Raw genomic sequence first — 43,126 nt, 5'->3', positions numbered from 1 at the left:
CTGGAATTTGGCGCCGCCGCACGAAAGCCGTCGTCTGGCGCGCACTCGTCTCAAGCTGCTCAGCTCCACCCAGCTGCGCAACCACTCTCGTCCAGTCCTCGTTCAGAAGCGATTCGTCTGCCATGCCCCTTGGAATCACGTGTGATTCCAACACTCAAGAATAAACTTAACGCCTATGGCGTCCGCCGGGTCATCCGCGCGGAAGCTGTGGCGCGTCCGGCGGCGGGCCGCTGTGGGAGCGGCTCGGCAAGGCGATCGAGGCGAAGGGACTCACCGATGTCGGCTTCACCGCATCGGGTTGTCTCGGCTTCTGCGCCGCCGGTCCGCTGATGGTCGTCTATCCCGACGGGGTCTGGTACAGGCCGACGACGCCGGAGGACATCGACGAGATCGTCGATGAGCACCTGAAGCAGGGCCGGCGCGTCGATCGCCTGGTGATGGTGCTGGCGCGGAGCTGAGTCTCATTGTTCAGCGCAACGCGGCATCGTCTCCGGCCGCGTGCAGCCCTGAAGGTCGCTTCGCTCGCCGCCGAGCAGTGATGGAACCGGTTCGCGGTCGAAACCGGCACATCTGGCGCCGTCAATTTCGATCAGCGGCCGCCGGATCAGCAGGGGATCGTGCAGCATCAGCGTGATCGCGCCCGCGGCATCGATCTCCGCCGGCTCGACCTCGCCGGATTTGATCCGCGGCGCGGCTGGGTTGAACCAGGAGGTGACGGGCGTTGCGCCGAAGAAGCCGAGCAGACGCTCTGCTGTCCAGGGCTCAGTCAAAAGGCTCTTCGCGATCACCTGATGGCCTGCCGATTCCAGCGCGCGGATCTGCCGCGCGTTGGTCCCGCAGCCCGGCTTCTGGTAGAACAGCACGGTCGCCACCGCCGGGCTCTATTTCATCACGCTGAGCTGGACCAGCGGCGCGGCGCCGCCGCGGCCGAGGATGGTGTCGACCTTCTTGCGCACGCCTTCCAGCGTCAGCGGCTTCACCACGGCGCCGTGGGCGCCGGCCTTCATCCCTTCGACCGCAGTGGTCTCGTCGGACTTGTCGGTGACGATGAGAATGCGGACGCCGGGAAATCTCGCGCCGAGCTCGCCGATCAGGCCGGGACCGCGTGCCTTCAGGAAGGAGACCCCGAGCAGCACCACGTCCGGCTTGAGCCAGTCCACGCCTTTGGCATAGGCCTCTTCGGGCGTCGCCAGCTCATGCGTCTCGATCTCGTCATGCAGCATGAACTGCAGCGCCGCGCGGGTGATCTCGTCCTCGTCGACCACGAATACGCGCCGCTGGTCGACGGCCTTGGCTGTCTCGACACCGATCTGCATCTGTTGCTCTCCTCAAGCCGCTTCGCAACGACAGTTAGCAATTTCCGTTCCGCGTCCGCGCAGCGGCGGTTGCGGTGCATTTGCACCGCCAGCGCTGCGATCCTTGTCCGATTTCTGACAGAGGCCGTACCTCTGTAGGGTTCGACACAGCTTCTGTCGGCCACTTGCATCGAAATATTTCGCGAGCGCATTCAGCGCCTTAGTGCGCGCGCAGCGAATGGCACGCCAGTTGCTATTTGGATGCAGCAACAACGAGTGAGGGCTGAGAGCACGCCGACGCCGCTGGCGAGCGATGTTCTCCTTCCCGAACCCCGCGGGCCCACGCTTCTGAGAGAGAAGCAATCTCGCGCGAGCAGCGCGGAGTCATTGGCAATCGGTTGATGGAGAGCAACATGTCTTCACTGAGACAAATCGCGTTTTACGGCAAGGGTGGTATCGGCAAATCGACGACGTCGCAGAACACGCTCGCGGCGCTTGCCGAGATGGGTCACAAGATCCTGATCGTCGGCTGCGATCCCAAGGCGGACTCGACCCGCCTGATCCTGCACGCCAAGGCGCAGGACACCATTCTGAGCCTCGCGGCCAACGCGGGCAGCGTCGAGGACCTCGAGATCGAGGACGTCATGAAGGTCGGCTACCAGAACATCCGCTGTGTCGAGTCCGGCGGTCCGGAGCCGGGCGTCGGCTGCGCCGGCCGTGGCGTCATCACCTCGATCAACTTCCTGGAAGAGAATGGCGCCTATGAGGACATCGACTACGTGTCCTACGACGTGCTCGGCGACGTCGTTTGCGGCGGCTTCGCCATGCCGATCCGCGAGAACAAGGCGCAGGAAATCTACATCGTGATGTCCGGCGAGATGATGGCGATGTACGCCGCCAACAACATCTCCAAGGGCATTCTGAAGTACGCCAATTCCGGCGGCGTCCGCCTCGGCGGCCTGGTCTGCAACGAGCGCCAGACCGACAAGGAGCTGGAGCTGGCGGAAGCGCTGGCCAAGAAGCTCGGCACCCAGCTGATCTACTTCGTGCCGCGCGACAACATCGTGCAGCACGCCGAGCTGCGCCGCATGACCGTGCTGGAATATGCGCCGGAGTCCAAGCAGGCGGATCACTATCGCAACCTCGCGACCAAGATCCACAACAACGGCGGCAAGGGCATCATCCCGACCCCGATCAGCATGGACGAGCTCGAGGACATGCTGATGGAGCACGGCATCATGAAGGCGGTCGACGAGAGCCAGATCGGCAAGACCGCCGCCGAGCTCGCGACGGCCTGACCATCCTGCCGGCCTCCCCGCATTGGGAGGCCGGCCCCTTTTCGACGACCCTGCGGCATAACCGGCGGAGCCTTCCGTGATCGCGGCGCAAGCGAGTACGATCGAAGCGACAGCACGTCCACTGGCAGGCTCCGGCGCCTGCGGGCCGCATGCAGGAATAGAATTCTACCGTCTTCTGACCGGCCGTGATCCGGTGGAGGCCGATATCCGCGACGACGCCGATTTCGACCGTCATGTGCTGGCCTCGATCCTGGCCGCAGCGGCGATGGACGGCGGTCCTCTCGCCGAGCGCGCCGGTCTGTCGGAGCAGGAGCTCAACGACCTGCTCGCTCGCAATTTCCCCTCCGCGTTGGTCCGCGCATTCGCGTGGATGCCGAGATCCGTGTCCGAGAGCGACGACGACGCCATCATGGTGCGCGATCTCCTGCTCGCACAGCGTTCGACCGACGGCGATGTCGGCCGCTGGCTGGCGGCGATGGTGGCGCGCCGCGCGATGGAGCCGAACCATCTCTGGGAAGATCTCGGGTTGCGCGAGCGATCGGAACTGTCGCGCCTGCTGATGCGTCATTTTGCGCCGCTGGCGAGCCGCAACACGAAGAACATGCGCTGGAAGCGCTTCTTCTACCGCATGCTGTGCGAGGACGACGGCTTCGTGATGTGCACGACGCCGGTCTGCACGCAGTGCAACGATTTCGACCTCTGTTTTGGCGAGGAGAGCGGCGAGAGCCGGATGGCCGAGCGCCGGCGGGAATTTTTGCGCGGCGACAGCGATCGGGTCGATGCCGCCCGGTCGGCGTGAGGTGATCATGGACGCGTATCCCGGAACTTCCGTTGTCGATGCGATGAACGCTGGGCTGCCGGCCCAGCTTCAGGACGAAGAATGCCCGATGTTCCGCCGATTGCGCGACGCTGGCCTGCGGCCGACGCGCCAGCGCGTGTTGCTGGCAGACTTGTTGTTCGGGCAGGGACACCGCCATGTCACAGCGGAGACGCTTTTTGCAGAAGCATCCGAGGCCAACATCCAGCTCTCGCTGGCGACGGTCTACAACACGCTGAACCAGTTCACCCAGGCCGGGCTGTTGCGCCGGATCGGGCCGGATGGCTCGCGATCGTTCTTCGACACCAACACGACGGTACATCCGCATTTCTATCTTCACGGCGAGGATATCCTGATCGACGTGCCCGAGACGCTCGTTCTCGCGCAGATGCCCGAGCCTCTGCCGGGCCACGAGATCTCGCGGCTCGACATCATCATCCATATCCGCCGCAAGTCTGCCGACATCTGACACGTCGCCTGTCCGACGCTGTCGCATTTGCGACAAAGCGGGCGCGGTCGATTGTTCCATGAATTTCAATTGCTTGGCGGTTTATCTGAGGGTGGCACGAGGGTTGCTGAATTCCTGATTGGAATGAATGATGGGAGTGCGCGGATGGTGTTTTCCGACCCGACGAAGCGGCTGGATGGTGGCCAGCCCCGACCCGTCGTCCTGAACGACACCACGCTGCGTGACGGCGAGCAGGCGCCGGGCGTCGCCTTTACCACCGCAGAGAAGGTCTCGATCGCACGCGCATTGGCCTCGGCCGGCATCACGGAGATCGAAGCCGGCACGCCTGCAATGGGCGATGACGAGGTGAGCGCGATCCGCGCCATCGTCGAGGCCGACCTGCCGGCGACCGCAATCGGCTGGTGCCGGATGCGGACCGCGGATGTCGATGCGGCCATCGAGGCCGGCGTCTCCATGGTGAACGTCTCGATCCCGGCCTCCGACGTGCAGATCGCCGCCAAGCTCGACGGCGGACGGCCGGCGGCGCTGGAGCAGGTGAGGCGGGTGGTCGGCTACGCCCGCGACAGGGGCCTCGACGTTGCGGTCGGCGGTGAGGACTCCTCCCGCGCCGATGTCGATTTCCTGGTCGAGCTGATCGCGACCGCAAAGGCCGCGGGCGCGCGACGCTTCCGCATCGCCGACACCTTGAGTGTGCTCGATCCGGACGCCTCCTTCGCATTGCTCGCAGCACTTCGCGCTACCACGGATCTCGAGCTCGAGTTCCACGGCCACGACGATCTGGGCCTTGCGACCGCCAATACGCTGGCCGCGATCAAGGCGGGCGCCACACACGCTTCCGTCACCGTGATCGGTCTTGGCGAGCGGGCCGGCAATGCTCCGCTGGAGGAGGTTGCGGTCGCGCTCAAGCAACTCTATGGCTGCGATACCGGCGTGGCGCTGTCCGAACTGGAGAAGGTGGCATCCGTGGTTGCCGCTGCGGCCGCGCGCGCCATTCCGCTCAACAAGGCGATCGTCGGCGAGCATGTTTTTACGCACGAATCAGGCATTCACGTCGACGGCCTGTTGAAGGACCAGCGCACCTATCAGGCGCTGGATCCGCGTCTGCTCGGTCGCTCCAACCGCATCGTCATCGGCAAGCATTCGGGGCTCGCGGCGATCACCGCGCTGCTCGCCGAGCTCCAGCTGTCCGTCAGCGCGGAAGAAGCAAAGACCGTGCTCGCCCGCGTTCGCCAGCATGCCGTCGAGCACAAGGGCGCCGTTGGCCGGGAGACGGTGACGGCGATCTGGCGCGAGGTGCGCGAGCGCTCGCTCCTCAACTGCGCGTGAGGTTATCATGGCCTGTGTCGTCGACATTCCGCTGGCTGAACCGTCTCCTCCCAAACCGGTCAAGCCGTCTCTGCTCAAGCTGATCCGAGAGGACATCGGCTGCGTGCGCCAGCGTGACCCCGCCGCGCGCAGTCAGCTCGAGACGCTTCTGACCTATCCCGGCATTCATGCCGTGATCTGGTACCGGATCGCGAACCGGCTGTGGACAGGCAGCTGGCGCTTTCCGGCGCGGCTCTTGTCCTGGTTCGGCCGCTTCGCGAGCAATGTCGACATCCACCCCGGCGCGCGCATCGGCCGGCGCTTCTTCATCGACCACGGCGCCTGCGTCGTCATCGGCGAGACCGCGGAGATCGGAGACGACGTCACGCTCTATCACGGCGTCACGCTCGGCGGCACCTCGTGGTTTCCGGGCAAGCGTCATCCGACGCTGGAGGACAGGGTCGTGGTCGGAGCGGGCGCAAAGATCCTCGGACCGATCACGGTCGGCGCCGGCTCGCGCGTCGGCGCCAATTCGGTGGTGATCGACAGCACCCCGCCCGACGTCACCGTTGTCGGCATTCCCGCGCGCGTCGTGCGCCCGCAGCTTGGTCATCGCCGCGTCGTCGGCCGGATCGATCTCGATCATCACCTGATGCCTGACCCCGTCGGCGATGCCATTGCCGTGCTGCTCGACCGCGTCGAATTCCTGGAAGCGCGGCTCACTCACATGCAGAGGCGCGCCAGGGATGCCGGCGCGCCCGCAACGCAGAGCGCGACCTGCATGGTGCCGCAGAGCCCGATGGAGACCGATCATGGCTGATGGAATTCTGGCGCAACTCAACAAGGCCTCCGCCGCCGAAGAGTTCTTCACGCTGCTCGGCGTCGACTACGATCCGAAGGTCGTCAACGTGGCGCGGCTGCATATCCTGCGGCGCATGGGCCAGTACCTCGCCGGAGAGGACTTTGCCGGAGTGGCGGACGAGACCGTGGCGGAACGATGCAAGACCGTGCTCGAGCGTGCCTATGCCGACTTCGTTGCCTCGACGCCGATCGACCAGCGCGTCTTCAAGGTCCTGAAGGACGCCGTCGCGCCGCAGCCGAAGCAGACGCCGACATTCGTGCAGATCGGCACGCTGAAGTGAGCCGGCGCTCTGTCGCATTTGCGACGCGTGTCGGAGCAGCGTTGTCGGCTCCGCTGCCTGAAGCGGATGCAACCGATACCGTCGCTTTTCTAAGTCACTGTATCAGCATCTGATTTTCGTCGTTCGCGCAGTTGGTACGACACTTGCTGTTTGTCCTCTGAACCAAGTTTTGGAGACGCGTCCTGGAGAAGCACATGCACATCGTCGTCTGCATCAAGCAGGTTCCGGACTCCGCGCAGATTCGCGTGCATCCCGTGACCAACACCATCATGCGTCAGGGCGTGCCGACCATCATCAACCCTTACGATCTGTTCGCGCTGGAAGCAGCGCTCGAGCTGCGCGACCAGTTCGGCGGCGAGGTCACGGTGCTGACCATGGGACCGCCATCGGCCGAGGACAGCCTTCGCAAGGCGCTGACCTTCGGTGCCGATCGCGCCGTGCTGCTGACCGACCGCTTCTTCGCCGGCGCCGATACGTTGGCCACCACCTACGCGCTCGCCACCGCGATCCGCAAGATCTCGACCGAGTTCGGCGCGCCGGACCTCGTCTTCACCGGCAAGCAGACCATCGACGGCGACACTGCGCAGGTCGGTCCCGGCATCGCCAAGCGGCTGGGCCTGTTGCAGCTCACCTATGTCGCCAAAATCAGCGCGCTGGATTTGGAGGCACGCACGATCGACGCGGAACGGCGCTCCGAGGGCGGCGTGCAGCTCCTGCGCACCAGGCTGCCATGCCTCGTCACCATGCTGGAGGCGACCAACCAGATTCGCCGTGGCGCGATGGCGGACGCCCTGCGCGCCGCGCGTGCTCCGATCGTGAAATGGAGCGCGCAGGATGCCGGTGTCGAGGATATCTCGAAATGCGGCCTGCGCGGCTCGCCCACCATCGTCAAGCGGGTGTTCGCGCCCGCGGCGCGCAGCGAGAAGGCGGCGCTGATCGAGAGTGGCGAGCAGCCGGCCGAGGCGCTGATCGACGCCATCTTCAAGCGCCAGCCGGCGCTCGAGACTGAGCTCGCGACGCTGGCGCGCGGTTATTGAGGCGAGAGGAAGCAAGCACCATGGCCACCGCACCGAAAACCGCAGCTCCAGCCTCCGGTCGCGCCGCGACCAAGAAGGAGTTGTCGGAGCATTTCAAGGCCTACAAGCACGTCTGGGTCTTCATCGAGCAGGAGCGTGGCCAGGTTCACCCGGTCTCTTGGGAGCTGATGGGCGCCGGCCGCAAGCTCGCCGACAAGCTCAAGGTGGATCTCGCCGCGGTCGTGATCGGGCCGGAGGGCGAGGCAACGCAGAGCGCCGCCGCGGAATCCTTCTGCTACGGCGCCGATCTCGTCTACACCGTCGCCGACAATCTGCTCGCCGACTACCGCAACGAGTCCTACACCAAGGCACTAACCGACGTCGTCAACACCTACAAGCCCGAGATCCTGCTGCTCGGCGCCACCACGCTCGGCCGCGACCTCGCGGGCTCGGTGGCGACGACCCTGCTCACCGGTCTCACCGCCGACTGCACCGAGCTCGACGTCGATACCGACTGCTCGCTCGCCGCGACGCGTCCCACCTTCGGCGGTTCGCTGCTCTGCACGATCTACACGCTGAACTACCGGCCGCAAATGGCGACGGTGCGTCCGCGCGTGATGCCGATGCCGGAGCGTGTCGCGCGTCCGATCGGCCGCATCGTCAGCCACCCGCTCGGTCTCGTCGAGGACGACATCGTGACCAAGGTGCTGTCGTTCCTGCCCGACCGCGATTCCGCGAAATCCAATCTTGCCTATGCGGACGTCGTCGTCGCCGGCGGCCTGGGGCTGGGATCGCCGGAGAATTTCCAATTGGTGCGCCAGCTCGCCACGGTGTTGGGAGCCGAATACGGCTGCTCGCGGCCGCTGGTGCAGAAAGGCTGGGTCACCTCCGACCGGCAAATCGGCCAGACCGGCAAGACCATCCGTCCAAAGCTCTACATCGCTGCGGGCATTTCCGGCGCGATCCAGCATCGCGTCGGCGTCGAGGGCGCCGATCTGATTGTCGCCATCAACACCGACGGGAACGCACCGATCTTCGATTTCGCCCATGTGGGCATCGTCACCGACGCCATCCGGCTGCTTCCGGCGCTGACGGCGGCGTTCCGCGCCCGGTTGTCACCGCATTCGCGCGACCGGATCGCCAGTTAGAAAGGGAGAGGCGCCATGATCGAGGAGAAGTTCGATGCCATCGTCGTCGGCGCCGGCATGGCCGGCAATGCGGCGGCGCTCACGCTCGCCCAGCGCGGCCTGAAGGTGCTTCAACTCGAGCGCGGCGAATATTCAGGTTCGAAGAACGTGCAGGGCGCAATTCTCTATGCCGACATGCTGGAGAAGCTGATCCCCGATTTCCGCGAGGACGCGCCGCTCGAACGGCATCTGGTCGAGCAGCGCTTCTGGATGATGGACGACCGCTCGCACACCGGCCTACATTATCGTTCCGACGATTTCAATGAGGAGAAGCCGAACCGCTACACGATCATCCGTGCCCAGTTCGACAAATGGTTCTCGCAGAAGGTCCGCGAGGCCGGCGCCACGGTGCTCTGCGAGACCACGGTGACCGAGCTCGCGCAGGACGCCTATGGCAAGGTGATCGGCGTGCGCACCGACCGCGCTGACGGCGAGATCCATGCCGACGTCGTGATCTTGGCGGAAGGCGTCAATGGCCTGCTCGGCACACGCGCCGGGCTGCGCGAACGACCGAAGCCCGACAAGGTCGCGCTCGCGGTAAAGGAGATGCATTTCCTGCCGCGCGAGACCATCGAGGCCCGTTTCAATCTTCGGGGCGACGAGGGCATGGTGATCGAGGCTGCCGGCACCATCTCGCGCGGCATGACCGGGATGGGTTTCATCTACGCCAACAAGGAATGCATTTCGCTCGGCATCGGCTGCCTGGTCGCCGACTTCCAGCGCACCGGCGAGACGCCGTACGGTCTGCTCGACCGCTTCAAGCGGCACCCGTCGGTCGCCCCGCTGATCGAAGGCTCCGAGGTGAAGGAATATGCAGCGCACCTCATTCCCGAGGGCGGCTTCAAGGCGATCCCGCAGCTCTACGGCGAGGGCTGGGTCGTGGTCGGCGACGCCGCCCAGCTCAACAACGCCATCCATCGCGAAGGCTCGAATCTCGCAATGACCTCGGGACGGATCGCGGCGGAAGCGATCTTCCAGGTCAAGTCGCGCAAGGATCCCATGACGGCGGAGAACCTGTCGCTTTACAAGAAGATGCTGGACGAGTCCTTCGTCATCAAGGATTTGAAGAAGTACAAGGACATGCCGGCGCTGATGCACACCCAGTCGCAGAACTTCTTCCTGACCTATCCAGAGCTCGTCTCCAAGGCGATGCAGAACTTCCTGCGCGTCGATGGCACGCCGAAGGTCGAGAAGGAAAAGACGACGTTCAAATCGTTCATCAAGGCGCGGTCGTGGAGCGGGCTGTTTGGCGATGCCTTCCGCCTCGCGCGCGCCTGGCGGTGATCTCAAAGGAAACGCAACACTGGCGATGGAGACCTAGGCCATGTCGATCGAGCCATCCGTACGTGTCGAGGACAAGCTGTTCTACAACCGCTATCTGGTCGATGCCGGCCGGGCCCACATCAAGGTGCGACCGCACACGACGCCATCGCCCGAGCTCCTCAGCATGCTCAAGGCCTGCCCGGCGCGCTGCTACGAGCTCAACGACAAGGGCCAGGTCGAGATCACCGTCGACGGCTGTATCGAATGCGGGACATGCCGTGTGATCTGTGAGGGGAGCGGCGACATCGAGTGGAGCTATCCGCGCGGCGGTTACGGCGTGCTGTTCAAGTTCGGCTGATCCCTGCAGCGTCGGCTACGCGCGAAGCGGCGCCGGTCGCGAGTGCATGAATTCGCGACACGGTGAGTTGAACGCAACGCGCCTTGCGACTAGCATCGCACTGCCGGAACGCAAGGAATAGAAAATGAAACTGAGTGCACGCAATGTTCTTCCCGGAAAAGTCATCGCGGTCACCAAGGGCACGACGACGGCCCATGTGAAGATCGAGCTCGCGCCGGGACTGGTTGTGTTTTCGGCGATCACCAACGAGGCGGTGGACGACCTCGCGTTGCAAGTCGGCGATAGCGTCTCGGCCGTGGTCAAGTCATCCGACGTGATGATCGGCAAGTAGTGCCGCAGGTGCATCGGCGGGCAGTCGTGCTGCGCGGGCCCGCTTGATGCGCGACGACAGGTCCAGCCACCAGCCCTCGATTGCCCCTCGCTCGCACAAGAGGGTGGTGCCGATCCCGCCGGTAAAATCATTCCAGGCGTCGAGGCATTTTTCCGGCACCGCCGTGAGCACGGGGATACCGGCGGCGATGGCGTCGGCCAGCTCGTCCCGCAGACCTTCGCCGGCGGCTTCTTGCTTGGAGAATTTGTTGATCACGACGAGATCGACATCGGCCGCGATCGCACGCGCAACGGCGACGGCCGCTTCGGCGAGGCCCGCGGCGTCGAGCTTGCAGGCCATGGCGCCCGAGCCCAGCGGCTGGCAGATCGAGATCTCCGTCCCGCTCATGAGATCGATCGCCTGCATGCCGATCTGGCAGCCCGCGCCATCCTTGACGTTGCGCTGGACCACGCCGCCGATCCGTTCGCCCGATCGCACGAGATTCCGGGCGAAGTCGGCGAGCAGGCCGTCGACGTCGTCCTGCGGACGGTAAAGGATCGCGGCGACGCGGTTCGGGTCGATATCGTGGAAGTCGATCGGCATGGAAGTCATCCTCGTTCCTACGCGCTTTCGTCGAACCGAGCAATCTCCATGCCGTCCTTCGATCGTGCCCGGCAGCCGCGCGGCATTGCTTCGCAGCGCGTGAAGGGGGCCAGATCCGGTGATCCGGCCGCGCTCCATCAGCACCAGGTGATCGGCAAAGCGCTCGATCTCCGCCATGTCGTGGCTGATATAAAGTACCGGCAGCGACAGCGTCTCGTGCAGCCGCTCCAGGAAGGGCAGGATCTCATCCTTGGTGGTACGATCGAGCGCGGCCAGCGGCTCGTCCATCAGCAGAAGCTTCGGCTGCGACAGCAGGGCACGGCCGATCGCGACACGCTGCCGCTCGCCGCCGGAGAGGTGGTGGGGCGAGCGGTCGAGCAGTGCGGCAAGGCCAAGCAGCTCCACGACCTCGTCAAAGGCAATCGGCGCGCGCGCCACCTTCCGCGCGCCGAACAGCAGATTGCGACGCACCGAAAGATGCGGAAACAGGCTGGCTTCCTGGAAGACGTAGCCGATCGGCCGCCGGTGCACGGGCCGAAACGACGAACCGTCCTGCCAGATGTCACCATCCACTGCGCAAAATCCGTCGGCCATGCGCTGCAGGCCCGCGATACAGCGCGCCACACTGGTCTTGCCGCAACCCGAAGGACCGAAGATCGCGGTGACGCCGGTCGCGGGCAGGCTGAGCTCGACGTCCAGCGTGAAATTGCCGAGCTTGCCGTGGAAGGCCGCGTTGATGCGGCCGGGTTCGGATCTTCTCATGCCGCGGCCCTCGCGGCACGCTTGTCGACCAGCGTCATGGTGAGGATCACGGCGAAGGCGAAGATCACCATGAGGCCTGCGAGCATGCTCGCCTCGCGCCAGCGCGAGGTTTCGACGTAGTCGAAAAGCGCGACCGACAGCACCTTGGTGCGCCCTGGAATGTTGCCGCCGATCATTAGCACGAGGCCGAACTCGCCGACTGTGTGGGCGAAGCCGAGCACCGCACCGGTCAGGAAGCCCGGCCGTGCCAGCGGCACCGCGACGGTCCAGAACGAGCGCAGGGGTGAGGCACGCAAGGTGGCGGCAACCTCGAGCGGTCGCTCGCCCATCGCGGCAAAGGCGTTCCGAATCGGCTGCACCACGAACGGCATCGAATACACCACCGAGCCGATGATCAGGCCTTCGAAGGTGAAGGCGAGCGTGCGCCCGCCCCACAAGCTTGCGATCCATCCGCCGGGCCCGTCGGGACCGAGTAGCACCAGTAGATAAAAGCCGAGCACGGTCGGCGGCAGCACCAGCGGCAATGCAACGACGCTCGCGATGATCTCGGTCCACCAACCCTTCGCGTGCGCCAGCCACCAGGCAAGCGGAGTCGCCAGTACCAATAGGATCGCGGTCGAGATCGCGGCGAGTTCGATCGTGAGCAGTACCGACTGGCGGATCTCCGCCGACCAGATCTCCATGCGCGTCAGCTCTGCCCGTCCAGCACGTAGCCGTATTTCTCGATGATGGCGCGTGCCTCGGGTCCCCTGAGGAAAGCGATGAAGGCGCTCGCGGCCTCGTTCCCGGCACCCGTTTTCAGCAGAACCGCGTCCTGCCGGATTGGATTATAGAGTGCCTGCGGCACCACCCAGCGCGAGCCCACCTCGCCGCCGGTCAATTGCGACAGCGCGACAAAGCCGATCTCTGCATTCCCCGTCTCGACGAACTGATAGGCCTGGGTGATGGTCGCGCCCTCCACCAGCTTCGGTTTCAGGGTGTCGTAAAGGTTCAGTGACTTCATCGTTTCCACGGCGGCAAGACCGTAGGGCGCGGCGGCGGGATTGCAGATCGAGAGCTTTGCAAAGGTCGCGGCCTTCAACGTCTCCTCGCCCGTCACGATTCCCGACGACTTGCTCCATAGCACCAGCTTGCCGATCGCGTAGGTGAAGCGGCTGTCTGCCGCCGCAAGGCCGTTCTCGACGAGCTTCTTCGGCCGTGAATCGTCGGCGGACAGGAACACCTGGAACGGCGCGCCCTGCGCGATCTGGGTGTAGAACTGTCCGCTCGCCCCGAAGCTCAGCACCGCTTCGTGTCCGGTCTTCTGCTTGAAGATGGCGGCGATCTCCTTGGCGGCGTCGGTGAAATTGGCGGCGACGGCAACGTTGGTCTGCGCGGCCTGCGCGGACGCGCATGCGAGCAACAATCCTGCGGCAAGGGTGATCGAGCGAAGCAGCTTCATGATGAACTCCAGCGGACGGCAATGGCTTCCACGCAGCCCGATTGCTGCGAGGCGCCGGCCACAAGGGTCTCAGCAATCGGCGTGCCGGATGAGCGGCCGCAGGCTGGTGCGCGCCTTGCAGGAATAGCGTCAAAAGCGGGGGCTTCCCGCCTCTTGCGGCGGCGGGACCGATGATCCGTGTCGGATTTCCGACATTGTCGTCGGCAAGCCCACACCAATGAAGGAAGGCACGACATGGCAACCGTTGCATCGCGCGCCGAGCTCGAACGCCTGCTTGAGGACGACGTCCCTTACGGCGATCTCACCACCGAGGCGCTTGGGATCGGCGGGGCCATCGGCGTCATGCAGTTCACCGCGCGCGCGCCGATGATACTGGCCCTCGCTGAGGATGCCGCCGAGATCATCACCCTCGCCGGCTGCGAGGTGGAACTGTTCGCCGCATCCGGCGCGGCGCTGGAGCAGGGCGCCCCGATCCTTCAGGCGCGCGGTCCGGCCGCGGGCCTGCTGCGGAGCTGGAAGGTGGCCCAGACCTTGGTCGAGATCTGGTCGGGCGTGGCCAGCGAAACCCGCGCCATCGTCGATGCGGCGCGGGCGGTCGTACCGGAGATCCCGGTCGCCTGCACGCGCAAGAACGTGCCGGGCACCAAGCGCTTTGCGGTGGCGGCCGTGAAGGCGGGCGGCGCCGTGATGCACCGGCTCGGTCTGTCCGAGACCGTGCTGGTGTTTCCTGAGCACCGCGCCTTTCTCGGCGAGCTGCCGCTGTTTCAAGCGGTCGAGCGATTGCGCCGGGCCGCGCCGGAGAAGAAGCTCGTGATCGAGGTGAAGACCGCCGATGCCGCACTTGCCGCGGCAGTCGCCGGTTTCGACGTGGTTCAAGCCGAGAAGTTTTCTCCAGCCGAGATAGCTGCACTGGTCAAGCGCATGGCATCGATGGCCTATACCCGCGCTCGTCCGATCATCGCCGCCGCCGGTGGAGTCAACGCGGCGAATGCTGCGGCCTATGCGGAGGCCGGCGCTGATGTCCTGGTGACGTCATCGCCCTATCTTGCAAGATCGAAGGATGTACAGGTAAGGATTGTGGCGGCTGGTAGGGCTCGATCTCCTTCTTCCGACGGATTCTCGTTGCGCGATGCTGCATGCGAGAGGACCGCTTAGCGGCTTTCTGTGATGCCAATCGTTCGCTCCGAGCGTCAAACTATGTTTGCGTCACTGGCTACTTGGTTTCCGGGGCGCGCATTGCAGCTTTAGGAAGTCAAGAACGCGGCTGAGACCGTTTCTTCTTTGAAGACATCAGCTTGCAGCCAGTTGCGAAGCGCGTCTGCGGGGATTTGCTGTCTGGCCCGAATGTTGCCCTTCAGTATGACGGGTTTGAAAAAAGATCATACGAGGGGAGTGTTGTTCTTGGCCAACGCGCATCGCCCGAGGGAGCGGCCCCGGACTGCTTCCGGTGCCGGTCCCGCTGTTCTCTTCGGTGGGCTTATCACCGCCAATGTCGCCGCCTGGGCGTGGGCTTTTGCCGTGTTTGCCGACCGGCCGGCGGTCATGGCGACCGCGGGGCTCGCCTGGGTGTTCGGCCTGCGCCACGCCGTAGACGCTGACCACATCGCGGCGATCGACAACGTCGTGCGCAAGCTGATGCATGCCGGCGATGCGCCGCGGAGCACGGGCCTCTATTTCGCGCTCGGCCATTCCACCGTCGTCGTGGTCGCAACCCTGCTGCTGGCCGTGGGTGTGGTGAGCCTTGGCGGCGACAGCCTGCTCAAGAGCATCGGCGGCCTGGTCGGCACGTCGGTCTCGGCGATCTTCCTGCTGCTGATCGCCGTGCTCAACCTTGCGATCTTCGTCGGCCTGTGGCGCACCCTACGCGCGATGCGCGAGCGCGGCGTCCATGATGCGGAACAGCTCGACGCGCTGCTGGCCGGCCGCGGCCTCCTCGCGCGGCTGCTCGCGCCGATGTTCCGCATGGTGACGAAGTCCTGGCATATGTATCCGCTGGGCTTCCTGTTCGGGCTCGGTTTCGACACCGCGACCGAGATCGGCCTGCTCGGCATCTCCGCCACGGAAGCTGCGCGCGGCCTGTCGCTGTCACATGTGCTGGTCTTTCCGGCGCTGTTTGCCGCCGGCATGGCGCTGGTCGACACTGCCGATTCCACATTGATGGTCAGTGCCTATCGCTGGGCCTTTGTCGATCCCATGCGAAAGCTCTGGTACAATCTGACGATCACCGGTGCCTCCGTCGCGGTCGCGCTGTACATCGGCGGTGTCGAGGCGCTCGGCCTCTTTGGCGAGCAGCTCGGACTGTCCGGCGGGCTCTGGACGCTGCTCGATCACCTCAACGACTCCCTCGCCAGTTTCGGCTTCGCGGTGATCGCGCTGTTCGCGGTCGCCTGGCTCGTCTCCTTCGTGCTCTATCGTACTGCGTTCAGGGCCGACCGCTGGTCGCGCGCCTTCGCCCGCACCGAGCCCGATGTGTTGGAGTGCGCCGATGCGGTCGAGGTGGCCTAAGGCTGCCGCGCTCGGCGGGCAAGGAGGCAAGGCTTTGGCGCTCGGCGGCTGCTCTGCTGGCCTATGGCGAGCGCGGCCTTGCGCATGACGGCGATCACACCAATGACCGACATGGCAGCGACATGAGGAGGTGGGCGTATCCTGCGAAGGGGTGATTGCAACGGCGTGGGTGTGTTGTGGTAGTGAACGGCGGGGTTCGCGGAACGTCGCGGCCTGGGAGCGCTACCAAGGGACATCAGATGGACCGTGACCTCGATCTCACCGGCTTTGAGCTGCATCCACAGCGTGGTGCGGTGCTGGGCGAGGTGCATGCCCGCCCGTTCACGCGGCTGACGGCGCCGCTCACTGTGCTGCGCTTTGCCTTTCTAGGCCAGGGCGAGGTCGCCGCGGCCGACCGGCAAGAGTTCGTGGCATTCTGCATCTCGCATGGACAGACGCCGCCGGACGCGGGGATCAAACATCATCAGGTCACGATCGGCGCAACCCAGCTCCGCTGGGAGCAGCACTCGGAATTCACCACCTTCACCTGGATCCTCGGCAATACGGATATGTCCGCGCGCCGGTTCGGCGAGATCGGCGATGAGACCGCCGCACTGATCCGCTCTCTGCACCAGTCCGGCCAATTGCTGGTCGCGGTCAAGCTCGCCGTCGAGCAGACCTCGGCGGCCCTGGAGCGTGCCCAGGAGCTCTTCGAGCGAGGCAGCCTCGCCGTTGCTGCGGTTCGCAGCGGACCGGCCGTGGTCGCATCCGACTTTCGCGCCGACGACCAGGGTTTTGTTCGCATCCTCGTCTGCAACGACGGTCTGTCGCCCGGCCGGCTCGGCGCGCTGGTGCAGCGGGTCCTTGAAATCGAAACCTATCGCACGCTGGCGCTGCTCGGCCTGCCCGCCGCACTCGAGCTTGCACCCTCCATCGATCACATCGGACGGCGGCTCGTCGAAGTGCTCGAGGAGATGCAGGGCGCCGAGGACCTCAAGCTCAACAATCATCTGCTGACGGAACTGACCGCATTGGCGGCTTCGCTGGAAAGGGGAGCTGCCGGCAGCCTGTTCCGTTTCGGCGCCAGCCGCGCCTACTACGAGATCGTGCAGGCTCGCCTCGGCGTGATCGAGGGCGGCGAGATCGCGGGCTACCCGACCTGGTCCTCCTTTCTCGCTCGCCGCATGGCGCCGGCGATGCGCACCTGCGCCACGATGGAGGACCGGCAGGCCATTCTGTCGATCAAGCTCGCGCGCGCGGCCGATCTGTTGCGTACGCGCGTCGACGTCGAGCTCGAGGAGCAGAACCGCGACCTGTTGCGCTCGATGGACGAGCGCACCAAATTGCAATTGCGGCTCCAGGGCACGGTGGAAGGATTGTCGGTTGCGGCTATCGGCTACTACGTCGTCAGCCTGTTCGGCTATCTCGCCAAGGGCGCGCATGACAGCGGCCTGCATGTGGAACCATCGCTTGCGACCGCGCTGTTCGTGCCGGTCGCCGTGGCCGTGGTGTGGATCGTGACCCGCAATATCCGCAAGCGGCACCTGAAGCACGATGGCGATATGTCGGGCGCCCGCGACTGAGTGCGCGAACGAGCCTCTTGCGCTTCGCAGGCGAGCGGTTGAAGCTGGGGCGACCGGGAGACGTAACATGAGCCGATCCGACGGAATGACCAACGTGCTCTGGCTGCAGGGCGCCAGTTGCGGCGGCTGCACCATGTCGATCCTCGAAAGCGGCGCCTCCGGCTGGTTCGACGAGCTCAGGCAGTTCGGCATAAACCTGCTGTGGCATCCGTCGGTCAGCGAGGAGACCGGCGAGGAGGCGGTCGAGGTGCTGCAATCTGTGCTCGACGGCAAGGTGCGGCTCGACATGCTCTTGCTGGAAGGCTCCGTCGCCCGCGGCCCGAACGATACCGGACGTTTCAACATGCTCGCGGGTACGGGCCGCTCGATCTATCGCTGGATGCTCGATCTCGCGCCGCGCGCCGATTATGTGATCGCGGTCGGAAGCTGCGCCGCCTATGGCGGCGTGCCGGCCGCCGGATCGAACCCGACCGACGCTGTCGGGCTTCAGTTCGAAGAGGCCGACAGCGGCGGGGCGTTGGGCGCGGGCTTCCGTTCGCGGCTCGGTCTGCCCGTCATCAACGTTGCCGGTTGCGCGCCGCATCCGGGCTGGATGATGGAAACCATCCTGGCACTGACCGCAAAGGATATTGCCGCGACCGATCTCGACGCTTACGGGCGGCCAAAGTTCATCGCCAACCACCTCGCGCATCACGGCTGCTCGCGCAACGAGTTCTACGAGTTCAAGGCCAGCGCGGAGACCATGTCGGAGCGCGGCTGCCTGATGGAGCATCTCGGCTGCAAGGCGACGCAGGCGGTCGGCGACTGCAACCAGCGCTCCTGGAACGGCGGCGGCTCCTGCACCAAGGGCGGCTATGCTTGCATCGCCTGCACCTCTCCGGGGTTCGAAGGCGCGCAGAACTTTTTGGAGACCGCCAAACTGGCCGGCATCCCGGTCGGTTTGCCGACCGACATGCCAAAAGCCTGGTTCGTTGCGCTCGCGGCATTGTCGAAGTCGGCGACGCCGCGGCGGGTGCGGTTGAACGCGACCGCCGACCACGTGGTCGTTCCGCCCGGCCGTACGACGACCAAGGGCAAGCCATGACGCGGATCACGATCGGCCCGTTCAACCGTGTTGAGGGCGATCTCGAAGTCCGCCTCGACGTCGAGAGCGGCCGCGTCATGCGCGCGGAGGTGACCGCGCCGCTCTATCGCGGCTTCGAGCAGATCCTCGAGGGCCGGCCGCCGCTCGACGCGCTGGCGCTGGCGCCGCGGATCTGCGGCATCTGCTCGGTCTCGCAATCGGTTGCGGCGGCTGCTGCCTTGCGCGACGCCATGTCGATCGAGGCGGCACCGAACGGATTGCTCGCCACCAACATCGCGCATGCCGCGGAGAACGCGGCTGACCATCTCACCCATTTCTACATCTTCTTCATGCCGGACTTTGCCCGTGAGGCCTATGCCGCGCAGGACTGGCACGAACAGACCCGCGAGCGCTTTGCGGCAACGCGCGGCAGCGCGGCGCGCGACGTCCTGCCGGCGCGGGCGCGGCTGCTCGAGACCATGGGCATCATCGCCGGGAAATGGCCGCACAGCCTCGCGTTCCAGCCCGGCGGCTCCACGCGCGCCATCGATCTCGGCGAGCGCGTTCGGTTGCTGTCGATCACGACGGCCTTTCGAAGCTTCCTCGAACGTATCGTGTTTTCGGATACGCTGGAGAATGTGCTGGCGATATCTACCGCGGACGAGCTCGACCGCTGGCGCGACGGCCGTGGCGGCGATTTTGCGCATTTCCTGCGGCTTGCCGATAATCTCGCGCTCACCGGGCTCGGAAAGGGCACGGGCCTGATGATGAGCTACGGCGCCTATCATGGTCCAGACGGTGAGCTGTTTCCGCGCGGCCTGTTTGGCCCGCGTGCTGCGATCGAGCCACTGCCATTGGCCCAGATCACCGAAGATGTCTCCCACGCCTGGATGCGGGAGTCCTCCGCCGACCCCGCCCACAGCAGCACGGTCCCGGATCCCGACAAGCCGGCGGGCTACAGCTGGTGCAAGGCGCCGCGGCTCTCGGGGCAGCCGATCGAGGTCGGCGCCATTGCGCGCCAGACCGTGGCGGGGCAGGCGCTGATTGCCGACCTGGTCTCGGTCAGCGGGACCAATGTGCGCAACCGCGTGATCGCGCGGCTGATCGAGACCGCGCGCATCGCGCACGCCATGGAGCAGTGGACGCGTGCGCTGCGGCTGTCGGAGCCGTTCTGTCACAATTCGCGCGAGATCCCGAACGGCAGCTATGTCGGGCTGGTCGAGGCCGCGCGTGGTAGCCTCGGCCACTGGATGGCGGTACGCGACGGCAGGATCGAGCGCTACCAAATTATCGCGCCGACCACCTGGAATTTCTCGCCGCGCGATGCCTTCGACATCGGCGGTCCCCTGGAGCAGGCGCTGGTCGGCACCGATGTCGGCGATGCCGGCGCGCGCGCGGTCGCGATCCAGCACATCGTGCGTTCGTTCGATCCCTGCATGGTGTGCACCGCGCATTGACCGGCGCCGCAAAACATACCGTCGTCCCGGACAAGCGTAAGCGCCGGGATCCATAGCCACAGGATTGGGTTTGGCGAAGATTCGTGGCCACCACCTCGCGCCACAACACGGCCCTGTGGCTATGGGGCCGGATCGGCACTCGCTCTGGCAACGCTTCGCGTTGGAACTCGCTTGTCCAGGACGACGCCGGAGTCTTGAGAGTCGCAACCGGAAACTTCCTTGCCGGCTGTTAATCGAATTGTTTCCGCTTCGCGCGTGCAACGCCTCTCCGCGCCACGCATTTCGCAGCATTCTAATCCGCAACATTTTGGAATCTCTCTACTTTTGAATCACTCCAGGTCGTTGGCCTGCTTCTTGCTGTCTTTGGCGTCATCGAAAAGTCAAAGCCGAAGACGGGAGGATTCATGGGCGCGGCGACGGAGACGTTTTACAGCGTGATCAGGCGGCAAGGGATCACGCGTCGGAGCTTTCACAAATTCTGCAGCCTGACCGCGACGAGCCTCGGGCTCGGCCCGCTGGCGGCGAGCCGCATTGCCAATGCGCTCGAAACCAAGCCGCGCGTGCCTGTCATCTGGATGCACGGGCTCGAATGCACCTGCTGCTCCGAGAGCTTCATCCGCTCCGCCCATCCGCTGGTGAAGGACGCGGTGCTGTCGATGATCTCGCTCGACTACGACGATACCATCATGGCCGCCGCCGGCCACCAGGCCGAAGCCATCCTCGATGAGACCCGCGCCAAGCACAAAGGCCAGTACATCCTCGCCGTAGAGGGCAATCCGCCGCTGAACGAAGGCGGCATGTTCTGCATCGACGGCGGCAAGCCGTTCGTCGAGAAGCTGAAGATGATGGCCGAGGACGCGATGGCGATCATCGCCTGGGGCGCCTGCGCATCCTGGGGCTGCGTGCAGGCGGCCAAGCCCAACCCGACCCAGGCCACGCCGATCGACAAGGTCATCACCAACAAGCCGATCATCAAGGTGCCCGGATGCCCCCCGATCGCCGAAGTGATGACCGGCGTCGTCACCTTCATCACCACTTTCGGCAAGCTGCCCGAGCTCGACCGCCAGGGCCGGCCGAAAATGTTCTACTCGCAGCGCATCCACGACAAGTGCTACCGGCGGCCGCATTTCGACGCCGGCCAGTTCGTCGAGGAATGGGACGACGAAGCCGCGCGCAAGGGTTATTGCCTCTACAAGATGGGCTGCAAGGGCCCGACCACCTACAACGCCTGCTCGACCGTGCGCTGGAACGGCGGCGTCTCGTTCCCGATCCAGTCGGGACACGGCTGCATCGGCTGCTCGGAGGACGGCTTCTGGGACAAGGGCTCGTTCTACGACCGCCTCACCAACATCAAGCAGTTCGGCATCGAGAAGAACGCCGATCAGATCGGCATGGTGGCGGCCGGCGCCGTCGGCGCAGCCGTCGCGGCGCATGCGGCGGTGACCGCGGTGAAGCGGCTCGCGTCAAAGCGCGAAGACGCCGACCACAACAGCTGAGCGAAAAGACACATCAGGGTAGGAACACCATGGGTATCCAGACTCCCAACGGCTTCAATCTCGACAATTCCGGCAAGCGCATCGTCGTCGATCCCGTGACCCGTATCGAAGGTCACATGCGGGTCGAGGTCAATGTCGACGCCGACAACGTCATCCGCAACGCGGTCTCCACCGGCACGATGTGGCGCGGGATCGAGGTGATCCTGAAGAACCGCGATCCGCGCGACGCCTGGGCGTTCACCGAGCGGATCTGCGGCGTCTGCACCGGCACGCACGCGCTGACGTCGGTGCGCGCGGTCGAGAATGCGCTCGGGATCACCATCCCGGAGAACGCCAACTCGATCCGCAATTTGATGCAGCTTGCGCTGCAAGTGCACGATCACATCGTGCACTTCTATCACTTACATGCGCTGGACTGGGTCGACGTCGTCTCCGCGCTGTCGGCGGATCCGCGGGCGACCTCGACACTGGCACAGTCGATCTCGAGCTGGCCGCTGTCGTCACCGGGCTATTTCAAGGATCTTCAGACGCGGCTGAAGAAATTCGTCGAGTCCGGACAGCTGGGGCCGTTCAAGAACGGTTATTGGGGCAGCAAGGCTTACAAGCTGCCGCCCGAGGCCAATCTGATGGCGGTGGCGCACTATCTGGAGGCGCTCGATTTCCAGAAGGAGATCGTCAAGATCCACACCATCTTCGGCGGCAAGAATCCGCATCCGAACTGGCTCGTCGGCGGCGTGCCCTGTCCGATCAATGTCGACGGCACCGGCGCGGTCGGTGCCATCAACATGGAGCGGCTGAACCTGATCTCCTCGATCATCGATCAGCTGATCCAGTTCAACGAGCAGGTCTACCTGCCCGACGTGGCGGCGATCGGCTCGTTCTACAAGGACTGGCTCTATGGCGGCGGCCTGTCGGGCAAGAGCGTGCTCGCCTATGGCGACGTGCCCGAACGTGCCAACGACTATTCCGCCAAGAGCCTGAAGCTGCCGCGCGGCGCCATCATCAACGGCAATCTGTCCGAGGTGTTTCCGGTCGATCACGCCAATCCCGATGAGATCCAGGAGTTCGTGGTCCACTCCTGGTACAAATACCCCGATGAGACCAAAGGTCTGCATCCCTGGGACGGCGTCACCGAGCCGAATTACGTGCTCGGGCCCAATGCGAAGGGCACCAAGACCGCGATCGAGCAGCTCGACGAGGGCGGCAAATATTCGTGGATCAAGGCGCCTCGCTGGAAGGGACACGCCATGGAAGTCGGCCCGCTGGCGCGCTGGGTCGTCGGCTATGCGCAGAACAAGGCCGAGTTCAAGGATCCCGTCGACAAGTTCCTGAAAGACTTGAACCTGCCAACGTCGGCGCTGTTCTCGACGCTCGGCCGCACCGCGGCGCGCGCGCTCGAGTCGGTCTGGGCCGGACGCGAAATGCGCTACTTCCAGGACAAGCTCGTCGCCAACATCAAGGCCGGCGACTCTTCGACCGCCAATGTGGACAAGTGGAAGCCGGAGAGCTGGCCGAAGGAGGCCAAGGGCGTCGGCTTCACCGAGGCGCCGCGCGGCGCGCTCGCGCACTGGATCAAGATCAAGGACACCAAGATCGACAACTACCAGTGCGTGGTGCCGACCACTTGGAACGGTTCGCCGCGCGATCCCAAGGGCAACATCGGCGCCTTCGAGGCGTCGCTGATGAACACGCCGATGGTCAATCCCGAGCAGCCGCTCGAGATTCTGCGCACGATCCACTCCTTCGATCCGTGCCTGGCCTGCTCGACGCATGTCATGAGCCCGGACGGCCAGGAGCTTGCCAAGGTCAAGGTCAGGTAGGAGGCGGCCATGATGGATGCAGTTGCACGTCCGGCGGAAACCGAGCCGGACCTCACCGCGATCGCGGCGGATGCGGCGGGTGAGCACGCGGTCGGCCGTCCCACCGTCTATGTCTATGAAGCGCCGGTGCGGATCTGCCATTGGGTGAATGCGTTCTCGATCATCATCTTGATGGTGACCGGCTATCTGATCGGGACGCCGCTGCCGTCGGTCGAAGGCGAGGCGTCTGCCAACTTCGTGATGGGCTACATCCGCTTTGCCCATTTCGCGGCGGGACAGGTGCTCGCGGTGTTCTTCCTTGCGCGCATCCTGTGGGCCTTCGTCGGCAATCACCATTCCCGGCAGATCTTCTATCTGCCGGTGCATCGCAAGCAGTTCTGGAAGGAGGTGCTGCATGAGATCCGCTGGTACGCCTTCCTGGAACGCGAGCCGAAGATGTATGTCGGCCACAATCCGTTGGCACAGACCGCGATGTTCACGGGCTTCACGCTGTTCGTGGCGTTCATGATCGTCACCGGTTTTGCGCTCTATTCGGAAGGCGCGGGCATCGATAGCTGGCAGCACAGGCTGTTCGGCTGGGTGTTTGCGATCTGGCCGAACAGCCAGGACGTCCACACCTGGCATCATCTCGGCATGTGGGCGCTGGTCGTGTTCGTGATGGTGCACATTTACGCCGCGGTGCGCGAAGACATCATGTCGCGCCAGAGCATCATCTCCTCGATGATCTCGGGCGAGCGGCAATTCCGCGACTGAAGGGAACGTTGCCGATGCCGACATCCTCGCAAGACGACCGCATCCTGGTGCTCGGCATCGGCAATATCCTGTGGGCCGACGAAGGCTTTGGCGTGCGCGCGGTGGAGGAGTTCCACCGCCGCTACGCCGTGCCCGACAACGTCACCATCCTCGACGGCGGCACGCAGGGGCTCTATCTCGTGAACTATCTCGAAGAGGCCGACCGGCTGATCGTGTTCGACGCCATCGACTACGGCCTCGAGCCCGGCCGGTTGAAGCTCGTGCGCGACGACGAGGTGCCGCGCTTCACCGGCGCCAAGAAGATGAGCCTGCACCAGACCGGCTTCCAGGAGGTGATCAGCGCCGCCGATCTGCTCGGCCGCTGCCCGAAGCATCTCGCGCTGATCGGCTGCCAGCCGCTCGATCTCGAAGACTGGGGCGGGCCGCTGACGCCGCCGGTGCGCGACCAGATCGCGCCCGCGATCGATCTCGCCTGCGAGATCCTGGCCGAGTGGGGCGTCACGGCCAGCCGCCGCGGCGCGCCGTTGGCAGAGTCGGAGCGGCTGCTCGCCAACGACATCGACCACGCCAGTTACGAGATGCGGCCGGCCTGAGCGGCCCGGCCTCCAGGAGCAAGTGCGATGTGCCTCGGCCTGCCGATGACGATTGTCGAGACTGACGGAATGTCGGCGCTGTGCGAGTTTCGCGGCGAGCAGCGCCGCGTCTCCATGATGTTGCTCGACAACCCGCCGGTCGGCACCCAGGTGCTGGTCTATATCGACAGCGCGATCCGGCTTCTCGATGAGGAAGAGGCGCACCTGATTGGTGCAGCGATCGACGGTCTTGGTGCCGCACTCGACGGCGAGGATTGTGACCGCTTCTTCGCCGACCTGATCGACCGCGAGCCCCAACTGCCCGCGCATCTGCGGTCCGAATAAGCCGCGGCCTTCAAGCCCTGTGGGATCACCGCCTCCGCGGACGGATCGGCGCGCGAGAGCGCCGCAGGCGGCCTGGAAGGTATCTTTCTATCTGCAAAGATAAATTCCATCGGGGCTGGAAAGTAATTTATCAATTGTGGATGCTCCGCTCCGGGTATCAAAAAATAGATGATCTAGATCAATGAGATAAATCCGGAGAACTGCCAGCCTGTCTTGGCATGTGCCTTGCTAACCCCTATCCCGAGGCAAAACATAAGCTTGTCAGGGGAGGTCTGATGGAATTCCAGGTGGGGAAGCATGATCTGACGCGGCACGGCCTGAACGAGGTCGATGCCGCGACGGTCGATCAATTTCTCGGCGCGACCGACGAGGCCGGTGCGGTCGCGGTGCTGCTGTCCGCAGGCGACCCCAACCGTTTTCCGGAGGCGATCGATGTCGCCGTGGTGCTGCCGGAGCTGATCGCCGCATTCGGCGGCCGGCTGCGCGGCGCGGTCATCGTACGCGATGCCGAGCGAGCGCTCGGCGAGCGCTTCGGCGTGCGCGTGCAGCCGACGCTGATCTTCGTCGCCAAGGGCGAGACGCTGGGCCTGATCGCAAAAATCCAGGACTGGTCGGTCTATGTCGACCGCATCACGAAGCTGATCGACCGTCCGCGCGGGCAAAGCGCCGCGGTCGCCGTCACCATCGTTCCCCGGCATCGCGCACAAGGTGTCGAGCTATGAAGGTCGGCTTCTGGGATGCGCCCGAAGGCGCCGAGCAACCGGTCAACGTGTTCCCGATCGGCGAAGAGAGTCTCAATGCATCGAAGGGCAGCCTGACGGGGGCCGGTGCGCTGGCAAGGCTGGCGACGCTCGATAGCGCCGCGCTCGCCAAGAGCTGCCCGAACGCGGTCGCGCTGCTGTCGAAGGTCGCGGACGCCATCGCGGGCCAGAAGGCGGATGCACCGTCGCAACTGTTCCGGCTCGGCAATCTCAACGAGCTCGAGAGCAAGCTCATCGCCGACGTGCTCGGCGAGGGCGAGGTCGGCGGCGTCGTCGCGCTTCCGGATGGATCGCTGGCGCAGATCCAGGAATCGGTGCTGGCGGGCATCTGGCGCGTGCGGCTCGAGACCGACGCGGCTTCCGAATATCTCGAGATCGGCGCGATCCCGGAGATCGTCAAGCGCGCGGCCGCCGACCTCACGTCCGCCGATTTCGAGATCGGGCCAGTGCCGGAAGGCGCCATGAACGTGCTGCCGGTGCTCGCCGAGATTCGCGAACGGGCGCTGGCCTGGCGGCCCGGCATCCGCTCGCAGATCATCAATTTCACGCTGCTGCCGATGAGCCCGGTCGACATGAGCTTTCTGCAGGACACGATCCGCAACGGACCGATCCAGCTCGTGTCGCGCGGCTATGGCACCTGCCGGGTGCTGTCGACCGGCATCCGCAATGTCTGGTCGGTGCAGTTCTTCAACGCCATGGACACCATCATCCTCGACACGCTCGAAGTCGGCGGCGTGCCGACCGTCGCGCTTGCCGCGGACGAGGATTTCGAGGACTCCGCCGAACGGCTGCAGGAAGTCATCGAGGCCTATTTCAAATGAGCGCTTTCGAGAATTTTGGCGTGCGCCAGGACCTCACCGACGCCACCCGACTGGAATGCGGCATCTGCTGGACCGTCTACGATCCGGCCGATGGCGACGACGTAGCGCAGATCCCGCCCGGCACGCCGTTCGCGGCGCTGCCGGAGGAATGGCACTGCCCGAACTGCGACGCCCCCAAATCCAAATTCATGACGATCGAAGCATGACCGGGAGCGCGCCAAATCCTGCCGGCGACGCCGACGCGGTGGCGTGGGGCGAGCTGCTGGCCGGAAGCTATCGGGAGATCGGCGAGCGCGCGATGCGCGATCTGCCGATCTACAACGATGCGCTCGAGGTCGAGGCGGTCGGCTTCCGCCGCTTCAACGGCACGATCGTGGGCATCATGGTCACGCCGTGGTTCATGAACGTGATGATGCCGGCGAGCGCGGCGGGGGAGTCGTCGGGCGCGACCTTGCGCATCCGCTTTCCCGCGGGCGATATCGAATTCACGCTCAGCGAGGTCGGACAGATGGGCCGGATCGCGAGCTGCTCGCTGTTCTCGCCGATGTCAGAGTTCGCGGACATGGCCGCCGCGCGGGCGACGGCCGAAGCGGCGCTCGCCGAACTGATGCTGCCGGCGGACAGCGAGGAGGCGGTTCGCCGCCGCGAGCCCGCGACAAGTCAGATCGATCGGCGTAACTTCCTGCGCGGTGGCCTGACGGAGCGGCGCGGATGAGCCTTCCCTTCCGCAACGAGATCGATATCACGGTGTGGCTGTCCGCCGGCACGATCGCCGACGTCGCGATCCAGCCGCGCAGCCGGCCGCCGTTGACGCGGCTGTTTGCGGGAAAGCAGGCCTCATCGCTGCTCCCGGTGCTGCCGCGGCTGTTCTCGCTCTGCTCAGTCGCCCATCAGGTGGCGTTTTTGTCGGCGGTCGAGGCCGCGCAAGGGCAGGAGGCGACACAAGCCACGGTGCGGCGTCGCGTCATGGCGGTCGTTGCCGAGCGGCTGACCGAATTGCTGCGCGGCCTGTTCGTCGGACGGCTCGCGCTTGACGGGGCGAGCGCTGCGGCCGTGCGCGCCATGGTGCAGGCGAGCACGGTGCTCGGAGGCGCTAGCGACGCCGTGCCGGAAGGGTTGCGGCGCGAGGCGGTCGCGCAAATCAAGGCCGCGCTTCGCGCACTGGGAATCGCCGAAGACCAGGCCCTTGCGCCGGGCAGCGCGCTCGCCGCCTATGTCGCGCGCTGCGACGGCGAGGTGTCGTGGCAGCCATTGGACGCGCAATCGTTCCTGACGGCGGTTGACGATCTCGACATCGTCACGCGTCTGCTCGCGGATGGTGCGGCCTATTCCGATGCGCCGGAACTTTGCGGCAAGATCCCGGAAACCGGCGTCTGGGCACGCAGGGCACAGCGCGAGCCGGTCTCGTCGGCCGGCCCGGCCGCGCGTCTCAAGGCGCGCATCGCCGAGGCCGCACGGCTCTGCGCCTGGCTCGATGACGGCGGCGAGGATCCCGACGACGGCGTCGTCGCGAGCTACCGTCTTGGCGCAGGCAAGGGCGCAGCGGCCGTCGAATGCGCGCGCGGCCGGCTCCATCACGCCGTCGCGCTCGACGACGAGGATCGCATCGTCAGCTTCGAATTCCTGGCGCCGACCGAATGGAATTTTCATGCCCGCGGACCGCTGGTCCGGAGCCTCAAGGGCCTGCTCGCGGCCGGCCGGCAGGAACAGGACGCGGTTCGCACGCTGGTCGGCTCGTTCGATCCCTGCGTCGGCTTCAGCCTCAGCTTCCGCGAGGCCGGCCATGCATGAGATGGCGCTGTGCGAAGGCATCATCGGCATCGTCGAGGAGGAAGCGCGCAAGCGCGCCTTCGCCAAGGTGAACGTCGTCTGCCTCGAGATCGGCGCGCTCAGCCATGTCGCGCCGGAGGCGATGAAATTCTGCTTCGAGGCCGTCGCCGCGCGGACCATTGCGCAAGGCGCAAAACTCGAGATCGTCGAGACGCCGGGAACGGCCTGGTGTATGGCCTGTTCCAGGAGCGTCGAGATCAAGCAGCGTTACGAGCCGTGCCCGTCCTGCGGCGGCTATCAATTGCAGGTCACGGGCGGCGAAGAGATGCGCGTAAGGGAACTGGAGGTCGACTGATGTGTACGGTCTGCGGCTGCAGCGACGGCAAGGCGTCCATCGAACATGCCCATGATCATGACCATGGCGGACACGATCATCATCACCACCATCACGGTCATGGCCACGGCCATGATCGCCACCATCACCATGATCACGCCCCCGGTGACGCCGGGCTGCTCGACTGCGGCGCCAATCCGGCGGGCCAAAAGATCGCCGGCATGAGCAGCGACCGCATCATCCAGGTCGAGCGCGACATCCTCGGCAAGAACGACCGGCTCGCCGCCGACAACCGCGCGCGCTTCCGCGCCGATGACGTGCTCGCCTTCAACCTGGTCTCGAGCCCCGGCGCCGGCAAGACCTCGCTGCTGGTTCGCGCCGTCTCCGAGCTGAAGGACAGTTTTGCGATCGGCGTGATCGAAGGCGACCAGCAGACCTCCAACGATGCCGAGCGCATTCGCGCGACCGGTGTGCCCGCGATCCAGGTCAACACCGGCAAGGGCTGTCACCTCGACGCCGCCATGGTCGCTGACGCCTATGACCGGCTGCCCTGGCTGAACGGCGGTCTCCTCTTCATCGAGAATGTCGGCAACCTCGTGTGTCCGGCGGCATTCGATCTCGGCGAAGCCTGCAAGATCGTGGTGTTCTCGACCACCGAGGGCGAGGACAAGCCGCTGAAATATCCTGACATGTTCGCGGCCTCATCCCTGATGCTGATCAACAAGATCGATCTCGCGCCGGTGCTCGATTTCGATCTCGCCAGGACGATCGAATATGCGCGGCGGGTCAATCCGAACATCGAGGTGCTGACGGTGTCGGCGCGCACCGGCGAGGGGTTTGCGGCGTTCTATGCCTGGATCCGCAAGCGCGCCGTGGCATTGAAGCCGGCCGCGATGACGGCGGCGGAATGACGATGGGCGGTAAGGCCACAGCTTTGGACGGACGGCGGCTGCGCCTGCATGTGCGCGGCGCGGTGCAGGGCGTCGGCTTTCGTCCCTATGTCTACGGCCTTGCCACGCGCTATCGCCTCGGCGGCTTCGTCGCCAACGATCCCCACGGTGTCATCATCGAGGTCGAGGGCGAGCGCGCCTCCGACTTCGTCGCGGCGCTGCCGCGCGAAAAGCCGCCGCTCGCCCGGATCGACGAGATTTTTGTGCAGCCGGTCGGCGCGGTCGAAACCGCTGAGTTTTGCATCCGCGCCAGCGAGCAGGGCAGGGTGTCGACGCGCATCGTCGCCGATGCGGCGACCTGCAAGGAATGCCTGAACGAGCTGTTCGATTCGACCAGCCGCTTTTTTCGCTACCCCTTCGTCAACTGCACCCATTGCGGGCCGCGCTACACCATCGCCGAGCGGCTGCCCTATGACCGTCCGGCCACGGCCATGAAGCGCTTTGCGATGTGCAGAGCCTGTGCGGACGATTACGCCAATCCCAGGAGCCGGCGTTTCCACGCCGAGGCGATTGCCTGCCCGCAATGCGGCCCGAAGCTCAGCCACGAGATCGAGGATATTGCGGCTGCGATTGCCGGACGCAAAATCGTCGCGATCAAGGGAATCGGCGGCTTTCAGCTTCTCTGCGACGCGCGCGACGATGCGGTCGTGCGGCGCCTGCGGCAGCGCAAGCAGCGCGACCAAAAGCCCTTTGCCGTCATGGTCGGTTCGGTAGAGGCGGTCGCTGAGATCGCCGAGGCCGATGCCGCCGAGCTTGCCTTGCTCGAAACATTGCCGCGGCCGATCGTGCTGATGAATTCGCGCCAGCTGCTTGCGCCCGCAATCGCGCCGGGGCTGTCGCGGATCGGCGTCGTGCTGCCGGTTGCCCCGCTCCACCACCTGATCCTCGATGCGTTGAATGCAGCGCATGAGCGGGGCGGCGAGAGCTGGGCGATCGTCGCCACCAGCGCCAATCCCGGCGGCGAGCCGCTCCTGATCGATAACAGCCAGGCAGAGCGGCGTCTTGCCGGCATCGCCGACCTCGTCGTCACCCATGATCGCGACATCGTCACCCGTGCCGACGATTCCGTGGCGGCGGTCGTCGCAGGCCGGACGCAGTTCATCCGCCGCGCCCGCGGTTACGTGCCCGAGCCTGTCCGCCTCGCGCGCGCCGTGCCGCCGATCCTCAGCGTCGGCGGCGCGCTGAAATCGACCGCAACGGTCACACGTGGCAACGAAGCGTTCGTTTCCCAGCACATCGGCGATCTCGACAGCGCGGAAGGCATCCGCTTTTTCGAGGAGACGGTGCATCACCTGCTTTCGACGCTCGACGTCGAGCCGGTCGTCATCGCCCATGATCTGCATCCGAACATGGCCTCGACGCGCTTCGCCGAGGCGAGCGGGAAGCGGCTGATCGCGGTCCAGCACCATCATGCCCATGCGGCCTCGGTGATGGCGGAACATGGCGTCGCGGGACCGGCGCTCGCGCTAGTGCTCGACGGTTTTGGTCATGGCAGCGACGGTGGCAATTGGGGCGGCGAACTGCTCTCATGCGAGGGCGCGCGCTTCCGGCGGCTCGGGCATCTCGCGCCGATGAAGATGCCGGGCGGCGATCGTGCCGCGCGCGAGCCCTGGCGCATGGCCGCCGGCGTGCTGCATGCCCTCCAGCGCGACGAGACGATTGCGGCGCGCTTTGCCGCACAGCCGCAGGCCGCGCGTCTCTCCGCTCTGCTCGAGCAGCCAGGCGTGCCGGTGACGACCAGCGCCGGCCGGCTGTTCGATGCGGCGGCGGGACTGCTCGGCCTCTGCCCGGTGCAGAGTTATGAGGGTGAGGCCGCGATGAAGCTGGAAGCGCTGGTCCGCGCGCCGCGTATCGCGCAAGACGGCTGGACCATCGAAAACGGCGTGCTGTCGCTCGGCCCGTTGCTGGAGCGCATTGCGACCGGGAGGATCGATCCAGTCGCCGGCGCCGAGCTGTTCCACGGCACATTTGCCGCCGCCTGCATCGATTGGATCGGTCGCGCGGCGCGCGAGACCGGCATCACGACCGTCACTCTGAGTGGCGGCTGCTTCCTCAACGCGATCCTTGCGCGCGACATCGAACGCGGCTGCGCTGCGGCAAAACTCTCGTCGTTGCTGCCGCGCCAGGTGCCGCCTAATGACGGCGGCCTCAGCCTGGGGCAAGCCTGGATCGCCGCGCAAGAACTCCTCGAACAGCAAGGCCTGGAAGGAGCCGCCTGATGTGTCTCGCGATACCCGCTGAGGTCACAAGACTTCTGCCCGATGCGATGGCGGTCGTCACCATCGACGGCGTCAGCAAGGAGATTTCGGTCGCATTGATCGAAGATCTCGCCGTCGGCGACTATGTGATCATCCATGTCGGCTATGCCCTCACCAAGATCGATCCGGAGGAGGCGCGGCGGACGCTCGAATTGCTGCGCGAGCTGAGCGTCGAGGGACAGGGGGCCGCGCCATGAAATATGCCGACGAGTTTCGGGACAAGGAGATCGCGCTCGGGCTCGCCAAGGCGATCCGCGCGGAGGCCCATCCCGAAAAACCCTATCGCTTCATGGAATTCTGCGGCGGCCATACACATGCGATCTCGCGCTACGGCCTGGAAGACATGCTGCCGAAGAACGTGCGCATGATCCACGGCCCCGGCTGCCCCGTCTGCGTGCTGCCGGCCGGGCGCATCGACATGGCGATCCGGCTTTCGGAGCGGCCGGACATCATCCTGTGCGTCTATGGCGATCTGATGCGCGTTCCGGGCTCGCAGGGCGCCTCGCTCCTGAAGGCGAAGGCGCGCGGTGCCGACATCCGCATGGTCTATTCCACGATCGACGCTGTCAGGATCGCCGAAGAGAATCCCGGGCGCGAGGTCGTGTTCTTCGCCATCGGCTTCGAGACCACGACGCCGCCGACCGCGGTCATGATCCGCATGGCCGAGAAGAAGCGGCTCGGGAACTTCAGCGTGTTCTGCAACCACGTGCTGACGCCACCGGCGATGCAGAACATCCTGGAGAGCCCCGACATCCGCAACATCGGCCGGGTCGAGATCGACGGCTTCGTCGGACCCGCCCACGTCTCGACCATCATCGGCACGGCGCCTTACGAATTCTTCGCGGAAGAATTCGGCAAGCCGGTGGTGATCTCTGGCTTCGAGCCGCTCGACATGATGCAGGCGATCTTGATGCTGCTGCGGCAGGTCAACGAACACAGGCACGAGGTCGAAAACCAGTACAGCCGCGCCGTGACCCGCGACGGCAATCTACGTGCCAAGGAGGAGGTCTCAGACATTTTTGAGCTGCGCGATCAGTTCGAATGGCGAGGGCTCGGGCAGGTTCCCTACAGCGGGCTGAAGCTGAAGCGGGCTTACGCCAAGTACGACGCCGAAATTCGCTTCGACATGAACGAGCTGCGTGTCGACGACAACCCGGCCTGCGAATGCGGCGCCATTTTGCGCGGGGTGAAGAAGCCGGTCGACTGCAAGCTGTTCGGCACCGTCTGCACGCCGGAGACGCCGATGGGCTCCTGCATGGTCTCCTCCGAAGGCGCCTGCGCTGCGCACTGGACCTATGGTCGCTTCCGCGACCATCAGCAGAGGCGGGCGTCATGAAGGTCTATCAGCGCAAGCTCGATATCAAGAACGGCTGCGTCGACCTGACTCACGGCTCAGGCGGCCGCGCCATGGCGCAGTTGATCTCGGGCCTGTTCCATGAAGCCTTCGGCAATGAATGGCTGGCGCGCGGCAACGACCAGTCGGCGTTCGAGGTCGGCGCCGGGCGCATGGTGATGACGACCGACGGCTATGTGGTCTCGCCGCTGTTTTTCCCCGGCGGGAATATCGGCTCGCTCGCGGTGCACGGCACCGTCAACGACATCGCCATGGCCGGAGCCAAACCGCTCTATCTCTCGGCGAGCTTCATCATCGAGGAAGGCTTTCGGTTCGCCGACCTCAAGATGATCGCTGAATCCATGGGGCAGGCGGCGCGCGACGCCGGCGTCCACATCATCACCGGCGACACCAAAGTGGTCGAGCGCGGCAAGGCCGACGGGTTGTTCATCTCGACCGCCGGCGTCGGTGTCGTGCCTGATGGGCTCGATCTCTCGGCCGAGAACGCGCGCGTCGGCGATCGCGTCCTGATCTCCGGCACGCTCGGCGATCACGGCGTTGCCATCATGTCCAGGCGGCAGAATCTCGCCTTCGAGACCGAGGTCATCTCGGACTCGGCGTCGCTGAACGATCTCGTCGCGAGCATGGTGGAGGTCGGCGGCCGCGGCATTCGCCTGATGCGCGATCCCACGCGCGGCGGCCTCGCCGCCACGCTGAACGAGATCGCTCAGCAGTCCGACCTCGGCTTCCGCCTCCAGGAGGAGGCGATCCCGGTGAAGCCGGGCGTGGCGGCGGCCTGCGAGCTGCTCGGGCTCGATCCGCTCCATGTCGCAAATGAGGGCAAGCTGGTCGCGATCGTGGCGCCGGAGGTTGCCAACACCGTGCTGGCCGCGATGCGGGCGCATCCGCTCGGCCGCGACGCTGCCGATATCGGCGAGGCCGTTGCCGACGATCATCATTTCGTGCAGATGGCGACGAGCTTTGGCGGCGGTCGAATCGTCGACTGGCTGTCGGGCGAACAACTGCCGAGAATCTGTTGAGGAAATCTGCTGAGGACGATGATGCGCATCCTGCTGCTATCGCATTCCTTCAACAGCCTGACGCAGCGGCTGCATGTCGAGCTCAGGGAGCGGGGCCATGAGGTCTCGGTCGAGCTCGATATCCACGCGGACGTCACGCGCGAGAGCATGGCGCTGCATCGGCCCGATCTGGTGATTGCGCCGTTCCTGAAGCGGGCGATCCCCGACGACGTTTGGCGGAACGTGCGGTGCCTGATCGTGCATCCCGGCCCGCCCGGCGACCGCGGACCGGCCGCGCTCGACTGGGCCGCTCTCGAAGGCGCCAGCGAGTGGGGCGTCACGGTGCTGCAGGCGGACGGTGAGTTCGATGCCGGCCCGGTCTGGGCGTTCCGCACCTTCCCGATGCGGCGCGCCGCAAAATCCAGCATCTACCGCAACGAGGTGACGTCGTGCGCCGTCGCGGCGGTGCTTGAAGCCATTGACGCCATCGAATCCGGACGAGCGACGCCGCAGCCGATGCGTGCGGGCGATCCGCGCATTCGCGTGCGCGGGCCCTGTCGCCAGGCGGACCGGACGATCGACTGGCAGCACGACACGACCGACACCGTCCTGCGCAAGATCAACAGTGCCGACGGCATGCCGGGCCTCGTCGACAGCCTGTTCTTCGAGGACGTCAGGTTGTTCGACGCGCATGAGGCGCACGACATCTTTGGCGTGCCCGGCACCATCGTCGCGCAGTGCGACGGCGCACTTGCGCGTGCCACCGTCGACGGCGCGGTCTGGATCGGCCGCGTCAAACGCCTCGCGCCGAAGAGCCTGAAACTGCCGGCAGCAAAGGTCTTCGCCACGGAAGCCGCGCAGCTGCCGGACCGGCCCGGTTGCGGCTACGCGCCGATTCAATATCGCGAGCATGGCGAGACCGGCGAGCTGCAATTCTCCTTCTACAACGGCGCGATGAGCTCCGGCGACTGTGAATCCTTGCTCGAGGCCTATCGCGCTGCGCTGGCGCGCCCGACCAGGGTGCTGCTGCTGACCGGCGGCCGTGACTATTGGTCGAACGGCATTCATCTTGCCGAGATCGAGGCGGCCGACAGCGCTGCGGATGAGTCCTGGCGCAACATCAATGCGATCGACGATCTTGCCCGCGCGATCATCGAGACCACCGATCGTCTCGTCGTCTCGGTCATCAGAGGCAATGCGGGGGCGGGCGGCGTGTTCCTGAGTCTTGCCGCCGACGAAGTCTGGGCGAGCGACCAGATCGTTCTCAATCCGCATTACAAGGACATGGGCAATCTCTACGGCTCGGAATACTGGACCTATCTGCTGCCGCGCCGTGCGGGAGCCGCGAATGCGACCCGGATCACGCAGTGCCGGCTGCCGATGGGGGTGGCGGAGGCGCAGCGTCTCGGCATCGTCGACCGCGTGCTGTCGGGTACGGAACTCGCGGACGCTGATCTCGTGGCACGCGGTGCTGCCATGGCGGCGGACAGAAGTGTTGCCGCGCGCCTTGCCGACAAGCAGCGACGTCGCGCCGCCGACGAGGCCGAAAAGCCGTTGCAGGCCTATCGCGACGAGGAGCTGCGGCGGATGCGGCTCAATTTCTACGGATTCGATCCGAGCTACCACGTCGCCCGCTACAACTTCATTCACAAGGTGCCGAAATCGCGCACGCCGCTGACCATCGCCAATCACCGGTCGCGGCGGACGCCTGTTCAGTCCACCCGCATGACGGTGCGATCATGAGCGTGCAGGGAACCATCCTGGTCGTCGACGACGAAGTCCGCTCGCAGGAGGCGCTGCGGCGCGTCCTCCACGACGATTTCGAGGTGCTCTGCGCCGGTAGCGCGGCGGACGCGGAAAAGCTCTTGGAAGGCGAGATCGTCCACGCCATCCTCTGCGACCAGCGCATGCCGCATGAGTCAGGCGTCAGCTTCCTCAAGCGCGTCCGGCAGCTCTGGCCCGATCCGGTGCGGATGATCATCTCCGGCTATTCGGACTCCGAGGACATCATCGCCGGTCTCAACGAGGCCGGCATCTATCAATACATTACAAAACCCTGGCAGCCCGACCGTCTGATCGACATCGTCAAGGAGGCGGTCCAGCTCTACCGGCTGCAGAAGGAGACGGAGACCGCCGGCGTCGACGTCAAGGCGACGCCCGAACACATCAAGAAGGTCGTCTCGGTCAAGCGCGGCGCCGCCAAGCAGCTCTACGATTTCAACCGCATCGTGCATTCCCCTGACAGCCCGATGCATGGCGTCATCGAGCTCGGCCGACGCGCCGCCGAATACGATATCTCCGTGCTGATCACCGGCGAGTCCGGAACGGGCAAGGAGCTCCTGGCGCGCGCCATTCACTACGGCTCGGCGCGGGCCAGCAAGGCCTTTGTGGTCGAGAATTGCGGCGCGCTGCCCGACGAGCTCCTCGAAAGCGAATTGTTCGGCTGCAAGAAGGGTGCCTTCACCGGCGCCTATCAGGATCGCATCGGCCTGTTCGAGGTCGCCGACGGCGGCACCATCTTCCTCGACGAGATCGGCGAGACCTCGCCGGCGTTCCAGGTCAAACTGTTGCGCGTGCTGCAAGAGAGCGAGATCCGCCCCCTCGGCGCGCAGCGGGTGCGCAAGGTGGACGTCCGCGTGGTGGCCGCCACCAACAGGGATCTCGAGGCCGAGGTCGAGGCGGGCCGCTTCCGGCGCGATCTCTATTATCGTCTGGCGGCGTTTCCGGTCCACATGCCGGCGCTGCGCGAGCGCCCGATGGACATTCCCCTGATCGCCGAAGGGGTGCTGTCGTCGGTCAAGACGTCCTTCAACCGGCCGAGCCTGCGCTTTGCGGCTTCCGCTCTGGAGGCGTTCGCCAAGTACCACTGGCCCGGCAATGTGCGCGAGCTGCAGAACGAGATCCAGCGCATGGCGGTCCTGGCCGACGCCGACGAATTGCGCGCTCCCCCGCTGCTCGGCCGGCGCAACGGAAGGCAGCCGGCCATGACGGTCCAGGGCAAGCTGAACGGCTCGGCGACCCTCAAGGACAAGGTGGAGGATCTCGAGAAGTCGGTTATCATCAGCTGTCTGGAGCGGTACGAAGGCAATATCAGCCGGGTCGCGAGCGAGCTTGGGCTGTCGCGCGTCGGCCTCAGGAACAAGCTGTCCAGGTATGATCTGAGAAAAAATGCCAAAGGCGACGCATTTTCCTGAAGCCGGCGAAACCGAATCGCTGCTCAAATTGATCGCCAATCGCGGCGCGATCGAGTTCGATCACGAGCGCGAGGGCGCCTGGATCGAAGTCATCCGGAAGATGGACGAGGTCTATTCCGACCTCCTTCGTTACGAGGTTGACCTCGAGCACAAGAATGCGGAGCTCGAGGAGGCCCAGGCCTTCGTCACCAACGTCATCGAATCCGTCTCCGACATCCTCATCGTCTGCGACGCGAAAGGACTGGTGCAGCAGGTCAATTCCGCGTTCCAGCATACGCTCGGCCGCGCTGTGGCTGACATCGTCGGCAAAAACATCGCCGACGTCATCGACGACGCTGACAATACCAGGCTGGTGCCGCTCCTGAAGCCACGGAGCGCCTCCGACGTGGTGGACGGCGAGCTGCGGTTTTCCAGTGAAGGCGGCAGCTCCGATCTGTTCGCCATCAACAGCTCACCCCGCCACGATCATCGCGGCCGGTTCATCGGTGTGGTGCTGACGGGACGGCCGATCGGCGAGCTTCGCCGCGCTTACGAGGCCTTGCACAAGGCGCATCACGAGTTGCAGCGCGCCCAGCGCCAATTGGTCGAGCAGGAGAAGATGGCAAGCCTCGGCCGGCTCGTCGCCGGCGTCGCGCACGAGCTGAACAACCCGATCAGCTTTGTCTACGGCAACATCCACACCCTGATGCGCTATCGCACGGCGATCGTCGCCTATCTCGACGCGGTCCACGGCAAGGGCAAGGCGGGCGACCTCGTAGTGCAGAGGAAGAGTCTCCGCATCGACGAGATTCTCGAGGATTTCGGCCCGCTGATCGAAGGCACCATGGAGGGCGCGGTCCGCATCAGCGAGATCGTGAAGAATTTGCGCCGGCTGTCCTTCAGCAAGCTCGGCGAGGTCGAGCGCGTCAACATCGAGCGGCTGATCAACACCGCGGTGCTGTGGGCCGTGCGCACCAAGCAAGTCCGCATCGATTTGCAGATAGAGATCGAGCCGGAGCTCTGGATCTCCGGCAACGAGGGGCAATTGCACCAGGTGATCGTCAACCTGGTGGAGAATGCGATCGACGCGATGCGTGGCACCGAATTGCCTCGGCTGGTCGTCTCGGCGGTGCGCAAGGGCAGCGAAATCCTGTTCAGGATTTCGGACAACGGGCCGGGAATCGACAAGGATCACATCAGCCACATCTTCGAGCCGTTCTTCACCACGAAGCGCGTTGGCGAGGGGACAGGCCTGGGCCTGTGGATCAGCTACGGCATCGTGCGCGAGCACGGAGGTGAACTTTCGGCAACCAATGGGGCAGATGGGGGGGCGACGTTCTCCTTTACGCTCCCGGTGGCCTAGAACGTCAAGGACGTGCCGATGAGGCGCAGGGGAATTCCACCCGGTAACATGAGCTAGCGGAGCGATGCTGCAACATCGGCGATCGATCTGAAGAGGACCGGCGGATCGTCCTTGAAGGGAATGAAACCGCGCCGTTCCCAGGACGCGGATGCTGTGTCAGGGACATTGGAATAGAAAAATCATGCAACGATCTCAATGACATAGGGTTCTTGGTTTTGTTCTGAATGGCGCGCCAGACAAATCCTAAGCCATTGAAATCCTGTAAACTTTAGGCAACCATGTGAGCCTGGAGAGACCGCCCTGCTACGCACGTAGCCTCACAAGGTGGTCCGCAATGGCGCTCGCGGTCGTAACATGGCAGTCCTGATCCCCAGCCTGGGCTTCGCGCGCTTCGACAGCCGTGGGGAACTGCGACTGGCGGAACGGCTCAAGGACTTCCTCGAAGACAACGCTGTCGTTTGGCACAACCTCCCTGTTGGCCCCCTCAACCGGCATCCGGATTTCATCATCGTTCATCCCGCGAACGGCCTGCTCGTGCTCGAGGTGAAAGACTGGCGCCTGGAGACGATTGTTTCGGCTGATAAGACGAAGGTCGAGCTGCTGACAAATCGTGGTGTCGTACGGGAGAGCAATCCGCTCGAGCAGGCTCGCAAATATACGTTCGAGGTCGTGCGCACGCTGGAGCGCGACGGGCAATTGCTGTTTCCGCGCGGTCATCGTTTCGCGGGCCGGGCCGTTGTTCCGTTCGGCTTCGGGGCCGTGTTCACGAACATCACGCGCAAGCAATTCGATCAGACCAATCTCAGGGAGGTGCTGGCCGAGCATCTTTGTCTGTTCAAGGACGAGATGACGGAGGGCGCGGATCCCGAAGAATTCCGGACCGGATTGTGGCGCATGGTTCATCCGCGCCTCGGAGAGCCGCTGTCCATGCCGCAGTTCGACCGCCTGCGGGCGCTGCTCTTTCCGGAAATCCGCGTACGACAGATTGCCCTGCCTCTGGACGAGCCGCCCGGGGCCGATCCTTCGGACCGGACGCTTGCGGTCATGGACCTGCATCAGGAGCAGTTCGCGCGCAGTCTGGGCGAGGGGCATCGAATCATTCGCGGCGTCGCCGGATCGGGCAAGACCCTGATCCTGGCCTTTCGCGCCGAGTATCTGGCACGTGCGGCGGCAAAGCCGGTGCTCATCCTGTGTTACGCCAACGGCATCGCCGGGCGGCTCGAGGATGCCATGCAGAGCAGGGGCGTGGAGGACCGCGCTCAGGTCCTCACCTTCCATTCATGGTGTTACCGGATGCTGCGGACTTACGGAATTCCCGCCCCATCCGAGCGAGACTATCCGGACTACGCAGAGCGACTGGCTGCGAGCGTTTCGGCGGTTGTGAAGGCGGTCGATCAGGGCCATATCCCGGCGGAGCAGTACGACGCTGTCCTGATCGACGAGGCACACGACTTCGAGCCGCAATGGCTCGCGCTCGCGGCCAAGATGGTGAACCCACGCACGAAGGCGCTGATGGTCGTCTACGACGATATCCAGGCCATCTATAAGGGGCGTGAGCGCCCGGTGTGGAGCCAGCTCGGGATCGAGGCGAAGGGCAGAACGACCGTGTTGAAGGTCAACTACCGCAACACGGCGCAGATCGTTGCCTTCGCCAGACGCTTCGCCGCAGACGTCATCGGCGCTCCCGGCGTCGCGGCCGACGACGAGCACGCCATCCTGCTGCCCGAAGATGCGGGTCGGCAGGGCCTGGAGCCGGCCGTGCGCCGGTGCGTGAGCATCGACGCAGAAGCTCACTGCGTCGCCGAGTGGTTTCTCGACCGCAAAAAAGCCGGGTACGAGTGGTCGCAGATGGCGTGTCTCTACCCGGAGCACTGGATCGGCGGGCGGGTCGCGCAGATCCTCGCCAGGCATGACGTGCCGATCGATATGGCCAAGGACAATCGCAACAGAGTTTCGGTCAAGCGGGTAGCCGTGCGGTTCTTGAGCATGCACAGTGCGAAAGGGCTGGAGTTTCCCTGCGTCGCCATTGCCGGCTTGGGCTCGCTCGGCCGCCACGGCGAGACCGTCGAGGAATGTGTCCGACTGACCTATGTCGGGGTGACCCGGGCGACTCACGAGGCGCTCCTGACGTATTCGAGCGAGTCGGCATTGGTGCAGCGCTTGATCGCTTAGGCTGAAGCCGCAGGCCTCTCTTACGCGGTCGTGCCGTCGATCGAGCGGCGGATCACCCGCTGCACCTCCGCATTCGACAGGAACAGATCGTGGTTGATGATGCCCCAGCCTTCCTGGGACGCATCCACCACGCGCACGCCGAGCTGCGCGATGGCGGCCTTCTCGGCGGCGCCGACCCTGGTCATTCCGCCTGCGATCTGTCCCGATAGCGCCAGTGCGCGATCGTTCGTCGCGGCAATCACAGTGATCTTGCCGGCGAGCGGACCGATGCGCTGGATCGCCGAGGAGAACACGTCCATGTCGATGTCGGGCGCGGCAAACACCACCGCGCCGATCTTGCTCGTGACCGTATCCCCGTATCGCCCATAGAGCTGACGCAGGCCTTCGAGCGTCAGCATGGTTCCCATGCTGTGCGCAACGATGTGCACGCGGCCGCCGCCTGGTGCCGACACCAGCGCCGAGAGCACGCGCTCGAAATCGTCGCGGGACCACATCGCGCTGTCTCGGTCATAGGCATAGTCGAATAATCCTGCCCTGGAGGGCCAGGAGAACACCATGGTCCGCCCGCGGAACTTGATTCCATCGGACAGATGGGCGGCATCCAGCACCGCCGTCCCGAACGTCTGCTTGAAGCCGTGCACATAGATCAGCACGTCCCCTCCGCCGGCCTGCGCAGCGAGATCGCCGGCATCGGCCGCCACCGGTTCGACCCGATCAAGACGCCAATCCCCGAGTCCAACCGAGGCGAGAGAAAGACGGCTCTCGTCCGGGGCCACCAGCTTGGCCCGCGCGACCGTCATGCTCGTCGCGCGCTCCGGCCCGAACCAGGGTTTCGTGCGGCCGCCGTTCACGGGCTTGCGCGTGGTGGCGACGAGCAAGGTGGGATCGACGGAGAGCGACGACGCGTCGTAGCGTGCGCCGGTCGCGCCCAGGCCGGCGCATCCGCCGAGCGCGAGGGCACTCCCTGCCGACGCAAGCCCGCCAAGGATGGCGCGGCGCGACACGGAATGATTTGTGTGTAGAAGACGTCGGCCCATCACAAGGAACCCATGGGAACTTTGCCCCCGACAGCCGCCCCATATGCTCCCTGAATGACAATGGGGGCGAGAAGACGGCAGAGCCGCTCTCGCACCTCTTGGCTCAAGCGAATGCCAGATCAGTCAATGATCTCGATGGAATGGATCTCGCACCAGTCGCGCAATGCCCGCTCTGTCGCCTTGTTCCGGTAGTCATGCCAAGCATCGATCGCTCCCCGTCGGGAGAGCAAGGCCTTGAACTTCTGATAGGCGCCGCGTTTGCTGAAGATGTAGCGAACGTCGTCCACATCGTTCGGCAAGAACTCGCGGACAAAGGCGATCACAAGAGGCTTGCCAAGGTCGAGATCTCGTGTGTTCGGGATCTGCAAGTATTTGGTCTCGTCTTCGATATCGTCAGGCAGGTCGTCCTCTTCGAGCTCCTGGAGGTCGTCCTGATCGAACTGATAGTAGATCTTTCCCGTCTGCCTGCAGAGGAAGGTGCGGCACTCCACCACGCCGCCGCTGATGTCGGCGAACTCAAAAGCCTGGAGGATGTCTGCGAATTTCACGCGCATTGGATACTTGCCAAGGGAACGGCGACGCAATGTCTGCGATCGACCCGAAGAGTATAGGCGGATCGTGCTTGGAGGCAATGAACCCTCGCCGTGTCCAGAAGGCAACTGCCCCGGCGTCGACGGCAAAACACCCCCCATCCGCTGTCAACCCCTCCCGCCAAAAATATTACACTTTACCGAAATTCGGATTTGTCGTATGTGTCGGCTATTCCAGCCCACCAAAGGGGCGGTCGTACGTCGTTTCGAGCGCGGGCTGGAAGTTGCGGTGGACGCGGGCGGCGTTAAAGGCGGAGCTTGCGCGTGCAGGGCGAGATGAACCTCGTGAGCATGGCGCGAACCGCGAAGACGGATGGCGCCCATGCCTTGCGAAGCCTCTTGGCGAAGTGGGGTGGCCTGCGTACGGCGAAACCGTGTGGTCCTGGCCGTCGTTGCTACGGTCTAGCCTTGGCGAAGGCGTCATCGCGTCAACCGGCGCGGGAGGCGTGACTTTCGCGGAGGCGAGGGAGGCCAGAAGGAACTCGGCTCCCGGGAGAGCGCGGCATAGGCCGTCAAACCATCGCGCAGGGAAGGCCTGGTTTCGGCTGCCCTGTGTCTCCCCTGTGCATTGCGCGTGCATTCGTTCAGCGCAGGGGTCTTATGGGTGCCAGCTGGCGCCCGGTCTTCCCCATAGGCGTTAAGGTAGCGCAGGCATGGATTGATACCGACGTTTTCGGGGAGGCTCGCGCAGGTGCCGCCCAAGCGC

43 protein-coding genes and 2 pseudogenes are annotated in these 43,126 nt (G+C 65.0%); 37 read left to right on the top strand and 8 right to left on the bottom strand.

Translation table 11 applies throughout. From position 1 onward, the window contains the following. Positions 1 to 179: 179 nt before the first annotated feature. Positions 180 to 458, top strand: a pseudogene (locus tag JQ566_RS33675) ((2Fe-2S) ferredoxin domain-containing protein); the annotation flags it as partial. A 3-nt stretch (positions 459 to 461) separates the two neighbouring features. Here JQ566_RS33675 and JQ566_RS33670 read toward each other — a convergent pair. Both JQ566_RS33670 and JQ566_RS33665 read right to left on the bottom strand, forming a co-directional pair. Next, a complete protein-coding gene (locus JQ566_RS33670; protein WP_212380424.1) occupies positions 462 to 872 on the bottom strand; it encodes an ArsC/Spx/MgsR family protein in 411 nt (136 codons plus the stop codon). Positions 873 to 881: 9 nt separating this feature from the next. After that, on the bottom strand, positions 882 to 1,316 hold the full coding sequence (locus tag JQ566_RS33665) for a response regulator (protein WP_212380422.1): 435 nt from the start codon (positions 1,314 to 1,316) through the stop codon (positions 882 to 884). A 392-nt stretch (positions 1,317 to 1,708) separates the two neighbouring features. On the opposite strand from JQ566_RS33665, the gene nifH reads away from it, so the two are divergent. The 11 genes from nifH (at position 1,709) to JQ566_RS33610 (ending at position 10,481) form a co-directional block, all read left to right on the top strand. After that, on the top strand, positions 1,709 to 2,593 hold the full coding sequence (gene nifH, locus JQ566_RS33660) for a nitrogenase iron protein (protein WP_025037785.1): 885 nt from the start codon (positions 1,709 to 1,711) through the stop codon (positions 2,591 to 2,593). A gap of 121 nt (positions 2,594 to 2,714) precedes the next feature. Continuing rightward, positions 2,715 to 3,392: a nitrogen fixation protein NifQ gene (locus JQ566_RS33655; RefSeq protein WP_249139960.1), complete on the top strand. Its 678-nt coding sequence runs from the start codon at positions 2,715 to 2,717 to the stop codon at positions 3,390 to 3,392. Positions 3,393 to 3,435: 43 nt separating this feature from the next. Then, positions 3,436 to 3,879, top strand: coding sequence for a Fur family transcriptional regulator Irr (gene irr / locus JQ566_RS33650; RefSeq protein WP_283814397.1), 444 nt, complete (start codon positions 3,436 to 3,438; stop codon positions 3,877 to 3,879). Between the two features lie 144 nt (positions 3,880 to 4,023). Further along, positions 4,024 to 5,205 (top strand): homocitrate synthase, encoded by a 1,182-nt coding sequence (nifV, locus tag JQ566_RS33645; RefSeq protein ID WP_212380415.1) that lies wholly within the window; start codon positions 4,024 to 4,026, stop codon positions 5,203 to 5,205. 7 nt (positions 5,206 to 5,212) lie between these two features. Next, positions 5,213 to 6,004 carry a serine O-acetyltransferase gene (gene cysE, locus JQ566_RS33640; protein WP_212380414.1) on the top strand — a complete coding sequence of 264 codons (792 nt, stop codon included), beginning with the start codon at positions 5,213 to 5,215 and terminating at the stop codon, positions 6,002 to 6,004. Next, on the top strand, positions 5,997 to 6,326 hold the full coding sequence (gene nifW, locus JQ566_RS33635; RefSeq protein WP_212380412.1) for a nitrogenase stabilizing/protective protein NifW: 330 nt from the start codon (positions 5,997 to 5,999) through the stop codon (positions 6,324 to 6,326). Before cysE ends, nifW begins: the two co-directional genes overlap by 8 nt. 194 nt (positions 6,327 to 6,520) lie before the next feature. Next, entirely contained in the window at positions 6,521 to 7,363 is an 843-nt protein-coding gene (locus JQ566_RS33630) for an electron transfer flavoprotein subunit beta/FixA family protein (RefSeq protein ID WP_212380410.1), read from the top strand. Between the two features lie 20 nt (positions 7,364 to 7,383). Further along, positions 7,384 to 8,490 carry an electron transfer flavoprotein subunit alpha/FixB family protein gene (locus tag JQ566_RS33625; RefSeq protein WP_212380408.1) on the top strand — a complete coding sequence of 369 codons (1,107 nt, stop codon included), beginning with the start codon at positions 7,384 to 7,386 and terminating at the stop codon, positions 8,488 to 8,490. A 15-nt stretch (positions 8,491 to 8,505) separates the two neighbouring features. Continuing rightward, positions 8,506 to 9,813, top strand: a complete 1,308-nt coding sequence (locus JQ566_RS33620; protein WP_212380406.1) for an FAD-dependent oxidoreductase — start codon at positions 8,506 to 8,508, stop codon at positions 9,811 to 9,813. Between the two features lie 40 nt (positions 9,814 to 9,853). Then, positions 9,854 to 10,150 carry a ferredoxin family protein gene (locus JQ566_RS33615; RefSeq protein WP_025037776.1) on the top strand — a complete coding sequence of 99 codons (297 nt, stop codon included), beginning with the start codon at positions 9,854 to 9,856 and terminating at the stop codon, positions 10,148 to 10,150. A 124-nt stretch (positions 10,151 to 10,274) separates the two neighbouring features. After that, on the top strand, positions 10,275 to 10,481 hold the full coding sequence (locus JQ566_RS33610) for a TOBE domain-containing protein (RefSeq protein WP_212380404.1): 207 nt from the start codon (positions 10,275 to 10,277) through the stop codon (positions 10,479 to 10,481). On the opposite strand, the gene JQ566_RS35070 is transcribed toward JQ566_RS33610, so the two are convergent. The 4 genes and pseudogenes from JQ566_RS35070 to modA form a co-directional block, all read right to left on the bottom strand. Continuing rightward, a complete protein-coding gene (locus JQ566_RS35070; RefSeq protein ID WP_212380430.1) occupies positions 10,455 to 11,063 on the bottom strand; it encodes a DUF2478 domain-containing protein in 609 nt (202 codons plus the stop codon). The two genes, JQ566_RS33610 and JQ566_RS35070, sit on opposite strands and share 27 nt — an antisense overlap. 84 nt (positions 11,064 to 11,147) lie before the next feature. Further along, positions 11,148 to 11,825: pseudogene (gene modC / locus JQ566_RS35065) on the bottom strand (molybdenum ABC transporter ATP-binding protein); the annotation flags it as partial. Further along, the gene (modB, locus tag JQ566_RS33595) at positions 11,822 to 12,508 is read right to left on the bottom strand and encodes a molybdate ABC transporter permease subunit (RefSeq protein ID WP_212380402.1); all 687 of its coding nucleotides are present in this window, start codon (positions 12,506 to 12,508) and stop codon (positions 11,822 to 11,824) included. The pseudogene modC and the gene modB, both read right to left, overlap by 4 nt. A 5-nt stretch (positions 12,509 to 12,513) precedes the next feature. Continuing rightward, complete coding sequence (gene modA, locus JQ566_RS33590) at positions 12,514 to 13,266, bottom strand: molybdate ABC transporter substrate-binding protein (protein ID WP_212380400.1); 753 nt, start codon at positions 13,264 to 13,266, stop codon at positions 12,514 to 12,516. Positions 13,267 to 13,500: 234 nt separating this feature from the next. Here modA and modD point away from each other — a divergent pair, with 234 nt between their 5' ends. From modD to JQ566_RS33465, 25 genes are all read left to right on the top strand, one after another. After that, the gene (gene modD / locus JQ566_RS33585; RefSeq protein WP_212380398.1) at positions 13,501 to 14,421 is read left to right on the top strand and encodes a ModD protein; all 921 of its coding nucleotides are present in this window, start codon (positions 13,501 to 13,503) and stop codon (positions 14,419 to 14,421) included. A 189-nt stretch (positions 14,422 to 14,610) separates the two neighbouring features. Beyond that, the gene (locus tag JQ566_RS33580) at positions 14,611 to 15,771 is read left to right on the top strand and encodes a HoxN/HupN/NixA family nickel/cobalt transporter (RefSeq protein WP_212380397.1); all 1,161 of its coding nucleotides are present in this window, start codon (positions 14,611 to 14,613) and stop codon (positions 15,769 to 15,771) included. A gap of 239 nt (positions 15,772 to 16,010) precedes the next feature. Beyond that, the gene (locus JQ566_RS33575; RefSeq protein WP_212380395.1) at positions 16,011 to 17,333 is read left to right on the top strand and encodes a DUF3422 domain-containing protein; all 1,323 of its coding nucleotides are present in this window, start codon (positions 16,011 to 16,013) and stop codon (positions 17,331 to 17,333) included. Between the two features lie 67 nt (positions 17,334 to 17,400). Then, the gene (locus tag JQ566_RS33570) at positions 17,401 to 18,417 is read left to right on the top strand and encodes an NADH-quinone oxidoreductase subunit B family protein (RefSeq protein WP_212380393.1); all 1,017 of its coding nucleotides are present in this window, start codon (positions 17,401 to 17,403) and stop codon (positions 18,415 to 18,417) included. Beyond that, complete coding sequence (locus JQ566_RS33565) at positions 18,414 to 19,853, top strand: nickel-dependent hydrogenase large subunit (RefSeq protein ID WP_212380391.1); 1,440 nt, start codon at positions 18,414 to 18,416, stop codon at positions 19,851 to 19,853. Before JQ566_RS33570 ends, JQ566_RS33565 begins: the two co-directional genes overlap by 4 nt. Before the next feature lie 404 nt (positions 19,854 to 20,257). Next, positions 20,258 to 21,349, top strand: a complete 1,092-nt coding sequence (locus JQ566_RS33560; protein ID WP_212380390.1) for a hydrogenase small subunit — start codon at positions 20,258 to 20,260, stop codon at positions 21,347 to 21,349. 29 nt (positions 21,350 to 21,378) lie between these two features. Beyond that, positions 21,379 to 23,169, top strand: a complete 1,791-nt coding sequence (locus JQ566_RS33555) for a nickel-dependent hydrogenase large subunit (RefSeq protein ID WP_212380388.1) — start codon at positions 21,379 to 21,381, stop codon at positions 23,167 to 23,169. 9 nt (positions 23,170 to 23,178) lie between these two features. Further along, positions 23,179 to 23,922, top strand: a complete 744-nt coding sequence (cybH, locus tag JQ566_RS33550; RefSeq protein WP_212380386.1) for a Ni/Fe-hydrogenase, b-type cytochrome subunit — start codon at positions 23,179 to 23,181, stop codon at positions 23,920 to 23,922. Between the two features lie 14 nt (positions 23,923 to 23,936). Beyond that, positions 23,937 to 24,515: a HyaD/HybD family hydrogenase maturation endopeptidase gene (locus JQ566_RS33545; RefSeq protein ID WP_212380384.1), complete on the top strand. Its 579-nt coding sequence runs from the start codon at positions 23,937 to 23,939 to the stop codon at positions 24,513 to 24,515. Between the two features lie 27 nt (positions 24,516 to 24,542). Then, a complete protein-coding gene (locus JQ566_RS33540; RefSeq protein ID WP_212380383.1) occupies positions 24,543 to 24,839 on the top strand; it encodes a HypC/HybG/HupF family hydrogenase formation chaperone in 297 nt (98 codons plus the stop codon). 275 nt (positions 24,840 to 25,114) lie between these two features. Then, the gene (locus JQ566_RS33535) at positions 25,115 to 25,561 is read left to right on the top strand and encodes a thioredoxin domain-containing protein (protein WP_212380381.1); all 447 of its coding nucleotides are present in this window, start codon (positions 25,115 to 25,117) and stop codon (positions 25,559 to 25,561) included. Beyond that, positions 25,558 to 26,421 carry a hydrogenase expression/formation protein gene (locus JQ566_RS33530; RefSeq protein ID WP_212380379.1) on the top strand — a complete coding sequence of 288 codons (864 nt, stop codon included), beginning with the start codon at positions 25,558 to 25,560 and terminating at the stop codon, positions 26,419 to 26,421. The genes JQ566_RS33535 and JQ566_RS33530 overlap by 4 nt, the downstream gene beginning before the upstream one ends. Beyond that, positions 26,418 to 26,627 carry a rubredoxin gene (locus tag JQ566_RS33525; RefSeq protein ID WP_212380377.1) on the top strand — a complete coding sequence of 70 codons (210 nt, stop codon included), beginning with the start codon at positions 26,418 to 26,420 and terminating at the stop codon, positions 26,625 to 26,627. The genes JQ566_RS33530 and JQ566_RS33525 overlap by 4 nt, the downstream gene beginning before the upstream one ends. Continuing rightward, positions 26,624 to 27,136: a [NiFe]-hydrogenase assembly chaperone HybE gene (hybE, locus tag JQ566_RS33520; RefSeq protein ID WP_212380428.1), complete on the top strand. Its 513-nt coding sequence runs from the start codon at positions 26,624 to 26,626 to the stop codon at positions 27,134 to 27,136. Before JQ566_RS33525 ends, hybE begins: the two co-directional genes overlap by 4 nt. Further along, positions 27,133 to 28,212: a nickel-dependent hydrogenase large subunit gene (locus tag JQ566_RS33515; RefSeq protein ID WP_212380375.1), complete on the top strand. Its 1,080-nt coding sequence runs from the start codon at positions 27,133 to 27,135 to the stop codon at positions 28,210 to 28,212. The genes hybE and JQ566_RS33515 overlap by 4 nt, the downstream gene beginning before the upstream one ends. After that, positions 28,205 to 28,546, top strand: coding sequence for a hydrogenase maturation nickel metallochaperone HypA (hypA, locus tag JQ566_RS33510; RefSeq protein WP_212380373.1), 342 nt, complete (start codon positions 28,205 to 28,207; stop codon positions 28,544 to 28,546). The genes JQ566_RS33515 and hypA overlap by 8 nt, the downstream gene beginning before the upstream one ends. Then, positions 28,546 to 29,436 (top strand): hydrogenase nickel incorporation protein HypB, encoded by an 891-nt coding sequence (gene hypB, locus JQ566_RS33505; protein ID WP_212380371.1) that lies wholly within the window; start codon positions 28,546 to 28,548, stop codon positions 29,434 to 29,436. Before hypA ends, hypB begins: the two co-directional genes overlap by 1 nt. After that, positions 29,433 to 31,694, top strand: a complete 2,262-nt coding sequence (gene hypF, locus JQ566_RS33500) for a carbamoyltransferase HypF (RefSeq protein ID WP_212380369.1) — start codon at positions 29,433 to 29,435, stop codon at positions 31,692 to 31,694. Before hypB ends, hypF begins: the two co-directional genes overlap by 4 nt. Beyond that, entirely contained in the window at positions 31,694 to 31,930 is a 237-nt protein-coding gene (locus JQ566_RS33495) for a HypC/HybG/HupF family hydrogenase formation chaperone (protein ID WP_212380367.1), read from the top strand. The genes hypF and JQ566_RS33495 overlap by 1 nt, the downstream gene beginning before the upstream one ends. Then, a complete protein-coding gene (gene hypD / locus JQ566_RS33490; protein ID WP_212380365.1) occupies positions 31,927 to 33,069 on the top strand; it encodes a hydrogenase formation protein HypD in 1,143 nt (380 codons plus the stop codon). The genes JQ566_RS33495 and hypD overlap by 4 nt, the downstream gene beginning before the upstream one ends. Beyond that, the gene (gene hypE, locus JQ566_RS33485) at positions 33,066 to 34,106 is read left to right on the top strand and encodes a hydrogenase expression/formation protein HypE (RefSeq protein ID WP_212380363.1); all 1,041 of its coding nucleotides are present in this window, start codon (positions 33,066 to 33,068) and stop codon (positions 34,104 to 34,106) included. The genes hypD and hypE overlap by 4 nt, the downstream gene beginning before the upstream one ends. 18 nt (positions 34,107 to 34,124) lie before the next feature. After that, the gene (locus JQ566_RS33480; protein WP_349643377.1) at positions 34,125 to 35,828 is read left to right on the top strand and encodes a hydrogenase maturation protein; all 1,704 of its coding nucleotides are present in this window, start codon (positions 34,125 to 34,127) and stop codon (positions 35,826 to 35,828) included. After that, positions 35,825 to 37,279: a sigma-54-dependent transcriptional regulator gene (locus tag JQ566_RS33475; protein WP_212380361.1), complete on the top strand. Its 1,455-nt coding sequence runs from the start codon at positions 35,825 to 35,827 to the stop codon at positions 37,277 to 37,279. The genes JQ566_RS33480 and JQ566_RS33475 overlap by 4 nt, the downstream gene beginning before the upstream one ends. Further along, positions 37,254 to 38,621: a sensor histidine kinase gene (locus JQ566_RS33470; RefSeq protein WP_212380359.1), complete on the top strand. Its 1,368-nt coding sequence runs from the start codon at positions 37,254 to 37,256 to the stop codon at positions 38,619 to 38,621. Before JQ566_RS33475 ends, JQ566_RS33470 begins: the two co-directional genes overlap by 26 nt. 354 nt (positions 38,622 to 38,975) lie before the next feature. Then, positions 38,976 to 40,793 carry a DEAD/DEAH box helicase gene (locus JQ566_RS33465; RefSeq protein ID WP_212380357.1) on the top strand — a complete coding sequence of 606 codons (1,818 nt, stop codon included), beginning with the start codon at positions 38,976 to 38,978 and terminating at the stop codon, positions 40,791 to 40,793. Between the two features lie 20 nt (positions 40,794 to 40,813). Here the strand turns inward: JQ566_RS33465 and JQ566_RS33460 are convergent, their stop codons facing one another. After that, positions 40,814 to 41,830 carry an alpha/beta hydrolase gene (locus JQ566_RS33460; RefSeq protein WP_249139958.1) on the bottom strand — a complete coding sequence of 339 codons (1,017 nt, stop codon included), beginning with the start codon at positions 41,828 to 41,830 and terminating at the stop codon, positions 40,814 to 40,816. 119 nt (positions 41,831 to 41,949) lie between these two features. Next, on the bottom strand, positions 41,950 to 42,384 hold the full coding sequence (locus JQ566_RS33455; protein ID WP_212380353.1) for a hypothetical protein: 435 nt from the start codon (positions 42,382 to 42,384) through the stop codon (positions 41,950 to 41,952). Between the last annotated feature and the right edge of the window lie 742 nt (positions 42,385 to 43,126).

Source organism: Bradyrhizobium sp. SZCCT0231 (assembly GCF_018130245.1).
Classification (GTDB): domain Bacteria; phylum Pseudomonadota; class Alphaproteobacteria; order Rhizobiales; family Xanthobacteraceae; genus Bradyrhizobium; species Bradyrhizobium japonicum_F.
Note: the sequence above shows the minus strand (reverse complement) of the source record. Positions and strands in the feature narration are given on the sequence as shown.

Bases quoted from the DNA above. Each gene is read 5' to 3' on its own strand.
- JQ566_RS33665 (WP_212380422.1), bottom strand. From the start codon at position 1,316: ATGCAGATCGGTGTCGAGACAGCCAAGGCCGTCGACCAGCGGCGCGTA.
- nifH (WP_025037785.1), top strand. From the start codon at position 1,709: ATGTCTTCACTGAGACAAATCGCGTTTTACGGCAAGGGTGGTATCGGC.
- irr (WP_283814397.1), top strand. From the start codon at position 3,436: ATGAACGCTGGGCTGCCGGCCCAGCTTCAGGACGAAGAATGCCCGATG.
- nifV (WP_212380415.1), top strand. From the start codon at position 4,024: ATGGTGTTTTCCGACCCGACGAAGCGGCTGGATGGTGGCCAGCCCCGA.
- cysE (WP_212380414.1), top strand. From the start codon at position 5,213: ATGGCCTGTGTCGTCGACATTCCGCTGGCTGAACCGTCTCCTCCCAAA.
- nifW (WP_212380412.1), top strand. From the start codon at position 5,997: ATGGCTGATGGAATTCTGGCGCAACTCAACAAGGCCTCCGCCGCCGAA.
- JQ566_RS33630 (WP_212380410.1), top strand. From the start codon at position 6,521: ATGCACATCGTCGTCTGCATCAAGCAGGTTCCGGACTCCGCGCAGATT.
- JQ566_RS33625 (WP_212380408.1), top strand. From the start codon at position 7,384: ATGGCCACCGCACCGAAAACCGCAGCTCCAGCCTCCGGTCGCGCCGCG.
- JQ566_RS33620 (WP_212380406.1), top strand. From the start codon at position 8,506: ATGATCGAGGAGAAGTTCGATGCCATCGTCGTCGGCGCCGGCATGGCC.
- JQ566_RS33615 (WP_025037776.1), top strand. From the start codon at position 9,854: ATGTCGATCGAGCCATCCGTACGTGTCGAGGACAAGCTGTTCTACAAC.
- JQ566_RS33610 (WP_212380404.1), top strand. From the start codon at position 10,275: ATGAAACTGAGTGCACGCAATGTTCTTCCCGGAAAAGTCATCGCGGTC.
- JQ566_RS35070 (WP_212380430.1), bottom strand. From the start codon at position 11,063: ATGCCGATCGACTTCCACGATATCGACCCGAACCGCGTCGCCGCGATC.
- modB (WP_212380402.1), bottom strand. From the start codon at position 12,508: ATGGAGATCTGGTCGGCGGAGATCCGCCAGTCGGTACTGCTCACGATC.
- modA (WP_212380400.1), bottom strand. From the start codon at position 13,266: ATGAAGCTGCTTCGCTCGATCACCCTTGCCGCAGGATTGTTGCTCGCA.
- modD (WP_212380398.1), top strand. From the start codon at position 13,501: ATGGCAACCGTTGCATCGCGCGCCGAGCTCGAACGCCTGCTTGAGGAC.
- JQ566_RS33580 (WP_212380397.1), top strand. From the start codon at position 14,611: ATGTTGCCCTTCAGTATGACGGGTTTGAAAAAAGATCATACGAGGGGA.
- JQ566_RS33575 (WP_212380395.1), top strand. From the start codon at position 16,011: ATGGACCGTGACCTCGATCTCACCGGCTTTGAGCTGCATCCACAGCGT.
- JQ566_RS33570 (WP_212380393.1), top strand. From the start codon at position 17,401: ATGAGCCGATCCGACGGAATGACCAACGTGCTCTGGCTGCAGGGCGCC.
- JQ566_RS33565 (WP_212380391.1), top strand. From the start codon at position 18,414: ATGACGCGGATCACGATCGGCCCGTTCAACCGTGTTGAGGGCGATCTC.
- JQ566_RS33560 (WP_212380390.1), top strand. From the start codon at position 20,258: ATGGGCGCGGCGACGGAGACGTTTTACAGCGTGATCAGGCGGCAAGGG.
- JQ566_RS33555 (WP_212380388.1), top strand. From the start codon at position 21,379: ATGGGTATCCAGACTCCCAACGGCTTCAATCTCGACAATTCCGGCAAG.
- cybH (WP_212380386.1), top strand. From the start codon at position 23,179: ATGATGGATGCAGTTGCACGTCCGGCGGAAACCGAGCCGGACCTCACC.
- JQ566_RS33545 (WP_212380384.1), top strand. From the start codon at position 23,937: ATGCCGACATCCTCGCAAGACGACCGCATCCTGGTGCTCGGCATCGGC.
- JQ566_RS33540 (WP_212380383.1), top strand. From the start codon at position 24,543: ATGTGCCTCGGCCTGCCGATGACGATTGTCGAGACTGACGGAATGTCG.
- JQ566_RS33535 (WP_212380381.1), top strand. From the start codon at position 25,115: ATGGAATTCCAGGTGGGGAAGCATGATCTGACGCGGCACGGCCTGAAC.
- JQ566_RS33530 (WP_212380379.1), top strand. From the start codon at position 25,558: ATGAAGGTCGGCTTCTGGGATGCGCCCGAAGGCGCCGAGCAACCGGTC.
- JQ566_RS33525 (WP_212380377.1), top strand. From the start codon at position 26,418: ATGAGCGCTTTCGAGAATTTTGGCGTGCGCCAGGACCTCACCGACGCC.
- hybE (WP_212380428.1), top strand. From the start codon at position 26,624: ATGACCGGGAGCGCGCCAAATCCTGCCGGCGACGCCGACGCGGTGGCG.
- JQ566_RS33515 (WP_212380375.1), top strand. From the start codon at position 27,133: ATGAGCCTTCCCTTCCGCAACGAGATCGATATCACGGTGTGGCTGTCC.
- hypA (WP_212380373.1), top strand. From the start codon at position 28,205: ATGCATGAGATGGCGCTGTGCGAAGGCATCATCGGCATCGTCGAGGAG.
- hypB (WP_212380371.1), top strand. From the start codon at position 28,546: ATGTGTACGGTCTGCGGCTGCAGCGACGGCAAGGCGTCCATCGAACAT.
- hypF (WP_212380369.1), top strand. From the start codon at position 29,433: ATGACGATGGGCGGTAAGGCCACAGCTTTGGACGGACGGCGGCTGCGC.
- JQ566_RS33495 (WP_212380367.1), top strand. From the start codon at position 31,694: ATGTGTCTCGCGATACCCGCTGAGGTCACAAGACTTCTGCCCGATGCG.
- hypD (WP_212380365.1), top strand. From the start codon at position 31,927: ATGAAATATGCCGACGAGTTTCGGGACAAGGAGATCGCGCTCGGGCTC.
- hypE (WP_212380363.1), top strand. From the start codon at position 33,066: ATGAAGGTCTATCAGCGCAAGCTCGATATCAAGAACGGCTGCGTCGAC.
- JQ566_RS33480 (WP_349643377.1), top strand. From the start codon at position 34,125: ATGATGCGCATCCTGCTGCTATCGCATTCCTTCAACAGCCTGACGCAG.
- JQ566_RS33475 (WP_212380361.1), top strand. From the start codon at position 35,825: ATGAGCGTGCAGGGAACCATCCTGGTCGTCGACGACGAAGTCCGCTCG.
- JQ566_RS33470 (WP_212380359.1), top strand. From the start codon at position 37,254: ATGCCAAAGGCGACGCATTTTCCTGAAGCCGGCGAAACCGAATCGCTG.
- JQ566_RS33465 (WP_212380357.1), top strand. From the start codon at position 38,976: ATGGCAGTCCTGATCCCCAGCCTGGGCTTCGCGCGCTTCGACAGCCGT.
- JQ566_RS33460 (WP_249139958.1), bottom strand. From the start codon at position 41,830: ATGGGCCGACGTCTTCTACACACAAATCATTCCGTGTCGCGCCGCGCC.
- JQ566_RS33455 (WP_212380353.1), bottom strand. From the start codon at position 42,384: ATGCGCGTGAAATTCGCAGACATCCTCCAGGCTTTTGAGTTCGCCGAC.